Origin of the sequence: Azospirillum sp. (genome assembly GCF_035628975.1) — a bacterium.
GTDB lineage: Bacteria > Pseudomonadota > Alphaproteobacteria > Azospirillales > Azospirillaceae > Azospirillum.
On sequence record NZ_DASPIS010000103.1, the window covers coordinates 111,899 to 154,196 of the forward strand.

General features: G+C 68.4%; 41 protein-coding genes and 1 riboswitch (1 of these 42 only partly in view). Of the genes, 23 read left to right on the forward strand and 18 right to left on the reverse strand.

Annotated features, from left to right (window positions below; genetic code table 11):
• A protein-coding gene (locus VD964_RS23465) for a hypothetical protein (protein WP_324870914.1) crosses the window boundary here: on the forward strand, nt 1–193 show its 3' portion. It extends 509 nt beyond the left edge of the window; 193 of the gene's 702 nt are visible here — the last part of the coding sequence; the start codon falls outside the window, past its left edge; it ends in the stop codon at nt 191–193.
• Between the two features lie 58 nt (nt 194–251).
• Complete coding sequence (locus VD964_RS23470; protein ID WP_324870915.1) at nt 252–848, forward strand: HutD family protein; 597 nt, start codon at nt 252–254, stop codon at nt 846–848.
• Here VD964_RS23470 and VD964_RS23475 read toward each other — a convergent pair.
• On the reverse strand, nt 845–2,191 hold the full coding sequence (locus VD964_RS23475) for a GH1 family beta-glucosidase (protein ID WP_324870916.1): 1,347 nt from the start codon (nt 2,189–2,191) through the stop codon (nt 845–847). The two genes, VD964_RS23470 and VD964_RS23475, sit on opposite strands and share 4 nt — an antisense overlap.
• Before the next feature lies 1 nt (nt 2,192).
• Complete coding sequence (locus tag VD964_RS23480) at nt 2,193–2,531, reverse strand: acyl carrier protein (RefSeq protein ID WP_324870917.1); 339 nt, start codon at nt 2,529–2,531, stop codon at nt 2,193–2,195.
• A 268-nt stretch (nt 2,532–2,799) separates the two neighbouring features.
• Between VD964_RS23480 and VD964_RS23485 the strand changes: the two genes are divergently transcribed.
• Complete coding sequence (locus tag VD964_RS23485) at nt 2,800–4,167, forward strand: nucleobase:cation symporter-2 family protein (protein ID WP_324870918.1); 1,368 nt, start codon at nt 2,800–2,802, stop codon at nt 4,165–4,167.
• A 233-nt stretch (nt 4,168–4,400) separates the two neighbouring features.
• On the opposite strand, the gene VD964_RS23490 is transcribed toward VD964_RS23485, so the two are convergent.
• Nucleotides 4,401–4,793, reverse strand: a complete 393-nt coding sequence (locus VD964_RS23490; protein WP_324870919.1) for a type II toxin-antitoxin system PemK/MazF family toxin — start codon at nt 4,791–4,793, stop codon at nt 4,401–4,403.
• Nucleotides 4,794–4,853: 60 nt separating this feature from the next.
• Nucleotides 4,854–5,801, reverse strand: coding sequence for a DMT family transporter (locus VD964_RS23495; RefSeq protein ID WP_324870920.1), 948 nt, complete (start codon nt 5,799–5,801; stop codon nt 4,854–4,856).
• Nucleotides 5,802–5,998: 197 nt separating this feature from the next.
• On the opposite strand from VD964_RS23495, the gene VD964_RS23500 reads away from it, so the two are divergent.
• Entirely contained in the window at nt 5,999–6,739 is a 741-nt protein-coding gene (locus tag VD964_RS23500; protein ID WP_324870921.1) for an AraC family transcriptional regulator, read from the forward strand.
• Here VD964_RS23500 and VD964_RS23505 read toward each other — a convergent pair.
• Nucleotides 6,736–7,425, reverse strand: a complete 690-nt coding sequence (locus tag VD964_RS23505; protein WP_324870922.1) for an alpha/beta hydrolase — start codon at nt 7,423–7,425, stop codon at nt 6,736–6,738. The genes VD964_RS23500 and VD964_RS23505 overlap by 4 nt on opposite strands.
• 136 nt (nt 7,426–7,561) lie before the next feature.
• Complete coding sequence (locus tag VD964_RS23510) at nt 7,562–8,185, reverse strand: DedA family protein (RefSeq protein WP_324870923.1); 624 nt, start codon at nt 8,183–8,185, stop codon at nt 7,562–7,564.
• 131 nt (nt 8,186–8,316) lie between these two features.
• Between VD964_RS23510 and VD964_RS23515 the strand changes: the two genes are divergently transcribed.
• On the forward strand, nt 8,317–8,796 hold the full coding sequence (locus VD964_RS23515; protein ID WP_149223014.1) for an Lrp/AsnC family transcriptional regulator: 480 nt from the start codon (nt 8,317–8,319) through the stop codon (nt 8,794–8,796).
• On the opposite strand, the gene VD964_RS23520 is transcribed toward VD964_RS23515, so the two are convergent.
• Nucleotides 8,756–10,042: a winged helix-turn-helix domain-containing protein gene (locus tag VD964_RS23520; protein ID WP_324870924.1), complete on the reverse strand. Its 1,287-nt coding sequence runs from the start codon at nt 10,040–10,042 to the stop codon at nt 8,756–8,758. The genes VD964_RS23515 and VD964_RS23520 overlap by 41 nt on opposite strands.
• A gap of 134 nt (nt 10,043–10,176) precedes the next feature.
• On the opposite strand from VD964_RS23520, the gene VD964_RS23525 reads away from it, so the two are divergent.
• A complete protein-coding gene (locus VD964_RS23525; RefSeq protein ID WP_324870925.1) occupies nt 10,177–11,379 on the forward strand; it encodes an NnrS family protein in 1,203 nt (400 codons plus the stop codon).
• 28 nt (nt 11,380–11,407) lie between these two features.
• Here VD964_RS23525 and VD964_RS23530 read toward each other — a convergent pair whose 3' ends face one another.
• From VD964_RS23530 to VD964_RS23545, 4 genes are all read right to left on the reverse strand, one after another.
• Entirely contained in the window at nt 11,408–11,788 is a 381-nt protein-coding gene (locus VD964_RS23530) for a response regulator (protein ID WP_324870926.1), read from the reverse strand.
• A 154-nt stretch (nt 11,789–11,942) separates the two neighbouring features.
• Nucleotides 11,943–12,323, reverse strand: coding sequence for a hypothetical protein (locus VD964_RS23535; protein ID WP_324870927.1), 381 nt, complete (start codon nt 12,321–12,323; stop codon nt 11,943–11,945).
• A gap of 149 nt (nt 12,324–12,472) precedes the next feature.
• Nucleotides 12,473–15,235, reverse strand: a complete 2,763-nt coding sequence (locus tag VD964_RS23540; protein ID WP_324870928.1) for a hybrid sensor histidine kinase/response regulator — start codon at nt 15,233–15,235, stop codon at nt 12,473–12,475.
• Nucleotides 15,232–16,077 carry a phosphate/phosphite/phosphonate ABC transporter substrate-binding protein gene (locus VD964_RS23545; RefSeq protein ID WP_324870929.1) on the reverse strand — a complete coding sequence of 282 codons (846 nt, stop codon included), beginning with the start codon at nt 16,075–16,077 and terminating at the stop codon, nt 15,232–15,234. Before VD964_RS23545 ends, VD964_RS23540 begins: the two co-directional genes overlap by 4 nt.
• A 346-nt stretch (nt 16,078–16,423) precedes the next feature.
• On the opposite strand from VD964_RS23545, the gene VD964_RS23550 reads away from it, so the two are divergent.
• The 6 genes from VD964_RS23550 to VD964_RS23575 all read left to right on the forward strand — a co-directional run bounded on the left by VD964_RS23550 (nt 16,424) and on the right by VD964_RS23575 (nt 20,931).
• Complete coding sequence (locus VD964_RS23550; protein WP_324870930.1) at nt 16,424–16,612, forward strand: hypothetical protein; 189 nt, start codon at nt 16,424–16,426, stop codon at nt 16,610–16,612.
• Nucleotides 16,613–16,697: 85 nt separating this feature from the next.
• Entirely contained in the window at nt 16,698–16,991 is a 294-nt protein-coding gene (locus tag VD964_RS23555) for a toxin-antitoxin system TumE family protein (RefSeq protein WP_324870931.1), read from the forward strand.
• The gene (locus tag VD964_RS23560) at nt 16,988–17,341 is read left to right on the forward strand and encodes a MarR family transcriptional regulator (RefSeq protein ID WP_324870932.1); all 354 of its coding nucleotides are present in this window, start codon (nt 16,988–16,990) and stop codon (nt 17,339–17,341) included. The genes VD964_RS23555 and VD964_RS23560 overlap by 4 nt, the downstream gene beginning before the upstream one ends.
• A gap of 204 nt (nt 17,342–17,545) precedes the next feature.
• A complete protein-coding gene (locus VD964_RS23565) occupies nt 17,546–18,733 on the forward strand; it encodes a urate hydroxylase PuuD (RefSeq protein WP_324870954.1) in 1,188 nt (395 codons plus the stop codon).
• 36 nt (nt 18,734–18,769) lie between these two features.
• Nucleotides 18,770–20,116, forward strand: a complete 1,347-nt coding sequence (guaD, locus tag VD964_RS23570; protein ID WP_324870933.1) for a guanine deaminase — start codon at nt 18,770–18,772, stop codon at nt 20,114–20,116.
• Nucleotides 20,117–20,142: 26 nt separating this feature from the next.
• Nucleotides 20,143–20,269, forward strand: a riboswitch (yybP-ykoY riboswitch).
• An 83-nt stretch (nt 20,270–20,352) separates the two neighbouring features.
• Nucleotides 20,353–20,931 (forward strand): manganese efflux pump MntP family protein, encoded by a 579-nt coding sequence (locus tag VD964_RS23575; RefSeq protein WP_324870934.1) that lies wholly within the window; start codon nt 20,353–20,355, stop codon nt 20,929–20,931.
• 184 nt (nt 20,932–21,115) lie between these two features.
• On the opposite strand, the gene tenA is transcribed toward VD964_RS23575, so the two are convergent.
• The 3 genes from tenA to VD964_RS23590 are packed head-to-tail and all read right to left on the reverse strand — an operon-like array spanning nt 21,116 to nt 23,499.
• Nucleotides 21,116–21,802 (reverse strand): thiaminase II, encoded by a 687-nt coding sequence (tenA, locus tag VD964_RS23580; protein WP_324870935.1) that lies wholly within the window; start codon nt 21,800–21,802, stop codon nt 21,116–21,118.
• A 49-nt stretch (nt 21,803–21,851) separates the two neighbouring features.
• Entirely contained in the window at nt 21,852–22,703 is an 852-nt protein-coding gene (locus tag VD964_RS23585) for an ABC transporter permease (RefSeq protein WP_324870936.1), read from the reverse strand.
• Nucleotides 22,690–23,499, reverse strand: coding sequence for an ABC transporter ATP-binding protein (locus tag VD964_RS23590; RefSeq protein ID WP_324870937.1), 810 nt, complete (start codon nt 23,497–23,499; stop codon nt 22,690–22,692). Before VD964_RS23590 ends, VD964_RS23585 begins: the two co-directional genes overlap by 14 nt.
• A 78-nt stretch (nt 23,500–23,577) precedes the next feature.
• On the opposite strand from VD964_RS23590, the gene VD964_RS23595 reads away from it, so the two are divergent.
• Nucleotides 23,578–24,984, forward strand: a complete 1,407-nt coding sequence (locus tag VD964_RS23595; protein ID WP_324870938.1) for an ActS/PrrB/RegB family redox-sensitive histidine kinase — start codon at nt 23,578–23,580, stop codon at nt 24,982–24,984.
• A gap of 36 nt (nt 24,985–25,020) precedes the next feature.
• A complete protein-coding gene (locus VD964_RS23600) occupies nt 25,021–25,590 on the forward strand; it encodes an ActR/PrrA/RegA family redox response regulator transcription factor (RefSeq protein ID WP_044553362.1) in 570 nt (189 codons plus the stop codon).
• Between the two features lie 87 nt (nt 25,591–25,677).
• On the opposite strand, the gene VD964_RS23605 is transcribed toward VD964_RS23600, so the two are convergent.
• Nucleotides 25,678–25,881 carry a DUF2892 domain-containing protein gene (locus VD964_RS23605; RefSeq protein ID WP_324870939.1) on the reverse strand — a complete coding sequence of 68 codons (204 nt, stop codon included), beginning with the start codon at nt 25,879–25,881 and terminating at the stop codon, nt 25,678–25,680.
• A 288-nt stretch (nt 25,882–26,169) separates the two neighbouring features.
• The gene (locus VD964_RS23610; RefSeq protein WP_324870940.1) at nt 26,170–26,865 is read right to left on the reverse strand and encodes a Crp/Fnr family transcriptional regulator; all 696 of its coding nucleotides are present in this window, start codon (nt 26,863–26,865) and stop codon (nt 26,170–26,172) included.
• A 393-nt stretch (nt 26,866–27,258) separates the two neighbouring features.
• Between VD964_RS23610 and VD964_RS23615 the strand changes: the two genes are divergently transcribed.
• The 8 genes from VD964_RS23615 to VD964_RS23650 all read left to right on the forward strand — a co-directional run bounded on the left by VD964_RS23615 (nt 27,259) and on the right by VD964_RS23650 (nt 38,629).
• A complete protein-coding gene (locus tag VD964_RS23615) occupies nt 27,259–29,415 on the forward strand; it encodes a GumC family protein (protein ID WP_324870941.1) in 2,157 nt (718 codons plus the stop codon).
• 92 nt (nt 29,416–29,507) lie between these two features.
• On the forward strand, nt 29,508–30,953 hold the full coding sequence (locus tag VD964_RS23620) for a flippase (RefSeq protein ID WP_324870942.1): 1,446 nt from the start codon (nt 29,508–29,510) through the stop codon (nt 30,951–30,953).
• 419 nt (nt 30,954–31,372) lie between these two features.
• Nucleotides 31,373–32,728, forward strand: coding sequence for a nucleotide sugar dehydrogenase (locus VD964_RS23625; RefSeq protein ID WP_324870943.1), 1,356 nt, complete (start codon nt 31,373–31,375; stop codon nt 32,726–32,728).
• A 35-nt stretch (nt 32,729–32,763) separates the two neighbouring features.
• Nucleotides 32,764–33,759, forward strand: a complete 996-nt coding sequence (locus tag VD964_RS23630; protein ID WP_324870944.1) for an NAD-dependent epimerase/dehydratase family protein — start codon at nt 32,764–32,766, stop codon at nt 33,757–33,759.
• Between the two features lie 227 nt (nt 33,760–33,986).
• On the forward strand, nt 33,987–34,952 hold the full coding sequence (locus VD964_RS23635; protein WP_324870945.1) for a GDP-L-fucose synthase: 966 nt from the start codon (nt 33,987–33,989) through the stop codon (nt 34,950–34,952).
• 7 nt (nt 34,953–34,959) lie between these two features.
• Nucleotides 34,960–36,240, forward strand: coding sequence for a glycosyltransferase family 4 protein (locus tag VD964_RS23640; protein ID WP_324870946.1), 1,281 nt, complete (start codon nt 34,960–34,962; stop codon nt 36,238–36,240).
• Entirely contained in the window at nt 36,237–37,478 is a 1,242-nt protein-coding gene (locus tag VD964_RS23645) for a glycosyltransferase family 4 protein (protein WP_149222994.1), read from the forward strand. Before VD964_RS23640 ends, VD964_RS23645 begins: the two co-directional genes overlap by 4 nt.
• A gap of 2 nt (nt 37,479–37,480) precedes the next feature.
• Nucleotides 37,481–38,629: a glycosyltransferase family 4 protein gene (locus VD964_RS23650; RefSeq protein WP_324870947.1), complete on the forward strand. Its 1,149-nt coding sequence runs from the start codon at nt 37,481–37,483 to the stop codon at nt 38,627–38,629.
• A gap of 141 nt (nt 38,630–38,770) precedes the next feature.
• On the opposite strand, the gene VD964_RS23655 is transcribed toward VD964_RS23650, so the two are convergent.
• On the reverse strand, nt 38,771–39,259 hold the full coding sequence (locus tag VD964_RS23655) for an Lrp/AsnC family transcriptional regulator (protein WP_324870948.1): 489 nt from the start codon (nt 39,257–39,259) through the stop codon (nt 38,771–38,773).
• A 136-nt stretch (nt 39,260–39,395) separates the two neighbouring features.
• On the opposite strand from VD964_RS23655, the gene hppD reads away from it, so the two are divergent.
• Nucleotides 39,396–40,469, forward strand: coding sequence for a 4-hydroxyphenylpyruvate dioxygenase (gene hppD / locus VD964_RS23660; RefSeq protein WP_324870949.1), 1,074 nt, complete (start codon nt 39,396–39,398; stop codon nt 40,467–40,469).
• Nucleotides 40,470–40,625: 156 nt separating this feature from the next.
• Here hppD and VD964_RS23665 read toward each other — a convergent pair whose 3' ends face one another.
• Complete coding sequence (locus VD964_RS23665; RefSeq protein ID WP_324870950.1) at nt 40,626–41,795, reverse strand: AI-2E family transporter; 1,170 nt, start codon at nt 41,793–41,795, stop codon at nt 40,626–40,628.
• Between the last annotated feature and the right edge of the window lie 503 nt (nt 41,796–42,298).

The following is a 42,298-nucleotide window of genomic DNA, read 5'->3' on the forward strand; positions in this document are numbered from 1 at the left end:
GGGGAATTACAGCAAGGACTACGACACCGTGGCCAAGGCGCCGGCCAAGGGCGACACCGGCGCGGCGGCGCTGACCACGGGACAGCAGGCGACGCTGGACGGGCTGAACAGCGCCATCGGCAGCCTGAACTCGATCCCCACCGGCCAGACCGGAACGCAGAAGCTGATGGGCAGCTTCAACCTCTTCGTCTGAGGCATCGGCACCGGCTGTGCTATGACGGTGCGGAGTTCATCCGCGCCGGAGCCTGATATTGCCCACCGTCACCCTTCTGAGCCCCACCGATCACCGCCGCGTTCCCTGGAAGAATGGCGGCGGCGTCACCACCGAACTTGCGGTGGAGCCGACCTCCGGCCCGGCCTCCGGCCCAACCTCCGATAGTCGCTTCCTTTGGCGGGTCAGCATCGCCGATGTCGTCGAACCCGGTCCATTCTCGGCTTTTCCCGGCTATGACCGCCTGATCGCCGTGGTGGAGGGCGACGGCATGCGCCTGTCCGTCGATGGCGCCCCGCCGGTCGAACGGCGCCGCCTGGACCCCGCCTTCGCCTTTCCCGGCGAGGCGGCGGTGTGGTGCGAGCCGACCGCCGGCCCGATCCGCGACGTGAACCTGATGCTCGACCGCGCGTCGGCCACCGGCACCCTGTCGCTGCTGGCGGGTCCGGCCGGCCAACGTGCCGCAGGCGATGTGGTTCTGGTCCACGCCCTTGCCGGATGCCTATCCGTCACCCCCGATGGCGGGGACACTCTGTCGGTTCCCGAAGGACACAGCCTGCTCCTGCGCGACGGCACCGCGCGGGTGGAGGTGCCGGACGGAGCGGAGGGCGTGTGCGCGGAGGTGCGCCGACGTTAGGCCTTCGCCTTCCGGATCAGCTCGGCGTACCAGCGCGCCGAGTCCTTCGGCGTGCGGGCCAGGCTCTGGAAGTCGACATGGACGATGCCGAAGCGTTGGCCATAGCCGCTGCCCCACTCGAAATTGTCCAGCAGCGACCAGACGAAATATCCCTGCACGTCGGCGCCCTGGGCCATCGCGTCGCGCATCGCGGCGTTGTAGATGGTCAGGTAGTTGATGCGGTGGGGGTCGTGGACGGCGCCGTCGGGGCTGACGGTGTCGCTGCCGCCGCAGCCGTTCTCCGTCACGACGATGGGCAGGCGGTAGCGGCGCTGGATGGTCAGCAGCTCGTCCCGGAAAGCGTCGGGGAAGATGGCCCAGCCGACGCCGTGGGTCGGCGAATCGGGCGGCGCGTCGCCCCAGCCGTAACCCCAGGTCCGGGCCGGGTCGGCCTTGGCGAAGATCGGGCCGTAATGGTTCAGCCCGAACCAGTCCACCGGCCGGGCGATGCGCGCCATGTCGCCGGCCTGCACGTAAGGCTCGATGGCGGCGGCGGTCTGCGGCGGATAATGGCCGAGGATCTGCGGATCGCAGAAGACGAGGTTCCAATGCTCGTCCAGCAGCGAGGCGGCGGCACGGTTTTCCGGCGTGTCGGTCTCGGGGATCACGACCTGCCGGTTGTGGATCGCGCCGATGGAGGCGCCGGGCACCAGATCGCGCAGCACGTCCACCCCGGCGCCATGGGCCAGATTGACATGGTGGATGGCGCGCAGATGCTGCGCCCGGTCGACGATCCCCGGCGCCGCCCACGGAATTGCGTAGCCGAACAGGGTGAAGACCGAGAACTCGTTGAAGGTGATCCAGCGCTTCACCCGGTCGCCGTAGCGCCGGGCGCAGAGCGCGGCATAGTCGGCGTACCAGCCGGCGCAGTCGCGGGCCGACCAGCCGCCCATATCCTGCAACGCCTGCGGCAGGTCCCAGTGGTAGAGGCACAGCCAGGGCTCGATCCCCGCTTCCAGCAACCGGTCGACCAGCCGGTCGTAGAAGTCCAGCCCGGCCTCGTTCACCGCACCCCGGCCGCGCGGCAGCACCCGCGGCCAAGACACCGAGAAGCGGTAGGCGTCGACACCCAGCCCCTTCATCAGCGCCACATCCTCCGGCATCCGGTGGTAATGGTCGCAGGCCATGTCGCCGGTGTCGCCGTTCACCACCCCGCCCTGGGTGCGGCAGCGGACGTCCCAGATGCTGGCGCCGCGCCCGTCCTCGGCCGCCGCGCCTTCGATCTGGTAGGCGGAGGTGGAGACGCCCCAGACGAATCCGGGCGGATAGGGGCCGGGCGGATAGGGGAAGGTCGGGTCTGTCATCTCAGGCGGCAATCTCGTTGATGCTGCGGCAGCGGCTTTCGAACTCGTCGGAGATGAACTCGGGGCGCTTGTAATAGCCCTTGATCCAGCTCGCCAACAGGCAAAGCTCCTCCAGCTTCACCAGCTCGTCCAGCGTCCCTTCGGGGAAACGGATGCCGAAGCTCTCGGAGATGTATTCCAGAACCTGTTCGACCTGGTCGATCGACAGCTGGATGTCGGTCTCCAACGTCGCATTCCGGGTCAGCAGAGCTTCGTCCACCCCGTATTCGTCGCGGATCAGCTTCACGATCCAACGGAACATGTGCATCCAGTTGGATACACCCTCGATCGACTTGCTCATCGCGACGCTCTGTTCGGGTTGCGCGAAAGGGGTAGACGACAGCGACTGTACCCACGGATCGTTAAAGAATATCGCAGCCCGCATCGCCGTCTCCACCCGGCGCGGCAAAAAACCGCGCGGGATCTGCCACCTGCACGGGCAGTCTCCATCGGAGGATGCCCACGTCTTGTGCAGGCACGTTTGATGCCCGCTACGCAGGATGCGGTGCGGCGACGCGGCACGGCCCATGCATCGCGGTGCCGTACCACAGGACAGCGAGGCCAGCGCCATGACACGCGCCACCGACAAGACAGCCGCCCATCCCGTCGACGAGGTGCTGCCGGCCTGGCGGCTGCTGGCGCTGGGGCTGCAGCATGTGCTGGTGATGTATGCCGGGGCCGTCGCGGTGCCGCTGATCATCGGCGGGGCGCTGAAGCTGCCCAAGGACCAGATCGCCATGCTGATCAACGCCGACCTCTTCGCTTGCGGCGTGGTAACGCTGATCCAGGCGGTGGGGTTCTGGCGCTTCGGCATCCGGCTGCCGATCATGATGGGCGTCACCTTCGCCGCCGTCGGGCCGATGGTGGCGATGGCGGCCAACCCGTCGCTGGGGCTGCTGGGGATCTATGGCGCGGTCATCGGGTCCGGCGTCTTCGCCATGGTGGCGGCTCCCCTGGTCGGCCGGCTGTTGCCGCTGTTTCCGCCGGTGGTGACCGGCAGCGTCATCGCCATCATCGGCATCTCGCTGATGCGGGTCGGGGTGGGTTGGGCCGGCGGCGGGGTGGGCAACCCGCGCTTCGGCGATCCGGCCTTCCTGGGTGTCGCCGCCTTCGTGCTGGTGACGATCCTGGCGCTGATGAAGCACGGCCGCGGATTCGTCCGCAACGTCGCGGTGCTGCTGGGGCTGGTGGCCGGGATGGTGCTGGCGATGGCGCTGGGCATGGTCAATTTCAACGGTCTGGCCGAGGCGCCGTGGGTGGCGCCGGTCCAGCCCTTCCAGTTCGGCCTGCCAATCTTCGACCCCGTCGCCATCCTCACCATGTCGCTGGTGATGATCGTGGTGATGATCGAGTCGACCGGCATGTTCCTGGCCGTCGGCGACATGGTCGGCCGGCCGGTAACGCAGGAGGATCTGGTCCGCGGCCTGCGCACCGACGGGCTGGGCACGCTGATCGGCGGCGTCTTCAACACCTTTCCCTACACCTCCTTCTCGCAGAATGTCGGGCTGGTCGGGGTGACGGGCGTGCGCAGCCGCTGGGTTTGTGCGGCGGGCGGGCTGATCCTGCTTCTGCTGGGTCTGCTGCCGAAGCTGGCGCATGTGGTGGCGTCGGTCCCGGCCTTCGTGCTTGGTGGCGCCGGGCTGGTGATGTTCGGCATGGTGGCGGCGACCGGCGTGCGCATCCTGTCGCAGGTCGATTACGCCAGCCGGCGCGAGAACCTGATCGTCGTGGCGGTCAGCGTCGGCGTCGGGCTGATCCCGCTGGTGTCGGACAAGTTCTTCTCGCAGATGCCGTCCTTCCTGTCGCCGCTGCTGCACAGCGGCATCCTGCTGGGCACGCTGACGGCGGTGGCGCTGAACTGGTACTTCAACGGCCTTGCGACCGGCGACCGCGCCCGCCACGACGTCGCCGCCGCGGCTCAAGGGGCGGAGGCCTGAGGGAGGAGGACACACCAGAAGCGACAAGGGCCTCACCGTTTCCGGTGAGGCCCGATTCTTGAGGTCCCGGCCGGCTTGTCATCGCCATCTGCCGAAACCTGCCGCAGTCACCTGCGGTCTTCCAAGCCCGTTACCGGCAAATGCCGGCAGTGCGGGAACATCACGATTGTGTGATCTGGCACACGGTTAGTCAAGGTATTGTGAAGAGCGAACTATGACCACAAGCCATAAATTTATAGGCCGAGGGCAATCCGAAGGCAGTTATCGATCGCAGCCATGTCATCGGCAGGCATGGTGTAGACCATGTATTGACGTTGACCGTTCGACATCTTCACCTTGACCCGATCAAGACGGTTGCAGGCAACAGTCACCGCCATGTCGCACTTTGCCCACATCGCTCCCCGGGCCGGTGGATAAGCCATCAGCGACAGCTGGTGATGATAAGGCTCGATCGGGTCCGGCTCGACGCTGCTCAAGGTCACCACCGTGCACAGGCCTGGGCCACTGCGACGACGCGGAGAAACCACCACGACCGGCCGAACCTTGATCATCTCCGGCGGCTGGAAACCGGTATCGAAGTCGCAGATAAGAATTGAGCCACGTCGGGGATGGAAGGTGATCGGCATGTCCCTTGGGTAGCATCGGCTGGGCGTCTATTCAAGTTTGAGGATATGCGCGAGCTTCTCTCACCTGCGCCGCAGCAGGTCCTTGCTCGCCAGCAGCGAGCCGCCGGCGATCAAGGCGCAGGACACCCAGATGATCCCCGAATTGGCGGCGAGGCCGAACAGGACCAGCAGCAGGGTCGACAGCAGCGGCGCCAGATAGGACAGCGCGCCCAGCGCGCGGATGTCGCCGTGGCGCACGCCGTAATCCCAGACGAAGAAGGCCGCCCCGACCGGACCCAGACCCAGCAGCAGCATCGCTCCCCAGCCCGCCGGGGTCTCCGGCCAAACCGTCTGCTCCAGCGCCAGATGGCAGAGCAGCGACAGAAGCGCGGTGACGAGGCAGAAGGCGCTGACGGCGTCGGTCGGCGCCTCGCCGATCTGGCCCAGCCGGCGGCGCAGCACCGAATAGCCGGCCCAGGTGACGGCGCTGCCCAGGGCCGCGGCATAGCCCGGCAGATGCGCCGGATCGATGGAAAGCCCGCTCCCCAAACCGCCGTTCCCGCCGCGTGCGATCAGCAGCGCGGTGCCCGCCAGACCGGCGACGGCGCCGCCGACATGACACGCCCGCAGCCGCTCCCCCGGCAGCAATGCTGAGAACAGCACGATCAGCAGCGGCCACAGGTAGTTGATCAAGTTCGCTTCCACCGGCGGCGCCGCCTGCAGCGCCATGAAATAGAGGAAGTGGAAGCCGAACAGCCCGCCCACCCCCAGCGCCCAGGCGGCGGGCGGCTGGCGGAAATAGCGCAGCGGGTTGTCGCCGCGCAGCACCGTCCAGCCGCTGCCGACCAGAAAGGCCAGCAGGAAGGAGGTCGCCACCAGCTGGAACGGCGGCACCATCGAGGCCAGCGTCGCCAGCGGGGCCAGCGTCGCCCACATCAGGATGGCGGTGAAGCCGACCAGGGTGGCGCGGTTGACGGCCCGGCGGTCGGGCAGGGCGGGGCTGGCGGTGGCGGCGGACGGAGCGGGCATGGTGATTGTCGATCGGTTGGCGTGGATCGGGCGACCATAACCGGTGGACGGCATGCTGTCTTGACCGGGGCTCCGGCCGGAATTGACCGGCTCTCCGGGGGAGGGAACCGGCAGAAGGACTCGTACGTGTGCCTGTACGCCTGGGGGCTGACGGCGTAGCATGGCCGCTTCAACCCGATCCCCAGGAGTCCGACGCCGTGGCGTCCCCGCATCGGCCGAGCGTGAGCACCCGCAGCTACGACGGATTCGAGCGGCGGCACGCGCATGATCATCACCAGATCGTCCTGCCCATCGCCGGGACCCTCGACATGGAGGTCGCCGGCACTTGCGGGCGGGTGGGCGACGGGCGCGGCGTGCTGGTGGCGGACGGGATGCCGCACAGCTTCCGCAGCGCCGGGACCAACCGTTTCGTCGTGCTGGACGTGCCGGTGGGAGGGCTGGTGCCGGAGACCGCAGTACGTGTCTGCGACGCCTTCTTCCCCATCGACACGGCGCTTGATGGGTTGGTGCGTTATCTGGCGGCGGAGGCGGCCGACCGGCCGCTCGACCCGGTGCTGGCGCACCATGCGGCCGGGCTGCTGCTGCGCGCCCTGGAATCGCGTCGGCCCGCGCCCGCCCTGCCGGACGATCCGGTCGAGCGCGCCCTGGCCCTGATGGCGGAGCGCTGCGAGGAGCCGCTGACGGTGGCGGAACTGGCCGCCGCGGTCGGGCTGGCGCCCAGCCGTTTCCACGAGCGCTTTCGGGCGCAGACCGGAACCACCCCGGCCCGCCGGCTGGCCGATCTGCGGCTGGACCGGGCGGAGGCGCTGCTGCGCGACGGCCGGCTGCCGCTGGCGGAGGTGGCGTTGGCGGTGGGATTCTCCGATCAGAGCGCCTTGACCCGAAGCCTGCGCCGCCGGCGCGGCACCACGCCGGGAACGTTGCGGAACAGAGTCTAGACCGCCGCGCGCGCCGCCTCGACGATCACCGCCGCCACCGCGTCCGGGCGGGACAGGTGGGGGGCGTGGCCGCTCTCGACCTCCACCTTGCGGGCGCCGATGCGCGCGGCGGTGGCGCGCAGGAAGTCCGGCGGCAGCATGCGGTCCTGCGTGGCGACGATGTACCAGGCGGGCTTGGCCTTCCAGGCGGCGGCCGTGACCCTGGTGGCGAAGCAGGCGGCAGCCACCGGCCCCTGGGTGGCGGCCAGCAGGGCGGCCTCCTCCGGTGCCAGATCCTGGGCGAAGTTGCGGGCCATGCCCTCCGGCGTCAGGGTCAGGAAGCGGCCCTTGTCGACCGAGACGCCGGACAGGCCGGCCGATGGCGGGAAGGGCTTCAGCGTATCGTTCGGCGATTGTCCGGCATCGGGGGCGAAGGCGGCGACATAGACCAGCGCCTTCACCCGCTCCTGATCGCCGATCTGGGTGATGACGGTCCCGCCCCAGGAATGGCCGACCAGCAGCACCGGCCCCTTCGTCCGGTCGATGGCGCGCTGGACATGGGCGGCATCGTCGTCGAGCGACACCAGCGGGTTCTGCACCGCGACCGCCGCCAGCCCTTCCGCCTGCAGGCGGGGGATCACCCGGCCCCAGGAGGAGCCGTCGGCGAAGGCGCCGTGGACGAGGATGACGGTCGGGGTGAAGGTCATGGGCTGATGCTCCCGCTGGCGGTCGGACCCACCAGGGAGAGCATGCGGCCGGCGGCGCCGTCCAGCCGGGGCGGGGGAGTTTTCCTCTGGGCGGAATTCCTCTGGGCGGAATTCCTTTCGGCGGAAACGGGGCCTGCTATTCCGCCGGCTGCTTGGACGTCCGCCGGCCGAAGGTGGCGACCCGGTAGACGTACCAGAGGGCGATGCCCACCGCGACGATGTTGGACACCGGGTTCAGCCAGCCGGAAACCTGCTGGTAGCGGTCCTCCAGCAGATAGCCGGCGGTGGCGAGGAAGGTCGTCCAGATCGCGGTGCCCAGGGTGGTGTAGAGCAGGAAGGGCGCCAGCGCCATTTCCGACACGCCGGCGGGGATGGAGATCAGCGTGCGCACCGCCGGGATCATCCGGCCGATCAGCACCGCCCGCCCGCCATGCTCGCGGAAATGGGAAGCGGCCTCGTCCACTTCGTCGGGGCTGATGGTCAGCCAGCGGCCATGGCGTTCGGCCCAGTGCTTCAGCCGGCGGCAGCCGACCCAGCGGCCGATCACGTACCAGAACAGCGCGCCCACCAGGGCGCCGGCCGTGCCGGCGACCACCACCAGGGGCAGGCTCATGTCCCCGCGAGCGGCGGTGAAGCCGGCCAGCGGCAGGATCAGTTCCGATGGGATGGGCGGAAACAGGTTCTCCGCGAACATCAGCAGGGCCACGCCGAGATAGCCTGTCTGTTCCACCATCCTGACGATCCAGTCGAACACACCCATCCTCCTGCGTCTGCCCAACCGGAGAACACCGGACGGGCCGATTGGTTGCGCCGGGGGGACTCGCAGTCGCTGCGAACCCGGCATATGTTCCCTTAGATGATGGTTTCCGGTGCGGATTGAAGAGAGACGGAATGGCGACGATCAAGCTCGACCGGCATGAGAAGGGGATCCTGGCGGCCCTGCAGGAGAATGCCCGCCTGACCATGCAGGAGTTGGGCGATACCGTCGGCCTGTCGGCCTCCCCCTGCTGGCGCCGGGTGCGGTCGATGGAGGACATCGGCGTCATCCGCCGCTACACGGTCCAGCTCGACCCGCGCAAGCTGGGGCTCGGCGAGTGCGTCTTCGCCCATGTCACGCTGGAACGCCACAAGGAGAACGCGGTCGAACAGTTCGAGAGCGCCATCGCCGGCATGCCGCAGGTGCTGGAATGCTTCGCCGTCACCGGCGACGCCGACTATCTGCTGCGCATCGTCGTGCCGACCACCGAGGATTACGGCCGCTTCCTCAGCGAGCGCATCTTTTCCATCCCCGCGGTGTCGCATGTCAAATCGAGCGTCACCTTGAAAGAGGTCAAGTTCGAGACCCGGCTGCCGCTGGACCATCTGGAGTGAGCGAAGCGTCTGCTCCAGTCTGCGCCAACGCCCCCGCCAAAGCCGGCGCCAGATCGCCGCCGCCGGCCACCGTCACCCGTTCCAGCCCCAGCCATCCGGCCAGCCGGCGCAGCTCCGCCGCCAGGTGCGGGGCGACAGCCTCGGGACGGGCGTGGGGTTCGGTGTGGGCGGCCTGGACCAGCAGGGTGCAGGCCTTGCGGTCGGATTTCAGGTCGACGCGGGCGGCGATACGCTCGTCCATCAGGAAGGGCAGCACGTAATAGCCATGCTCCCGCTTGTGGGCGGGGGTGTAGATCTCCAGCCGGATGCGGGCGCCGAACAGGCGCTCGGTGCGCTGCCGTTCCCAGATCAGCGAATCGAAGGGGGAGAGCAGGGCGCGGGCCGGCGCCTTGCGGGGGATGCGCAGGTCGGCGGTGACGTAGGCGGTGCGCTCCCATCCTTCCACCGTCACCGGCAGAAGCTCGCCGGCCTCCACCAGCTCGGCGATGCGCAGGCGGGCGTCGGCAACCTCCAGCCGGTGATAGTCGCGCAGGTCGCTCATCGTCGCCACGCCATGGGCACGGGCGGCGATGCGCAGCAGGGCACGCTGGGCCTCGGCCTCCTCCGGTGTCGGGGTGTCGAGGATGGCGGCGGGCAGCACCCGCTCCGGCAGGTCGTAGAGCCGCTCGAAGCCGCGCCGCCCGGCGGTGGTGACGAGACCGGCCCAGAACAGGTATTCCAGCGCCCGCTTGCCGTCGCTCCAGCCCCACCAGCCGCCGGCTCCGCGCCCGCCCTCGCTGAGTTCCGACGCGCCCATCGGTCCGCGCGCCGCCACCTCCGCCAGGACGGAGTCGATGTAAGCGCGGCGTTCGACGGCGAAGCGCGCCAATTCGCCATAGATGCCCTCGCCGCGTTCGGCCCGCGCCATGCGCCAGCGGAACAGCGGCTGCTGCTCCACCGGGATCAGCGAGGCCTCGTGGCCCCAATATTCGAACAGCGCCCGCCGCTTGCCGCCATAGGCCAGCCGATCGAGCAGCGCCGCCTCGTACGGTCCCAGGCGCGAGAAGAGCGGCAGGTAATGGGAGCGCACCAGCACATTGACGGAATCGATCTGCACCAGCCCCAGCCGGCCGATCATGCGCCGGGCATGGCGGGCCTCCACCGCAGCGGCGGTTGAAGCGTCTTCGGGGACAGTGTTGGCGAAGCCTTGCGCCGCGATGGCGATGCGGCGGGCCTCACGCAGGGACAGGCTGTCGGGACGGGGCATGGACCTGGAAGGAAAAAGGAAGGGGGGAGGAGCTTGCGAATGCGTTTGATTTTCGTCAAGGCAGGGACGGGGTTCCGGGCTCACGCTGGCGGTCAATCCTGCACCGCAGCATCCGTTTTGGGGAGTCCCCGTTCATGTCCTCACCCAGTCTTGCCGGCCGCGACGACGGCCCCGCGATCCCGATCCTGTTCCAATATGGTTTCCGTTTCTTCTTCCTGTTCAGCGGCGTGGCCGCCGTCGGCCTGCTTGGCGCCTGGCTGGCCGTGCTGGTGACCGGGGAATGGCCGCAGCATGCTGCCGGCGCCAGCGCCTGGCACGCACATGAGATGCTGTTCGGCATGGTGGTCGCCGCCGTCGCCGGCTTCCTGCTGACCGCCGTGCCGAGCTGGACCGGCACCAAGGCGGTGGCGGGCGCTCCGCTGATGGCGCTCGCAGCAGTGTGGATGGCCGGCCGCGTTGCCGTCTTCCCCTGGGCCGGCGTGCCGGAACCGGTGGCGGCGGTGATCGACATCGCCTTCCTGCCGGCGCTGGGCGTGGCGCTCGCACGGCCGCTGGTGGCCGCCGGCAAGTGGCGCAACAGCGCCTTCCTGATCCTGCTGGGGCTGCTGACCACCGCCAACCTGCTGATCCATCTGGAATGGCTGGGCCTGCTGGACGGCGGGGTGGAGGCCGGCTTCGCGCTCGGCCTCGGCATCGTTCTGATGATGGTGACGGTGATCGGCGGGCGCATCCTGCCGGCCTTCACCCGCAACGGGTTGGGCCGGGCCGGTCTTGGCGTGCGGTCCTGGCCGCTGGTGGAGCGGGCGACCCTCGTCCTGACGCTGGCGCTGATCCCGGCGACGATGGCGGCGCCTGAGTCGGCGGTCGCCGGGCTGATCGCGCTTGCCGCTGCCGTGGCCCATACCGCGCGGCTGGCCGGCTGGCAGGGCTGGAAGGCCTGGCGCTCGCCGATCCTGTGGATCCTGCATGTCGGGTATCTGTGGGTGCCGGTGGCACTGCTGCTGCGCGGGCTGCACGCGTTTGCCGACGTGCCGGCCGCGGCGGGAAACCATGCGCTGACGGTAGGCGCCTTCGCCACGCTGATCCTGGCGGTGATGAGCCGCGCCTCGCTGGGCCACACCGGGCGGCCGCTGGTGGTGACGCGGGTGACGGTTGCCGCCTATGTGCTGCTGACGGTCGCGGCGGTCGCCCGCACCGTCTCGCCGCTGCTGCCGGTGGACTGGGTGTGGGCGGCGCTGCAATGGTCGGGCTATGGCTGGGTCGCAGCCTTCACCCTGTATCTGGTCGCCTACGCCCCGGTCCTGCTGGCGCCGCGCGTCGACGGTCGCCCCGGTTGAGGCTGCCCGTGTTGAGGCTGATGAACGGTCACGCGGCGCCGCGGAAGTAGCGGTCGATGGCGTCGGTCATCTCGACCTCGCGGAAGGGCTTGGTCAGGACGGGGCGGTCCTGATGGCCCTTCGGCAGGCCGGCGGCGCCATGGCCGGTGGTGAAGACGAAGGGGATGCCCTGCGCGCTCAGCGCGTCGGCGACGCTGTCGACGCGCTCCCCGCGTAGCGAGACGTCGAGCAGTGCCGCGTCGATTCCGCCCTTGGCGATCAGGTCCAGCGCCTCGGCCACGGTGCCGGCCGGGCCGATGACGCCGACATTCTGGACTTCCAGCGAATCCTCGATGGCCATGGCCACCAACGGCTCGTCTTCGACGAGCAGGATGCGCAAGGGCTTGGACTGATCGGCTTCCATGGACATGCGGCTCGCTGCTGGTCTGGGCGAAGGTCAGGCCGCAGATGGGGACCGAAGTCCCATGCGGCAACAGGCGTGAGCTTTTCCGTTCGGCCGTCCGCTTGTCCATCCTGACCTTGGTCATCGCCCATTGGGCCATCCGCAAGCTGCATCCGGACTATCACCCCAGATCATCAAGCGCCTGTTGGAGGGACGGATAGAGGGCCTCCACCACAGATCCGTCCGGCCGAACCGGCGACGGCAGGACGTCTGCTCCTTCCAGCGCGCGGGACAGCGGCAGGCCGCCGACCTCGACGAAGCCGCCGCGTTCGCCGTACTGGCCGACGATCCAGTCCCTGATCGCCGGGTCGCCGTCGAGCGCGTTGTTGTGCGAGATCAGCGCATGGTTGCCGTCGTCGGAACGCCGATACCAGGCATGGCAGCCATCGCCCAGATCCATGGGCCGGAAGCCGGCCGCCGTCAGGGGTTCCCGCACCGTCGCGCGCACCTTGTCGGTCCGCAGTCCGGTCGGCCGGTCGAGATCGTCCGCAAGCTCGCTCATGTCGCCTCTCTGGTCGTGGTCCTGGATGGACAACGCCGCAGGAAGGCTTTTGTGCCGTGCATACCTGTCCGAACGTGGGGTGCGGGACTGCCTGTTGGTGCAAGTCCGGCCGCCTGCCTACCCGTTCAGACGCCCATTCAGGCGCTCATTCAGGCATTCTGGGGCCGGCGGGGGCGCAGTGCGGCCAGGGAGCGGTCGAGCAGGTCGTAGAGCCGGTCCTGCTGCGCCAGGACCGCGGCGGACGGTGCGTGTTCCAGCTCCTTCGCCAGCCGGCCGAGCGCCGCCGCGCCGAGGTTCAGCGAGGTGCCCTTCAGCGTGTGGGCCGTGCGGTTATGCGGCTCTCCGGCACGGGCCTGGGCGATCATGCTGTCGATGGTCTTACGGCCGTTGTCGGCGAAACCGTCCAGCGAGGCGCTCCAGTCCTCGGCGGTCAGCACCTCCAGCAGGAGGGAGACCTGTTCCTCGTCCAGAAGGCCCGGGTCCGGGGCATTGTCCGGGACATCTTGCGTATCGGTCATGGCAGCCTTCGGGGCAGCGGTGTGATGGGCGGGTTGATGAGCGGAGCCGGCAAGCGGCGAAGCAGGGGGTGCCGCCTTGCCCAGCACCGACGCCATTTCGGCGAAGAGGGCGGCGGGGCGCAAGGGCTTGGTGACGAAACCGTTCATTCCCGCCGACAGGCATTCCGGCCGCGAGCTGCCGGAGGCGTGGGCGGTCAGCGCCAGGATGGGAACCTGTCCCTTGGGGTCGGCAAGCTCGCGCACCCGGCGGGTGGCGGTCAGCCCGTCCATGCCCGGCATCTGGATGTCCATCAGCACGAGGTCGAAGGGCTGTTCGCGCACCATGCGCACCGCCTCCCCGCCGCCCGCGGCCAGCGCCACGGTGTGGCCGGCACGTTCCAGGATGCCGCGGACGATGTCGCGGTTGACCTCGATGTCGTCGACCGCCAGCACGCGCAGCGGCGGCAATGCCGCGACCCGGGCGGCTTCGCCGACGCTCGTGGACTGCGAGGGATCGACCCGGCGCAGGGCCGACGGGTCGCCGGGACGGGCGACGATGGTGAAGCGGAAGACACTGCCCCGGCCGGGCGCGGTGTCGACCTTGATGCTGCCGCCCATCAGCAGGCAAAGGTCGCGGCAGATCGCCAGACCCAGCCCGGTCCCGCCATAGCGCCGGGTGATGGAACTGTCGGCCTGGGTGAAGCGGTCGAACAGCGTGGGCACCGATTCGGGGGCGATGCCGATGCCGGTGTCCTCCACCTCGAACTCCAGCGCGAAGGAGTCCGGATGGCGGCAGTCGATCAGGTCGTCGGGATCGCGGTCCAGCCGGCGCACGCGGACGGCGATGTGGCCCTCCTCGGTGAACTTCACGGCGTTGCCGACCAGATTGAACAGGATCTGGCGCAGGCGGGCCGGATCGGTGACGATCACCTCCGGCACCGAGGGCATCAGCCGGGCAGACAGGTCCAGCCCCTTGTCGGCGGCGTTGGGGCGCAGCACCTCCAGCACGCCGTCGATCAGCTGGGGCAGGGCGCAGTCGGCCTCCTCCAGGTCGATGCGGCGGGCCTCAAGCTTCGACAGGTCGAGGATGTCGTCCAGCAGCCGCAGCAGCGTCTCGGCGGACCGGCGGGCGACACCGGCCAACCGCTTCTCCTCCGCCGGAAGATGCCCGTCGGCCAGCAGGGTCAGGTTGCCGAGCACGCCGTTCATCGGGGTGCGCAGCTCGTGGCTGACGGTCGCCAGGAATTCGGTCTTCGACCGGCTGGCGGCCTCCGCCTTCTCCTTGGCCTGGAGCAGCTGTTCGGCGGCGCGGCGCGGCTCGGTCACGTCGATGCACAGCCACAGCTTGCCGATGGCGGTCCCGGCGGCGTTGCGCACCGGCACATTGTGCCAGCTGACGATGTGCCCGTCGGTCAGCGTCATCTCGCGCCGCTCGTCGGCATCCACCGCCGACAGCAGGGCGTGGTCGGTGTCCAGCGGGGCGTTGCCGGCAGTGGCCAGCGTCTCGTCCAGCCGGTGGCCGACCGGCGCGCCGGCGACCGCGAACAGGGCGGAGAAGGCCGGGTTGGCATAGGCGATGCGGCCGTCGCCGCCGACGAACAGCACGCCGAAATCCATTGCCGACAGCAGCGCCGACAGGCGGGCGCGTTCCTGCTCCACGTCGCGGGCGAGCGCTTCCTGCTCGTCCAGCGCCACGGTCAGCTGGTCGACGCGCTCCTTGATGGCGTGGGACATTGTGTTGAAGGCGGCGCCCAACCGGCCGATGTCGTCGTCGCCCTCCGCCAGCTCCGGCGGGCTGTAGTCGCCGGCGGCCACCCGTTCGCTGGCCCGCGCCAGCGCCGCCAGATGCCGGGTCAGCCACAGGCCCAGCAGGGCCAGCAGCCCGGCCGACAGCAGGATCTCCGACAGGGCGATGGCGATGCCCTGGGTCAGCAGGTCGCGCCGCGCCTGGACGATGTGCAGCAGGTCCAGCCCGAACTGCACCGCCCCCAGCCTTTGCCCGGCCAGCGATACCGGCACCGCCACGTCGTAGCGGGCGACGCCGTCCTTGCCGTCGAGCGACAGGGACGGATCGGGATCGGGCAGCTTGCGGTCCTGCGGCCAGCCGCTGATCGCCACCAGCTTTCCCTTGCTGTCGCTGACGGCGAGATAGAGCACCCCGCCGGTGGACCGGCTTTCATCGAGGACCGCCTGCAGGGTCGCATAGTCGCGCTGGGCGAGCGGCGCCACCAACGCGGCGTTCAACACCGGGGCCACCTGATCGGCGTGCAGCCGGGCCTGTTCGGCAAGGCTGCCGTAGAGCAGGCGCACGCTGTTGGCGACCAGCAGGGTCAGCATGATCGCCTCGACCGCCATCGCGGCGGCCAGCATGCGCCCGCGCAGGGTCTTCCAGGGCGCCAGACGGGTCAGGATCATTTGCCGGCCTTCAGCATGTTCCGCACCTCGTCCGCCAGCGGATCCATGGCCTCCAGCTCCGCGTCGGTGACCGGACGGTAGCCGCCCAGCTGGTTGCTGTCGAAATAGGCCTTTCCCTCATTCGTCGCGCCGAAGGCGAACAGGGCCTTGCGCAGCGGCTCCAGCAGCGCCGCCTGCTTGCCGTTCAGCATGTAGGCGCGGCCGGCCATCGGGGGGCTTTCCGCGATGGTCGCGAGCTGGGCCTGCACCTCCGGCGCCAGCTTGGCGCGGTTGGCGAGCGACATGAAGCCGGCCGACGCATCGCCGGCCAGGATCAGCTGGGCCACGCTGTCGGCGGCGCTGACATAGCGGAGTTGGATGTTGGGCAGCGTCCGGTCGGCCAGCCAGCGCTGACCCCACAGCGTCACCAGCGAGGACGGGCTGAGCCCCAGCACGGTGGTGCCGGCCAGCGAATCCGCGGTCTGATGGGGTCCTTTGGCCGCCGTCACCACCACGGCGCGGAAGTCCGCCTTGTAGGTCAGCAGCGGCAGATAGCCGGCGTCCTTGCGCAGAAGCTGCGCCTGATGGCCAGTGGTGACGGCGACGTCGTATTCCTGGTCGACCGCGCGGCGGGCGAAGGCGGTGAAATCGGGCGCCGTCACGATCTCCACCGACCGGCCGAGCGCCTCCTCCACCGCCCGGCGCACCGGCTGGTACTGTTCGACGATGACGCGGGCGCTGGTGTGCGGGGCGATGCCGATGCGCAACGCCGGCTCCTCCGCCCGGACCGGCATGGCCGCCGTCAGGCCGCAGAGGAGGGCGGTACAAAGCCCGAGGATGCCGGCGGACAGGCGCTTGGTCATGGGGATTCGATCCTTGCGAAGTGCAGGCGCGCGAACGGACGACTGTGATGACGACGGCGGCCAGACACCGAGCCTAAGCCAAAAGATATAACACTGGATAAATGCAACAGATAGGGACAAGAGCGCGCAGGGCGGTGACATGGGTGCTTGTCACGGGCAGAAACTGAATTTGCGCCATGCTTTTGAAATTTCTGCCAATTCCACTTGCGCTATTGTTTCGGCCCTGCGCAATTCCGAGACCGGCCGGTGCCGCTGGAACAGGTCCGCAGCCAAGAAAGATCACGCTTTGGTTGCGGAGCGGTCCGCTATGTGTCAGCGGACTTCATCTCCCGCCAGGAAAGCCGCCGTGCCGGAACGCGCCGCCAATCCACGATCCGCCATCTACCGCGCCATTCGCCTGCTGCGTGAACACAGCCGCGGCTGCAACAGCATCGAGACCCGGCGCCTCCTGATCCATACCGAACGCTGGCTGGTCTGGATGCTCCGCCGCGAAGAGGGGGAGGAGCTTCCGGTGCCGGCGGAACTGGCGGGGTGAGGATCGGGAGGACATTGCCGGGAAATAAGGTGTTCATTACCATATGGTGATTGAAGCCATAGAAGGTGTGTGACATGCTGCCGGGATGACCAAGGCCACGCTTCTGCGCGATCGAAAGATGGTGCTGCCCGATGGTGCCATCGTGCAGTTCCGGGTGTGGCTCGTGACTGCCCCGGTGCCGCCGAGCGAGCATTGTTTCAAGTACAGCTTGTATTATGGCCTCAATGGCGAGCGTCTTGTGGCTTATGACAATGAACGAGGCAAGGGAGACCACAAGCACATCGGCAAGGAAGAAATGCCTTATTGCTTCACCGACATTGATACCCTGTTGAACGACTTCCTGGCGGATATCGAGACCTTGAGAGGGGAACCGCTATGACGGATCTGAAGATCACGGTCGGCCAAAGCCTGAGGGATATGGCGGCGGAGGTTGCGGATGCCGTCCATCGGGTGGAGCGCGGCGAACCGGTCGAGCCGGAAAGCTCGATCAACTTCGCGGATTGGGAAACGCTGGCCCGGACATTGACCGGAAAGCGGTTGGAGTTGCTGCGCCACTTGCACCGCCATCCAACGACGAGCGTGCGGGCCTTGGCGACGGCGCTGAAGCGCGATTACAGCAATGTTCACGCCGACGTGCAGGCTTTGGCCGACGCGGGCTTGATCGAGCGCAACGAGGCCGGTCACCTGCGGGCCGAATATGACGGCATTCAGACCCGGATTGCCCTGTAGCCGCGGCCTTGAGCAATGGCGGACCTGAACGTCCTTCCGATTGCTCTTCGATCTTTCGCCATTTTTTGAAGCTGTTGGGATACGAGCGCGGTTTTCCGCACCCGCACAATCGCCGTAGACTCCATGCCGGAGAGTCCAGTCCCGGACCCAGAGCGGCCCGGACCCTGAGCGGCCTGGACCTTAAGCGGAAGGAGCGTGCGCGTGATGGAGCCCATCCTGTGGGAGTGGATCAACGCCCTGGCGCGGTGGCTGCACGTCATCACCGCCATCGCCTGGATCGGATCGTCCTTCTACTTCATCCATCTCGACGCCTCGCTGCGCCGCCGCGCAGGCGCGCCGTCCGGGACGGCGGGCGATGCCTGGCAGATCCATGGCGGCGGCTTCTACCACATGACCAAATACATGGTCGCCCCGCCGCAGCTGCCGGAGGAGCTGACCTGGTTCAAGTGGGAATCCTACGCGACGTGGCTCAGCGGTTTCTTCCTGATGTGCGTGCTGTATTACCGCGGCGCCGACCTGTTCCTGATCGACCAGGACGTGATGGCGCTCGGCCACTGGCAGGCGGTGGCGATCAGCGTCGCGGTGCTGGTGGCGGGCTGGGTCGCCTATGACCTGATGTGCAAGTCGCCGCTGGGCCGCAACGATGGGGCGCTCGCGGTCGCCGGCTTCGTGCTGCTGGTGGCGACCGCCTGGGGCATGACGACGATCTTCAGCGGGCGCGGCGCCATGCTGCAGGTCGGTGCGCTGATGGCGACCATGATGGCCTGCAACGTCTTCATGCTGATCATCCCCAACCAGCGCAAGACGGTGGCCGCCATGCTGCGCGGCGAGACGCCGGACCCGTCGCTTGGAAAGAAGGCCAAGCAGCGGTCGCTGCACAACAATTACCTGACGCTGCCGGTCGTCTTCCTGATGCTGTCCAACCATTATCCGCTGGTCAGCTCCACCCGCTACAACTGGGTGATGGTGGCGCTGGTTCTGGTGGTCGGCACGGCGATCCGCCATTTTTTCAACAGCCGCCATGCCGGCAAGCCGACGCCCTGGTGGACCTGGGGCGTGGCCGCCGCGGGCATGCTGGGCTGCGTCTGGCTCAGCACCATGGGGCCTGCCAGCGGCGACACGGCCGCGGCCGCGCCGGTGAAGGTCGGCTACGCCCAGGTCGAGGAGATCGTCGCCACCCGCTGCAGCATGTGCCACGCCGCCCAGCCGGTGTGGGACGGCATCGCCACCCCGCCGCGCGGCGTGGTGCTGGAAGGCGACGGCATCCGCCGCCATGCCGAGCAGATCCGCCTGCAGGCCGGTTTCAGCAGCGCCATGCCCCCCGCCAACATCACCGGAATCACGCCCCGGGAACGCGCGGTGTTGGCGGCATGGTCCGGGGACATTAAGTAACCCGCTCTCGTAGCTTTCTTATCGAACCGGAACCCCATGCCCGACCAGTCCATCGTCTCCCCTGTTTCCGCCGCCATCCGCGGACGCCTGCTCAGCTTTCACCGCGCGCCTGCCGGGCCGGGCGACCTCGATGCCTTGCGCTATCACGAGGACGGGCTGCTGCTGGTGGGAGCCGATGGGCGGATTCTGGAGGTCGGGGACTGGGCCGATCTGCGCGGCCGGGTGCCGGAGGGGGTGGCGGTCGACGACCACGGCGGCAAGCTGGTGCTGCCGGGCTTCATCGACACCCACATCCATTTCCCGCAGACCCAGGTCATCGCCTCCTACGGCGCCCAGTTGCTCGACTGGCTGGAGAAATACACCTTCATCGAGGAGCAGCGCTTCGCCGATCCGGCCCATGCCGCTGCCAACGCCGCCTTCTTCATGGACGAGCTCCTGCGCAACGGCACGACCACTGCGGTGGTCTACGGCTCGGTCCACCCGCAGTCGGTCGACGCCCTCTTCGCGGAGGCCGAGGCGCGCGGGGCCGGGCTTATCGCCGGCAAGGTGATGATGGACCGCCATGCCCCGCCCGCCCTGACCGATACGGCGGAGAGCGGCTACCGCGACGGCAAGGATCTCATCGGCCGCTGGCACGGGACGGGGCGGCAGCGCTATGCCGTCACCCCGCGCTTCGCCATCACCTCGACCGAGGCGCAGCTGGAGGCGGCGGGCGCGCTGCTGCGCGAGCATCCCGGCGTCCATATGCAAACCCACCTTTCGGAGAACACCGACGAGATCGCCGAGGTGCGCCGCATGTTCCCCGGCGCCCGCGACTACACCGACGTCTACGACCGGTTCGGGCTGCTGGGTCCGACCTCGCTGTTCGGCCACTGCATTCATCTGTCGGAGGCGGAGATGAGCCGGCTGTCGGAAAGCGGCTCGGTCGCCGTCTTCTGTCCGACCAGCAACCTGTTCATCGGCAGCGGCCTGTTCGACCTCGACGCCCTGTCGAAGCCGGAGCGGCCGGTGCGCACCGCCATCGCCACCGATGTCGGCGGCGGCACCAGCTATTCGATGCTGCGCACGGCGGCGGAGGCCTACAAGGTGCTGCAGCTGCGGCGCCGGAACCTGCCGGCGCTCGCAGCACTGCACTGGATGACCCGCGGCAATGCCGAGGCGCTGGGCATGGCCGACGAGATCGGCAGCCTGGAACCCGGCCGCTGGGCCGACCTCGTCGTTCTCGACCCGGCCGCCACGCCGGCTATGCGACATCGCATGAAGGCGGTCGACGGCGACCTGGAGGAGGAGCTGTTCATCCAGGTGACGCTGGGCGACGACCGGTCGGTGGCCGCCACCTACCTGCGCGGCCGCAATTCGCACCTGCGGCAATCGGGCGCTTGACCGAAGCCCCTAGTCCCTGTAGGACTTCCGCCGTCATTGGGGAGTAGCCACCCGCCGGCATTCGGACCGGACGGGGTTCGCGTCAACAGACTTGGATGGTTCCGGCCTCCGGCCGTTACCGCCATGGCGCGCGCGGCGGCCAGCGGGCCGACCCGGCGAGACCAGTGGATCGGGCATCTCCGCGGCCAGCCGGAGTCCGTCCGATTCCACTGCGTTTGTCTGGCCCGGGAATAGCCATGATCGCCACGTCCCTCGTGCTCGCCTTCAGCCTGTCCATGGATTCCTTTGCCGCTGCACTCGGCCGCGGCGCCTGCTCGCGCCGTGCCGGCCTGCCCGAGGCGGTGCGCGTGGGCGCGGCCTTCGGCATCTGCCAGTTCGCGATGCCGCTGGTCGGCTGGGGCGTTGGCATCGCCTTCGCCAGCCTCGTTGAATCGGTCGATCACTGGATCGCCTTCGGTCTGCTGCTGGCCGTCGGCGGCGCGATGCTGCGCAACGCCATCATGGACGGCGAGGATGAGGGCGAAGAGGATTGCGGTCCGGTGCGCAGCATGCGCGCCGAATGGCTGGCCCTGCTGACCACCGCCGTCGCCACCAGCATCGACGCCGCCGCCGTGGGCGCGGGCCTGGCTCTGGTCGATGTGGACATGGTGACGACATCGGCGCTGATCGGCGCCGTGACCTTCGCGGTGGCGTTCGGCGGCGTGCTGATTGGACGCGCGGCCGGCGCGCATCTGGGCCGCTGGGCGGAAATGGCCGGCGGCGTGGTGCTGATCGGGCTGGGGGCGAAGATTCTGCTGGAGCACACGATGGGGTGAGGGGGCGCTTCAGTGCTCTGCCCCCTCCTGCCCCCTCCCTAACCCTCCCCCTCTTCGAGGGAGAGGGAACTGCCGCCGCTTTGGCACATTCGTAACGCCGACAAGCGTCCTACCCCCTCTCCCGCGAAGCGGGGGAGGGATGGGGCGGGGGCATTCGAAGCCGATTCTTCCCCACTACCGACCCTCACCCCGCCAGCGTCATTCCCATTTCCCAGAAATCCGCTTCCAGCCGGCAGGCCTGCCGGAAGACCGTAGCCAAGCGGGGGAAGCGTGCCTCCGTCATCCCGTCGGCTGCCAGCCTGTCCAAATTCTCGCGCGCCGCCCGCGCCACCTCCTGATAGGCCTCGCCCGCATATTCGGCGATCCAGACGCGGTAGGGGTTGGCGTCGTCCAAGGCACCCGGCAGCGCGGCCAGCCGCCGGCCGATCTCGGCATAGCCGATGACGCAGGGGCTGAGCGCGACATGCAGGTCCAGCAGGTCGCCGCGCAGGCCGGTTTCCAGCACATAGCGGGTGTAGGCCATCGTCGCCTTGGCCTCCGCCGCCTGTTCCAGTTCGGTCGCCGACAGGCCCCAGCCGGCGCACAGGCCGACATGCAGGTCCATCTCCACGTCCAGGATCGCCTTCAGCCCGTTCAGCGACGCCCGCATCTCGCGCAGGTCGCGGCCCTTGTAGATGGCGAGCGCGTAGGCGCGGGCGAAATGGATCAGGAACAGGTAATCCTGCACCAGATAATGGCGGAAACACTCCTGCGGCAGCGTCCCGTCGCCCATCCCGCGCACGAAGGCGTGGTCGACATAGGCCGACCAGTCCGGCCGTGCCTCGGCGACGAGCCGGTCGAACAGGTCGGGGCGGGAGGCAGAGGCAGTCATGATGGCGGTCTCCGGGATCGCTGACGACGGTGGGCGCATAATCTACCGATCACTCGCCCGTTTGCAGCAACGCGCCGCGCACCCGTGCCTGCCGGAAGGCGTACAGGAACACCGCCACGCCGGCCGCCATGTAGAGCGCGTTCAGCCCGACCGCCCAGGCCAGGTGGTCCCAGCGCAGGACACCCTCGAACACCAGCGCCCGCATGCCCTCGAACACATGGGCCGAAGGCAGGGCCAGCGAGACCGGCTGCAGCCATGCCGGCAGGACCGAGACCGGATAATAGACCGCGCTGACCGGGGCCAGCATGAAGACGACGATCCAGGCCAGCCCCTCCGCCCCCATGCCGTAGCGCAGGATCAGCGCCACGATCAGCAGACCCAGCGACCAGCCCAGCACGATCAGGTTGGCGAAGAAGGCGGCCAGCGGCAGGCCGAGCGCGAAGACCGAATAGCCGAAGAAGGGAATCGCCAGCGCCGCCGCCGGCAATACGCCGATCAGGGTGCGCAGCAGGCTCATGGTCATCAGCGCCGTCACCCATTCGCCGGGACGCAAGGGGCTGACGAACAGATGGCCCAGGTTGCGCGACCACATCTCTTCCAAAAAGGAGATGGACACCCCGAGCTGGCCGCGGAACAGCACGTCCCACAGCAGCACGGCGCTGACCAGCACGCCGGCCCCCTGCGCCACCCAGCCGCTGCCGCCGCCGCTGGACGAGGCCATGAACTGGTTGATGTAGCCCCACAGGATCATCTGCATGGTCGGCCAATAGGCCAGTTCCAGGATGCGCGGCCACGACCCGCGCAGCAGATACCAATAGCGCAGCACCATGGCGCCGACCCGGCGCAGCGAGAAGTCGGCCCGCGGGATCGGGTGGGCAGCGGTCGCGTCATTCGGCGGCATCGGCGGCCTCCCCGGCCAGGAGCGTCGCGCCGTCGGACGCGCGGGCGATGTCGAGGAACACCTCCTCCAGCGTCTGGCGGCCATAGCGGGCGAGCAGGGCGGACGGGGCGCCGCGGTCGACGATCCGCCCCTGCCGCATCATCAGCACGCCGTCGCATAAGCGTTCCACCTCCAGCATGTTGTGGGAGGCGAGCAGGATGGTGGCGCCGGTGCGGGCGCGGTACCGCTCAAGATATGTGCGGATCCAGTCGGCGGTATCGGGGTCGAGCGAGGCCGTCGGCTCGTCCAGCAGCAGAAGATCCGGATCGTTCAGCAGAGCTTTCGCCAGTGCCACGCGGGTTTTCTGCCCTGCCGACAGCCCGCCGGAAGGGCGATCGAGAAAACGCGTCAGGTCAAGATGCTCGGACAATTCTCGGACGCGCTTTTTGACGCATGTCAAACCGTAGAGGTGGGCATAGACGGTAAGGTTCTCCCGCACCGTCAGCCGATGGGGCAGTTCGACATAGGGGGAGGAGAAGTTCATGCGCGGAAGCACGGCATGCCGATGGCGCGCCATGTCGACGCCCAGGATCTCCACTGTCCCGGCCGTCGGCAGCAAAAGCCCCAGCAGCATCGAGATGGTCGTCGTCTTGCCCGCACCGTTGCCGCCCAGAAGGCCGGTCACGCTGCCGCGCGGCACGGTGAAGTCGATGGCGTCGACCGCCGTCACCTCCCCGCCGCCGGGCGTGGGGAAGCGCTTGGTCAGCCCGGCCACCCGGATGGCGGGCGGATGCTGTGGGATGGTTCGCTCGGTCATGGGCACAGAATATGGCGGCGGGAGCCGCAACCGCCAGGGGCATGCGGGCGACGGGCATGCAGGCCAGGGGTATGGATCATGGTGACGCTCGCCAGCGTATTGCCCGCCCCGGTTCCGGCCGCAGCACCGCCGCAATGGGCGCAGCCCGACGGCCGCATCACGTTGCGCACGCTGATCCTGATCCGCTGGGTCGCGGTGATCGGGCAGCTGGCGGCGGTCGGCTTCGTCAGCCTGGGCCTGGGCTTCCCGCTGCCGCTGGGGCCGGTTCTGGCCGCCATCAGCGCGTCGGCCCTGCTGAACGTGGTGGCGATGGCCCAGCAGGGCGGCCGGCTGCGGCTGGCCGACCGCGACGCCGCGCTGTATCTCAGCTACGACATGCTGCAGCTGACGCTGCTGCTCTATCTGACCGGCGGCCTGAGCAACCCCTTCGCCATCCTGCTGCTGGCGCCGATGACAGTGGGGGCCGCCATCCTGTCGCGCTACAGCACGGTGCTGCTGACCGGGCTGAACCTGATCTGCCTGACCGCGCTCGCCCTCTGGCACTTCCCGCTGCCGTGGGAGGAGCCGGTGCGCTCCATGGCGCCGCTCTATGCCTTCGGCGTGTGGCTGTCGCTGTCGGTGTCGTCGGTCTTCATCGCCGGCTATGTCTTCCGCGTCGCCGCCGAGGCGCGGCGCTTCGCCGACGCGCTCGCCGCCTCGCAGGTGGCGCTTGCCCGCGAACAGCGCCTCGGCGCGCTGGGCGCGCTCGCCGCGGCGGCTGCGCATGAGCTGGGTTCGCCGCTCGGCACCATCGCCGTGGTGGCGAAGGAACTGGCGCGCGACCTGCCGCCCGACAGCCCCTATGGCGAGGACGTCGAGCTTCTGCAGAGCCAGGTGATGCGCTGCCGCGAGATCCTGGCCGATCTGGCGCGCAAGCCCGAGGCCGACGGCGGCGACCCGTTCGAACGGCTGCCGCTGACCACGCTGATCGAGGCCGCTGCCGCACCGCATCGGCTGGGCCATATCGACTTCGTCGTGGAACCGCACCCGGTCGGCGGGGCGGAGGAACCTTTCCTGCGCCGCAGCCCGGAGATCATCCACGGTATCGGCAACTTCATCCAGAACGCCCACCAGTTCGCCCGCCACAAGGTGACGGTCGCCGCCGCCTGGGATGGCCACGGCGTCACCATCACGGTGATGGACGACGGCCCGGGCTTTCCGCCCCATCTGCTGGGCCGCATCGGCGAGCCGTACCTGTCCGTGCGCGGCGAGCGCTCCGGCCCCAAGGGGCAGACGGGCGGCGGACATATGGGGCTGGGCATCTTCATCGCGCAGACGCTGCTGGAGAAGACCGGCGCGACGGTGCGCTACACCAACAACTCCCCGACCAACAACCCGCCGGCCGGCACTCCGCCCGCTGATCAGACCGCCGGCGGACACTCCAATCAGGGCGGAACGGGTGCGCGGATTTCCGTGCGCTGGAAGACCATCAACGCCAAGAAATGAGGTTTCACGGTGGACACCCTGAAAACAACCGATGACCTGCTGTCGGGCGATGCCGTCAAACTGACATTCACTGGCGACGTCACCCGCAGCCTGCTGATCGTCGACGACGACGCCCCCTTCCGCACGCGGCTGGCCCGCGCCATGGAAAAGCGCGGCTTCAACGTCGTGGCGGTCGATTGCGTGCAACTCGGCATCGAGGTGGCGCAGGAATCCGCACCCGCCTTCGCGGTGGTCGACCTGCGGCTGGGCGACGGCAACGGGCTGGACGTGGTGTCCGCCCTGCGCGACGCCCGCCCCGACGCCCGCGTCGTCATGCTGACCGGCTATGGCAACATCGCCACCGCCGTCGCGGCGGTGAAGGCCGGCGCGGTCGACTATCTGCCCAAGCCCGCCGACGCCGACGCCGTCGAGTCGGCGCTGCTGGCCGACGGCCGCCCGCTGCCCCAGCCGCCGGAAAACCCGATGTCGGCCGACCGCGTGCGGTGGGAGCATATCCAGCGGGTCTTCGAACAGTGCGACCGCAACGTCTCCGAGACCGCGCGCCGCCTGAAGATGCACCGCCGCACCCTGCAGCGCATCCTGAACAAGCACGCCCCGCGCGCCTGACAGCGTGGCCCGGCGCTTTCTGCGAAAGCACGAACGGCCCGCCCCCGGAAAGGAGCGGGCCGTTCGCATGTCCGGCTGATGCGCCCGTCAGGCGGTGTGGTCTTCCGTGCGGCAGGTCTTGACGCCCAGCAGCGTGTAGGCCGGGCAGAAGCCGACGATCGCCGTCAGCAGCGGCACCAGCCCGACCAGCCCCCACAGTGTCTGCGGCCCGACGACGGTCAGCGAAAGCAGGATCAACCCGACGATGGCGCGCAGCGCGCGATCCACCGGGCCCACATTGCGGCAATTCATGGCGGCACCTGTCCCCTTGTTGAAGCGATGTCCGCGGGGCTCGCGTCCCGCATGAGGACCGGTGTAGGCCGTGGCGAGGCTTGCCGTCTGTGACGGAGTCACAGGGGGATAGGGCTCCGGCAATTCTCGACAGACGCTGATTGCCCCCTCCCTAACCCTCCCCCGCCCTCGGCCGGCCGAAGGCCGGTCCGATCGCGGGAGAGGGAACTGCCGCCGCTTCGCGTAATGCCCCCTCTCCCACCGCAGGTGGGGGAGGGTTGGGGAGGGGGCCCCGCAGCGACACTTCATTCACCGATCCTCCGCCAGTGCCATGAGCGCCGCGGGGTCGAGCACCTGGATCCGGCCGCGCGACAGGGCCACGAGGCCGCGGCGCTCGAACTCCTTCAGCTGGCGGCTCACCACTTCCCGCGCGGTGCCCAATTCCACGGCCAGCGCCTGATGCGTGATGTCCAGCCCGTCGGCGCCGTCGCGCCGGTCGGCCAGGAAACGGGCCAGGCGCAAATCGACGCGGCCGAAGGCGACCTCCTCGATCAGCATCATCATGCCGGTCAGCCGGTTGCCGAAGGACGCGAAGACGAAGTCGCGGAAGGCGGCGGAACGGGCTACTAGATCGTGGAAGGGGCCGGCCGCCAGCGCCACCGCGTCGATGTCGGTCTCGGCCACCGCTTCGGCGCTGTAGGGGTTGTCGGTCAGCAGGCAGGCGGTGGTGACGATGCAGGTCTCCCCGCGGGAGACGCGGTACAGCACGATCTCGCGCCCGGTTTCCGACGCCATCTGCACCCGCACGGCGCCGTCCAGCACCATCATGAAGGTGTGACAACGGTCGCCGGCACGGAACAGGACGGTTCCGCGGGGAACGTTCACCCGCCGGCCGGCGTTGCCCAGACAGGCTGCCGAATCCGGTTCCAGTCTGGCCAGAGTGGGGAAAAGCGCGGGGATCAGCGCAGCCCAGTCGGTCCGTTCGCCCGCTCGTTCGTTCGTCATGGAACCTGTCCTTCCGAGTAACCCCCATTATCCCCCGTCCTGTCTCTGCGGTCCATACTGCACTGCAACAGGGTCAGGAAGGCTACCCACTGCGCGCCCATTGCTCGCCGCATGCACTGGATGGCCGATGCAACGGCTGGACTAACACTGCGTTTCAGCCAATCGGACGAACCGCCGAGCCTGCCAGCCGGACAGCAGCCGCTGTCCGAAACGGCGGATCGGGCAAACGGACGGTCCTATGGCCGCGCTTTTGGTCGTTACGCGAGGAGGACCCCCTTGGCCACCCAGGAACTTCAGGATCAACCCCGACGCAACACCCCTGAGTCTCGGCGGGGCCCAGGTTCCGTCTCCCCCGGAATCTCCTACGATCTGTCGGCCAGTGCGGCCAGTGCGGTGCGCCGAACCACCGGGCTGTTGCGGCGGCACAAGCTGCTGATCGGCACGGTGATCGTGATCGGCACCGGACTGGCGGTCCTCGCCGCGTTCCGGATGACGCCGCTCTACACGGCCGAGACCCTGATCATGGTGGAGCACCGCAAGAACACCGTCCTCAATTTCGAGGGCGTGGTCTCCGACATGACGCCCGACATCAGCTCCCTGCAGAGCGAGGTCGCCATCCTGAAGTCGCCGGCCTTCGCCGAGAAAGTGGTGGCGAAGCTGAAGCTGATGAACGATCCGGAATTCAACGCCTCGCTGCGGCCGCCGCCCCCCGGCTGGGTGGCGGCGCTGAACCCGCGCAACTGGATTCCCGACAGCTGGAAGCAGACCAGCGACGTGCCGCTGTCGCCCGAGGAGATCGAGCGCAACCATCTGACCTCGGTGGTCAACGAGGTGCTCGACAACACGTCGGTCCGGCCGCAGGGCCGCTCCTACGTCATCGCCGTCAGCTTCGACAGCGAGGACCCGCGCAAGGCATCCCTGATCGCCAACACCATGGCCGACCTCTATCTGGTCGACCAGCTCGACGAGAAGTTCAAGGCGTCCAAGCGCGCCACCCAATGGCTGGAGGAACGGCTGGCCGACCTGCGCCGCGAAGCGCAGACCACCGGCGACGCGGTGGAGAAATACCGGACCCAGCATGGCCTGACCACCTCGTCGGTCAACGAAAGCACCGTCGTCGGCCAGCAGCTGAGCCAGCTGAACGCCGACTACATCCTGGCCCGCACCAAGCGGCAGGAGGCGGAGACCAAGCTGCGCGACGTCACCGCGATGGCCAATTCGCCGCGCGGCGCCTCGGCGGTCGGCGACGTGCTGGGATCTCCGCTGATCCAGGCCCTGCGCGAGCGCGAGGTCGACATCCAGCGTCAGATCGCCGACGCCACCAATCGCTACGGCAGCAAGCACCCGATGCTGCAGGCCCTTCAGAGCCAGCTGCGCGACCTGCAAGGCCAGATCAAGGCCGATGTCGGCAAGATCGTCTCCAACCTCAGCAACGAGGTGGAATTGGCGAAGGGCCGCGAGCAGGGGCTGAAGGCCAGCCTGGATCAGGCCGAGGCCAAGCAGAACGAGCAGCAGCAGGCGACCGTCGGCCTGCGCACCCTGGAACGCGACGCCACCACCGCGCAGTCGATGTACGAGGCGCTGCTGACCCGGTCGCAGCAGATCGCGGCGCAGACCGACATGCGCCAGCCCGACGCCCGTGTGGTGTCGGAAGCGTCGATCCCGCTCGACCCGTCGCAGCCCAACCGCAAGCTGATCGTGCTGCTGGCGCTGGTCGCGTCGGGCACGCTGGGCGTGCTTCTGGCCATGCTGCGCGAACGGGCCGACGGCGGTTTCCGCAGCCCGCACCAGTTCGAACTGGCGACCGGCGTGCGCAGCCTGGGCATCGTGCCGCGCATTCCGCGCTTCGGCGGATCGCCCGCCAGCTATGTGGTCGACAAGCCGATCTCCGCCTTCGCGGAATCGATGCAGAACCTGCGCACCTCGCTTCTGCTCGCCAATCCGGACGGGCGGCACCGGGTGATCCTGTTCAGCTCGTCGGTTCCGGGCGAGGGCAAGAGCTCCGTCGCCGCGGCCTTCGCCCGTACCTGCGCCAACGCCGGGCAGCGGACGATCCTGGTCGACTGCGACCTGCGGCGGAAGAGCCTGCACGAGATGCTGGGCATGGCCAACAACCGCGGCCTGTCGGAGGTGCTGGCCGGTACCGCGGCGCTGGAGGACGTCATCCAGGTCGATCCGCGCACCGGCCTGCACGTCATCCCCGCCGGTCACGGCCCGTCGCTGCCGCAGGATGCCCTGGGCTCGTCCGGCATGCATCAGCTGCTGTCGCGCCTGTCGGTCAACTACGACCGCGTGGTCCTGGATTCGCCGCCGGTCCTGGCGGTGTCGGAAGGCAAGCTGCTGGCGGCGCTCGCCGACCAGACCGTCTTCATCGTCCGCTGGGGGTTGACCAAGCGAGGCACCGCCATGGCCGGCCTGAAGGAGGTGGTCGAAGCCGGCGGCGAGGTGGTGGGCGTCCTGTTCAGCCAGGTCGATACCCGGCGCCATGCCCAGTACGAGTTCCCGGACAGCGGTAGATACCACGGCTATCGCCGCTACTACGCGAACTGAGGATGGCTTCCCCCCTCTCCCGCCCCACAGGGCGGGAGAGGCCGTTTTGCCCTGCGTATCGAAGATACTGTCCACCACCGAAGAGCCTGTGAATGTCAGCTGGCCACCGCATCTTCCGGAACATCCGAGCCCTTGCCGCCGCAAAGGCGGCGACGATGGCGAGCGGGCTGGTCACCGCCGCCTGGACCGCGCGGGTGTTGGGCCCGGACAGCTTCGGCGTGCTGGGGTTCGGCACTTCGCTGATGGCCTATGCTGCCCTGTTCGTGAACATGGGCCTGTCCACCTACGCAATCCGCGAGATCGCGCGCGACCGCGACCAGGCCGCCGAATTGTCGGAGCATGTACTGACCCTTCGCACCGTCCTGGCCCTGCTGGTCGGTGCCATTTATGCAGTCTTCATCCTGTCGCTGGACAAGCCGATGGAGGTGAAGGCGGTTCTTCTGGTGCAGGCGGTCCAGCTGCTCGGGAACGCCCTGGTGCTCGACTTTGTTTACCAGGCGACCGAGAAGATGGGGGTGATCGCCACGCGCGAGATCGGGACATCCATCGGTTCCATGCTGCTCGTCTTCCTCCTGGTGCGTGGACCTGAGGACGCCATCACCGCAGCCGCCATCACCGGCGGCTCCATCACCGTCAACGCGCTGATCATGATCGGCCGTTTCCGCCGCGATTTCGGCACGCTGCGCCCGAGGATCGACCTGAAGGTGTGGCGGGAGATCCTGACGGCAGCGACGCCGATGGCGGTCGGCGTCTTCGCCTGGGCGATCTTCACCCATCTGGACGTGGTGATGCTGGGTTTCCTGGCCCCGCACACCGAGGTCGGCTGGTACAGCGCGGCGGTGAAGATCCAGACCCTTGCCAATCTGGTCGGCAACATCGTGATGAACGCCTTCCTGCCGCAATTGGCTGCCTCTTATGGCGAGATCGGGCCGATGCGCGACCGGATGCGCGCCTATGCCGGCGTCATGCTGGCGGTCGGCGGGCTGGTCGTTGCCGGCGGCTTCGCCCTGGCGCCGGTCATCCTGGGCACGCTGTTCGGCGACGCCTACGCCCCGGCGACGCTGGCGCTGCGGCTGCTGATGCTGGCCTCGGCGGTGGTCTACGCCAACATGATCCTGGGCAACCCGCTGCTCGTCTGGCACCGGCAGACCGGCTACATGATCGCCATGCTGTCGGGTGGCGCGCTGAACGCCCTGCTGAACATCTGGTGGATTCCCCGCTACGGCATCGAGGGCGCCGCGATGGCGACCTTCACCGCGGAGCTGGCCGCCACCGTCGCCATCGCCTGGATCCACCGTCGGGCGGTGGGCGAGCTGTATGTCGGGATAACCGCGCGGGCGATGCTGTGCGCCGGCGCGGCCATCGGAGCGGCCTTCGCCCTGGCCCATGTCGGCGCCCCGTTCTTCGACCGCATGCCGGCGCTGGTGCATTTCGTCGCCGGCAGCGCGGCGATGGTCGTGGTCTACGCGCTGGTGGCCGTCCTGACCGGCTTGGTGCGCCCGAAAAGGCTGCGCCGGCTGACCAGCGCAACGGCGTGAAGGAGGTGAAGCATGACAGTCCGGTTGTCTGGCCCGGTGATCGCACCCGACAATTTTGCAAGGCCGTCCTTCGGTTTTCGGCTGCGGGAACGGAATGTGCCTATTGCACCACTTTCGAACGTCTCTGTTGGTGCCTCCAAGCATTCATTCAGGCGCGGCGAGGGTTAGTACTATTAATACGGCCGTGATCTGCAATCATGGTCTTTTCATCGGACGGCGATTTCTGAAACACTTCGCGCTGCACAACGCCGGTAACGAGGTACTTCATCGTCACGGCGAAGTCACAACAAGAAAACAATTTCGAATTTCGAGGTTTCTCCGTCTGCATCCTTGGAGACAGGGCAGGGCAGTCGGGGCGTCTCCAAACTCTCGGCAACCCGCCGCCGGTGGCGGGGCCTCAGCAAACGGCAGGAGCGACGATGCTTCCCAAGACTTTTTCCGATCGTAACGTCTGCGTCCTCGGGCTCGGCTATGTCGGCCTGACGCTGGCGGTGGCGATGGCGGACGCCGGCTTCCAGGTGCATGGGGTCGAGGTGCGGCAGGACGTGCTCGACAAGCTCGGCCAGGGCAACCCGCACTTCCACGAGCCGGGCCTGACGGAGAAGCTGCGCCACGTCATCGCACGCGGTCGCTTCACCTTCAGCCGCAACCAGCAGGATTGCAGCAAGGCCAGCGTCTTCATCATCACGGTCGGCACGCCGCTGAGCAAGGACGGCCGGGTCCGCACCGACATGATCGAGGCGGCCACCCGTCAGGTCGCCAGCTGCCTGCACGACGGCGATCTGGTCATCCTGCGCTCCACCGTGAAGCTGGGCACCACCCGCAACGTCGTGGCGCCGATCCTGCGCGCCACCGGCAAGCAGTTCGACATCGCCTTCTGCCCGGAGCGCACGCTGGAAGGCCAGGCGCTGCTGGAGCTGAACCAGCTGCCGCAGATCATCGGGGCGGAGAGCCTGGACGTCGCCACCCGCGCGGCGCAGATCTTCGGCTTCCTGACGCCGACCACCGTCAAGGTTTCCACGCTGGAGACGGCGGAACTGATCAAGCTGGTCGACAACACCTACCGCGACGTCACCTTCGCCTTCTCCAACGAGATCGCCAAGCTGTGCAACGCCATGGAGATCTCGGCGGTCGAGGTGGCGCGCGCCGGCAAGCTGGGCTATCCGCGCACCAACCTCCCGCTGCCCGGTCCGGTCGGCGGCCCCTGCCTGGAGAAGGACCCCCACATCCTGATCGAGGCGGCGCGCGAGGTCGGCGTCGACATGGCGATCACCGCCGCCGGCCGTCTGGTCAACGAAAGCCAGCCGGTCGAGGTCGCCGACTTCCTCGGCAAGCTCGCCCGCTCCATGCAGGGCTTCCCGGAGGCGCCGACCATCAGCCTGATGGGCCTCGCCTTCAAGGGCCGGCCGGCGACCGACGACCTGCGCGGCACCATGGCCAAGCCGGTGCTGGAGGAACTGCGCCAGCGCTTCCCCACCGCCCGGCTGCGCGGCTTCGACGCGGTGGTGCGCCCCGACGACATCCGCTCCTTCGGTCTGGAGCCGGCGGCCAACATGACCGAGGCGGTGTCCGGCGCCAATCTGGCGGTCATCCTGAACAACCACCCGGTCTTCACCTCGATGCCGCTGCCGGATCTGGCTCAGCGGATGGACCGGCCGGGCGTGATCTACGACTTCTGGAACAACTTCAACAGCCGCGATGTCGACCTGCCGGACGGCACCGCCTACGTGGCTCTCGGCAGCCATGGGGCCGCCCGCTACGCGCATGTGGCCTGACGTTCATCCAGGCCTCCAAGGGGAATCGAACCGACATGAAACACTATCTCGTCACCGGCGGCAGCGGCTTCATCGGCGCCGCCCTGGTCCACCGGCTGGTCCGTGACGGCCACCGCGTCCGCGTGCTGGACGACAACTCGCGCGGGCATACCGGGCGGCTGGCCGGCGTGCTGGACGATGTGGAGTTCGTCCAGGGCGACATCCGCGACCCGGCCGCCGTGCGCGGGGCGGTGCAAGGCGTCGACGGCGTGCTGCATCTGGCCGCCGTCAACGGCACCAAGCATTTCTACGAGAAGCCGGAAGTGGTCCTGGACGTCGGCGTACGCGGCATGCTGAACGTGCTGGACGCCTGCCGTGCCGACGGTGTGGGCGACCTCGTCGTCGCCTCCTCGTCGGAAGCCTACCAGACCCCGCCGGTGGTGCCGACGCCGGAGGACGTGCCGCTGGTGGTGCCGGACGTGCTGAACGCCCGCTACAGCTACGGCGGCTCGAAGCTGATCTCGGAGCTGCTGGCCATCAACTGGGGCCGCAGCGGCTTCGACCGCGTGGCGATCTTCCGTCCGCACAATGTCTACGGCCCCGACATGGGCTGGGAGCATGTGGTGCCGGAGTTCTCCCGCCGCGCGGTGGAGGCGATCGCTTCCCATCCCAGCGGGCCGGTTCCCTTCCAGATCCAGGGCGACGGCCGCCAGACCCGCGCCTTCGTCCACATCGACGACGCCATCGACGGCATCGTGACGGTGGTCGACAAGGGCGAGCATCTCGGCATCTACCATGTCGGCAACCCGGAGGAGGTCACCATCGCCGACCTCGCCCGGCAGACGGTGTCCTGCCTCGGCCGCGAGGCCCAGGTGATGCCCGGTCCGGCGGCTCCCGGCGGCACCGACCGTCGCAGCCCCGACATCGCCAAGTTGACCGCGCTGGGCTTCACCCCGCGCATCCCGCTCTCCGCCGGCCTGCCCGGCGTGGTCGAGTGGTACGCGGAGCGTGCGCGGGCGGAGTTGGGGCGCATGGGGCAGGCGGCGGAGTAGGGGGCGTTCTCCGCCCCCTCCCTAACCCTCCCCCGCTCTCGGCCGGCCCAAGGCCGGTCCGATCGCGGGAGAGGGGACTGCCGCTGTCCTTTGAAGGACTTCAGCAAGCGTTCTACCCCCTCTCCCGCGATCGGACCGGCCTTGGGCCGGCCGAGAGCGGGGGAGGGATGGGGAGGGGGCTTAGGAGCCTCCCCCCCAAGACACCTCTTCATCAGGAGACGGCCCGCATGGACCGCAACAGCCGTATCTTCGTCGCCGGTCACCGGGGACTCGTCGGGTCCGCCATTCTGCGGCGGCTGACCGAGGCCGGGCACACCGACCTGGTGATCCGCGACCGGTCGCAGCTCGACCTGACCGACCAGGCGGCGGTGCGCGCCTTCTTCGACCGCGAGGGGATCGAGCATGTGATCCTGGCCGCGGCGAAGGTGGGCGGCATCCTCGCCAACGACCGCTTCGGCGGCGACTTCATCCGCGACAACCTGCTGATCCAGAACAACGTCATCGACGCCGCGTGGCGCGCCGGCGTGAAAAAGCTGCTGTTCCTGGGCTCCTCCTGCCTCTACCCGAAGCATGCCGAGCAGCCGATCAAGGAGGAGGCGCTGCTGTCCGGCCCGATGGAGCCGAGCAACAAGCCCTACGCCGTCGCCAAGATCGCCGGCATCACCATGTGCCAGGCCTACCGGCGCCAGTACGGCTTCAACGCCATCTGCGCCATGCCGTCCAACCTGTACGGGCCCGGCGATCATTTCGATCCGGAGACCTCGCACGCGCTGCCGGGTATGATCCGCCGCTTCCACGATGCCAAGCTGGCGGGCGACCCGACGGTGACGCTGTGGGGCACCGGCACGCCGCGGCGCGAGTTCCTCTATGTCGACGACATGGCGGATGCCTGCCTGCACCTGATGGACCATTACGACAGCGAGGAGATCATCAATGTCGGCCCCGGCGACGACATCGCCATCGCCGACCTCGCCGCACTGATCCGCGACACCGTCGGCTACACCGGCACGCTGACCCACGACCTGAGCAAGCCCGACGGCCACCCGCGCAAGCTGATGGACGTGTCGCGCCTGTTCGCCACCGGCTGGCGTCCCAAGGTGTCGCTGGAGGAGGGGCTGCGCCGCACCTACGACTGGTTCCTGGAGAACGCCGCTCCGGACAGTCGCCAAGCCCCGAAGCAGGCTGCGGAGTAAAGCCCCGATGCCGGACGATTCCATCCATCTGCGGGAGCCGGTCATCGACCGGCCGTCCAGCTCGCTTTCCCTGTCGGACGTGCCCGTGCCGGAAGAGCTGCTGCTGGTGGCGCAGAGCTATTGGCCGGAGCCGGCCGGCAGCGCGCCGATGATGACCGACCTCGCCACCGCCTTCGCGGCGGCCGGGGCCGAAACGACCGTGCTGACCGCGCGGCCCAACTATCCCGGCAACAAGGTCTATGACGGCTACGCCGACGGGGCGCAGGACAGCAAGACGGTGGACGGGGTGCTGATCGAGCGCCTGCCCACCATCCCGCCGGCCGGCGGCGGCATGAAGGCCCGGCTGATCCACGAGGGCGTGCTGCATGCCGGTTTCGCCGCCGCACTCGCCCGCGGCCGGGTCGGGCGGCACGACGCGGTGCTGTCGCTCTGCCCATCGATCCTGTCGGTGGCCATCGCCGACCGGCTGACCACGCCGGGCGGCCGCCACGTCGCCATCGTTCACGACATCCAGTCCGGCCTCGCCGGCGCGCTCGGGATGGGCGGCAAGGCGGCGGTCAAGGCGATCCGCGCCATGGAGCGCACGGCGCTGAACCGCGCCGACGCCATCGTCGTCCTGTCGGAGCCGATGCGCGGCGTGCTGGAGGAGCTGGGCGTCACCAGGCCCATCCATGTGATCCCGCCCCATGTCGATGCCGACGCCGTCCATCCGCTGCCGCGCCCCGACCAGCCGCCGACCGCGCTCTACAGCGGCGCCTTCGCCCGCAAGCAGGGGCTGGAGCAGGTGCTGGACATGGCCGGCCATCTGGCCGAGCTGATGCCGCAGGCCCGCGTCAAGATGCGCGGGCAGGGCGGGTTGGAGGAGGAGTTGAAGTCGCGCGCCCGCGCCATGGGGCTCGGCAACGTGATCTTCCAGCCGCTGGCGCCCAAGGACCAGTTGAACGAAGCGATGGCGGAGGGCGACGTCCATCTCGTGCCCCAGCGTCCCGAAGGAGCGGCCTTCGCCATGCCCGGCAAGGCGGTGACCATCCTCGCCGCCGGCCGGCCCTTCGTCAGCACCTGCCTGCCGGGTTCGGCGCTCGCCACGCTGGAGGCGCAGGTCGGCGCCTTCCTGTGCACCCCGCCGGAGGAGCCGCGCGCCATGGCGGAGGCGGTGGCGGCATTGCTGTCCGATTCCGCCCGCGCAACCGCCATGGGCCGCCGCGGCCGCGCCTGGGTGGAAGCGAACGCCACCCGTGCCGTGGCGCTCGACCGATACGCCCGTCTTCTGTTGGGAGAGGCAGCATGAAGAAGCCCGCGCTGGTCTTCAGTTGGGAAATGTTCGGCCCCTACCACATGGACCGGCTGGAAGCCGTCGGCCGCCGACTGGGCCATGTCTATGACGTGATCGGGCTGGAGGTCGGGTCGAAATCGCACACCTACGCCTGGGACTCGACCGGAACGGGACAGAACTTCCGCAAGATCACCCTGTTCCCCGGCCAGTCGAAGGCCGACCTGTCGAAGGCCGCGGTCTACCGCGCCCTGCTGCGCGAATGCCGGCGCGTCGACGCGCGCTTCGTCTTCCTGTGCCATTACGAGGATCCGGACGTCTTCGCGCTAGCCCTGACCATGCGGCTGACGGGGCGCAAGGTCATCAACATGAATGCGTCCAAATACGACGACAAGCCGCGCATCCTGTGGCGGGAGATGGTCAAGAGCGTCTTCTACTCCCCCTATCAGGCGGGGATCGGCGGCAGCCACCGCACGGTGGATTACTTCCGCCTGTTGGGACTCCCGAAAGACAGACTCTATATCGGGTACGACACGCTGTCCCTGGACCGCATCCGGCGGCTGTCCGGGATGGAGCCGGCCCCTGGGGGAGTACCCTTCGCCGACCGCCACTTCACCATCATCGCGCGTTTCGTCCCGAAGAAGAACTTGTTCCGGGCGGTCGAAGCCTACGACATTTACCGGCGGCTGGCCGGTCCGGCCGCCCGTCCGCTCCACCTCTGCGGGTCCGGTCCCCTGGAGGCGGATCTGCGGGCCGAGGTGACCCGGCGCGGGCTGGACGGATCGATCATCTTCCGCGGTTTCCTGCAGGAGAAGGGGATCGCTGAAACGCTGGGGTCCACGCTGTGCCTGCTTCTGCCGTCCTTGGAGGAGCAGTTCGGTCTGGTGGTGAACGAGGCATTGGCCATGGGGGTTCCGACCATCCTGTCCGATCAGTGCGGCGCCCGCGACGTGCTGATCCGCAGCGGCCTGAACGGCCACATCGTGGAGCCGGACAACCCCGAGGGGCTGGCGCGCTACATGCTGTCGGTCGCGGGGGATGAGGATGAATGGCGCCGTCTGAGCCTGAACGGGCGGCCTTTCCAGGCCTTGGCCGATGCCAGCTTCTTCGCCCAGTCGGTGGAGAAGGCCGTGGTGGCGCTGGGCGGCCCGAAGGCGGAGCGCAGCGCGGACACGGAGTATGCGTCCGACTATTCCGCCGACCCGGAGGGTGGCCAGCATGGCCGGTCCGCCGGAGCGGCACTGACCGGGAGTTGACGATGGAACGGAACGCGCGCACCCATGTGGTCGTCTCGGGACGGCTGCCGCCGCCGGTGGACGGGATGAGCCGGGTGACCGCCCTGGTGCTGGAACGTCTCCAGGACCGCATGCGGGGGCGCGGCCGTGTCGAGGTGGCCGACCTGTCGCCGGGATGGAACGGCGGCGGCGCCGCCTACCACCTGCGCAAGATGGCGCGGGTGTTCGGGACCATGGGGCGGTTGGCTGCCGGGCTGAGCAAGGCCGACCGGCGCTTCTACATGCCGGTCGATTCGGGTTGGGGTGCGCTTTACACCGCGGCGCTTGCCGGCACCGCGCGCCTGTTCGGCTACGAGCGGGTGCTGCACCACCATTCCTTCGCCACCATCAGCAAGCCGACCTGGCGGATGCGGCTGCTGACCCGGGTGGCCGGTGCCGACTGCACCCATGTGCTGCTGTGCCCGGCGATGCAGATGCGGTTCCAGTCGATCTATCCGGCGGCGCGCAGCTGCATGACCATGTCCAACGCCATCTTCTCCGTCCCAGACGCGATCCCGCGCCCGCGGCGCGACGGCCCGCTGCGCATCGGCCACCTGTCGAACCTGTGCAGCGAGAAGGGGTTGGACACGCTGTTCGCCCTGCTGCGCGCCCTGCAACTGGACGGGGTGGACGCCAAGCTGGTGCTGGCCGGCCCCGGCCTGAAGCCGAAGGACAATGCGATGATCGCCGCCGGGCTGATGGCCTTCGACGGGGCGGTCGAGTATCACGGCCCGGTCCATGGCGAGGCCAAGGAGGCGTTCTACCGCGACATCGACGTCTTCGTCTTCCCCACCCGCTACCGCAATGAAGCGCAGCCGCTGGTCCTGTTCGAGGCGATGGCCGCCGGCGTGCCGGTTGTGGCCTATGAGCGCGGCTGCATCGGTTCCGACATCCCGGCCGACGGGCTGGTCCCGCAGGATGCCGACTTCGTGAAAGCGGCATTGCCGATCCTGGCGGCCTGGGCCGACGACCGCGAGGCTCTGGCCGTCGCGTCCGCCCAGACGCTGACCCGCGCACGGGTGGCTTACGAGACCAGCCGCACCGGCCTGGACCTGCTGCTCGACCGCATCGCCGGCCCGCACCCCGCGACCGCCGCCGCCGCCGTGCCGGCCAAGCGCAGGGTGGCGGGGTAGGGGAGGCCACCGCTTCATCGGCCGTCATTCCCGCGAAGGCGGGAATCCAGGCGGCTCGGCAGCCGAACCGCGGAGTTTCCTGGATCCCCGCCTTCGCGGGGATGACGGCTGAAAGACGTGGCTGCGGCAGGCGCAACCACACTACACCCCGCCACCCAAAGTCCCACCCAACGGCAGCGCCGTCTCGAACTTGATCTCCTTCAGGGCGAAGTTGGAGCGGATGCGGACCTGGAAGGGCAGCTGGAAGACGAACTCCTCCAGGAAGCGGTTGTAGTCGGCGATCGCCCGCACCGCGACCCGCAGCAGATAGTCGGCATCGCCCGACACCGCATAGCATTCCAGCACCTCCGGCCGCTTGCGCACCGCGTCGATGAAGACGGCGGCGGTCTCGGCCGAATGGTGGTCGAGCGTCACATGGGCGAACACGCACTCCCCCACCGACGCCGCCTTTGGATCGACCAGCGCCGTGTAGCGGCGGATCACCCCTGTCTCCTCCAGCGAGCGCAATCGGCGCCAGCAGGAGGAGGGGGAGGTGCCGACCCGGTCGGCAAGCTCCTGCACGGTCAGGCGCGAATCCTCCTGCAGGGCGATCAGGATTTTGACGTCGATTTCCGATAGAGTGGCAGGCAACGGACGGTTTCTCCGACTGGGCGCCGTTCAGCGAAAAATCCTGCCAAAATCATAGGTGTGCCGGCCCCACTTTGAAAGCTATTTCCACGAACAGTCCGGCATACTGATCGCATAACAAACCAAGGGAGATGCGATCATGGCCGACATGTGGGAAAACCCGATGAAGACCGACGGATTCGAGTTCATCGAATTCACCGCGCCGGACACCGTGGCGCTGGGCCGCCTGTTCGAGCAACTGGGCTTCTCGGCGATCGCCCGCCACCGGTCCAAGGACGTGACGCTCTATCGCCAGGGCGACGTGAACTTCATCGTCAATGCCGAGCCGTCGGGCTTCCCACGCAATTTCGCCGCCCAGCACGGCCCGTCGATCTGCGCCATCGCCTTCCGCGTCGCCGACGCCGCCTTCGCCTACCGCCGTGCGGTGGACCTCGGCGCCTGGGGCGTCGAGAACCGAGTCGGCGCGATGGAGTTGAACATCCCCGCCATCAAGGGCATCGGCGATTCGCTGATCTACCTCGTCGACCGCTATGGCGAGCGCGGCAGCATCTATGAGGTCGATTTCGTGCCGCTGCCGGGTGTGGATCAGCATCCAAAGGGCGCCGGCCTGACCTACATCGACCACCTGACCCACAACGTCCACACCGGGCGGATGGAGGAGTGGGCCGGCTTCTACACCCGCCTGTTCGGCTTCCGCGAGATCCGCTACTTCGACATCGAAGGCAAGCTGACCGGCCTGCGGTCGAAGGCGATGACCAGCCCCTGCGGCAAGATCCGCATCCCGATCAACGAGTCCGCCGACAACAAGTCGCAGATCGTCGAATATCTGCGCGACTACAAGGGTGAAGGCATCCAGCACGTCGCGCTCGGCACCAACGACATCGTCCACACGGTGGAGACGATGCGCGGCCTGGGCACCCCGTTCCAGGACACGCCCGACACCTATTACGAGCGCATCGACGCCCGCGTGCCTGGCCACAACCAGGATCTGAAGCGGCTCCAGGCCAACCGCATCCTGGTCGACGGCGCGCCGACCGAGGGCCAGGGCCTGCTGCTGCAGATCTTCACCCAGAACGTCATCGGCCCGATCTTCTTCGAGATCATCCAGCGCATCGGCAACGAGGGCTTCGGCGAAGGCAACTTCAAGGCGCTGTTCGAATCCATCGAGCTCGACCAGATCCGCCGCGGCGTGCTGAGCGAAAACGCGGCCTGATCTTCAGGCGCGCTTCACAGCCAGGGTTCCGAACGCCGTCCGGTCGCAAGGCCGGGCGGCGTTTCCGCTTTGGGACGCACTTGAACTAAATTTCCATAATGATAGTTATGCATTTTCGGTGCGCCCTCAAGGCCGGCGCATTCGCGCCGGTCCGGGTCACTCCGCCCGTGTGTGGGCGTCGAAGCGTTCCCGATCGCTCTTGTCGCTCATGAAGATGGCGAAGGGGCGCAACGCGTCGGCGTGGTTCAGGGTGATGGCGATCAGCACGGCCATCGGGGCCGCCAGCAGCGCGCCGGCGGCTCCCCACAGCCAGCTCCACAGCAGAAGCGCGATCATCACCACCAGCGGCGAGATCGCCAGCTGCTTGCCCTGCATGTGCGGCGCCACGAAGTTGCCCATCACCTGCTCGATCACCAGCAGGCCGGCGGCGACGGCCGTCGCGGTGCCGGCGTCCTTGGTCGCCACGGTCAGCAGGACCGGAAGCGCCCCGGCCACCACCGATCCCACCACCGGCACATAGTTCAGCAGGAAGGCCAGCAGGCCCCACAGCAGGACCAGATCCACCCCGAACAGCGACAGCCAGCCGATATAGAGCGCAGCGGTGATAAGCCCCAGCACGCTGCTGACCACCAGATAGCGGCGGAACTGCTGGGCGATGGCGGCCACCGCCTCCACGGCGGTTTGGCAGCGCTCGCGGCCCAGCGTCATGACGATCTTTTCGCGCCAGATCGGCGCCTCCAGTTGCATCAGCAGGGCGAGGAAGACGGTCAGCACCAGAATGGAGGCCGTCTGGCCGGCCGATGAGAGGGCCGCCTTGGCGAAGCCGGTGATCGGGTCGGCCGGCACCTCGCCGCCGCCCTGCCCGACCTGCTGGCCGCTCCCCTGCCCGGCCGCCGGCCCCAGATCGGCCTTGGCGCCCTGGATCCACTGGTTGACCTTCGCCCACAGCTTGCCCAGCGCCTCGGCATATTGCGGGAAATCCTCCGCCACGCGCTGTGCCACCAGCGCCATGCCGCCGAAGAAGGCGGCCAGGATGCCCAGGATCAGCAGCATCGATGCGGCCAGTCCCAGCCAGGACAGGCGGCGCGGCACCCGCTCGCGCATCCAGCGGCTGACCGGGGCGACGGCGACGGCGACGAAGAAGGCCGAGATGACCGGGATCAGAATCGAGGCTGCCGCCTGCAGCAGCCAGAGTACCGCCACCCCGGCCAGGATGCCGAGCAGCCAGAGGGCGAGGTTGACGCGGTCGATGCGCCCCCTGCCCTGCCGCTGCCCGTCATCCCCCTGGCCGTCATCCCAGCGCCCGCCATCCGTTCCGCTGTCCACGCTCTCCGCCTCCGCATGCCGATCCTGCGCCGCCGGGACGCTCGTTCTAGACGCAGTTCCGGGCCTTTAGGTTCCATTCGCCCGACAGGGTGCCTCCCGCGGGAGGTGATCCCGTCACGCCAAGTCAGCGGTCCAAAAAAGTAGCGTTTGAGCTTATTTCGCAACGCTTTCGACAAATACAAACAGTCAGGCTCAAGGTGGCTGGCGAAAATCTGCCGATCACCCGATCCGGGTTTCTACTGAGCGCGGAAGTTTCGTTTTTGGCTGAATCATGACCAAGGAGCGATGCCCGTTTTTTGTCTCATTCATGCCACGGGAAACCGCCTCATTCATAATTTCCTAACCATAAGTGTTAGTACCCAATTAAGGCTAACAGACGAGCCTGCGGAACAAGGCGATACCCATAAAGCGGAGTTCCAAAATGGCTACCACCAACACCGACGGCACGATCCAGGTCACCTTCGCGGTCAATGCCTGGGGCACCGTGGCCGGCGGGAAATGGC

Bases quoted from the DNA above. Each gene is read 5' to 3' on its own strand.
- tenA (WP_324870935.1), bottom strand. From the start codon at position 21,802: ATGACTGCCTCTGCCTCCCGCCCCGACCTGTTCGACCGGCTCGTCGCC.
- VD964_RS23585 (WP_324870936.1), bottom strand. From the start codon at position 22,703: ATGCCGCCGAATGACGCGACCGCTGCCCACCCGATCCCGCGGGCCGAC.
- VD964_RS23605 (WP_324870939.1), bottom strand. From the start codon at position 25,881: ATGAATTGCCGCAATGTGGGCCCGGTGGATCGCGCGCTGCGCGCCATC.
- VD964_RS23545 (WP_324870929.1), bottom strand. From the start codon at position 16,077: ATGACCAAGCGCCTGTCCGCCGGCATCCTCGGGCTTTGTACCGCCCTC.
- VD964_RS23575 (WP_324870934.1), top strand. From the start codon at position 20,353: ATGATCGCCACGTCCCTCGTGCTCGCCTTCAGCCTGTCCATGGATTCC.
- VD964_RS23515 (WP_149223014.1), top strand. From the start codon at position 8,317: ATGGCGACGATCAAGCTCGACCGGCATGAGAAGGGGATCCTGGCGGCC.
- VD964_RS23650 (WP_324870947.1), top strand. From the start codon at position 37,481: ATGGAACGGAACGCGCGCACCCATGTGGTCGTCTCGGGACGGCTGCCG.
- VD964_RS23595 (WP_324870938.1), top strand. From the start codon at position 23,578: ATGGTGACGCTCGCCAGCGTATTGCCCGCCCCGGTTCCGGCCGCAGCA.
- VD964_RS23610 (WP_324870940.1), bottom strand. From the start codon at position 26,865: ATGACGAACGAACGAGCGGGCGAACGGACCGACTGGGCTGCGCTGATC.
- VD964_RS23560 (WP_324870932.1), top strand. From the start codon at position 16,988: ATGACGGATCTGAAGATCACGGTCGGCCAAAGCCTGAGGGATATGGCG.
- guaD (WP_324870933.1), top strand. From the start codon at position 18,770: ATGCCCGACCAGTCCATCGTCTCCCCTGTTTCCGCCGCCATCCGCGGA.
- VD964_RS23530 (WP_324870926.1), bottom strand. From the start codon at position 11,788: ATGTCCATGGAAGCCGATCAGTCCAAGCCCTTGCGCATCCTGCTCGTC.
- hppD (WP_324870949.1), top strand. From the start codon at position 39,396: ATGGCCGACATGTGGGAAAACCCGATGAAGACCGACGGATTCGAGTTC.
- VD964_RS23645 (WP_149222994.1), top strand. From the start codon at position 36,237: ATGAAGAAGCCCGCGCTGGTCTTCAGTTGGGAAATGTTCGGCCCCTAC.
- VD964_RS23475 (WP_324870916.1), bottom strand. From the start codon at position 2,191: ATGACAGACCCGACCTTCCCCTATCCGCCCGGCCCCTATCCGCCCGGA.
- VD964_RS23495 (WP_324870920.1), bottom strand. From the start codon at position 5,801: ATGCCCGCTCCGTCCGCCGCCACCGCCAGCCCCGCCCTGCCCGACCGC.
- VD964_RS23480 (WP_324870917.1), bottom strand. From the start codon at position 2,531: ATGAGCAAGTCGATCGAGGGTGTATCCAACTGGATGCACATGTTCCGT.
- VD964_RS23510 (WP_324870923.1), bottom strand. From the start codon at position 8,185: ATGGGTGTGTTCGACTGGATCGTCAGGATGGTGGAACAGACAGGCTAT.
- VD964_RS23635 (WP_324870945.1), top strand. From the start codon at position 33,987: ATGGACCGCAACAGCCGTATCTTCGTCGCCGGTCACCGGGGACTCGTC.
- VD964_RS23630 (WP_324870944.1), top strand. From the start codon at position 32,764: ATGAAACACTATCTCGTCACCGGCGGCAGCGGCTTCATCGGCGCCGCC.
- VD964_RS23640 (WP_324870946.1), top strand. From the start codon at position 34,960: ATGCCGGACGATTCCATCCATCTGCGGGAGCCGGTCATCGACCGGCCG.
- VD964_RS23535 (WP_324870927.1), bottom strand. From the start codon at position 12,323: ATGAGCGAGCTTGCGGACGATCTCGACCGGCCGACCGGACTGCGGACC.
- VD964_RS23555 (WP_324870931.1), top strand. From the start codon at position 16,698: ATGACCAAGGCCACGCTTCTGCGCGATCGAAAGATGGTGCTGCCCGAT.
- VD964_RS23565 (WP_324870954.1), top strand. From the start codon at position 17,546: ATGGAGCCCATCCTGTGGGAGTGGATCAACGCCCTGGCGCGGTGGCTG.
- VD964_RS23625 (WP_324870943.1), top strand. From the start codon at position 31,373: ATGCTTCCCAAGACTTTTTCCGATCGTAACGTCTGCGTCCTCGGGCTC.
- VD964_RS23540 (WP_324870928.1), bottom strand. From the start codon at position 15,235: ATGATCCTGACCCGTCTGGCGCCCTGGAAGACCCTGCGCGGGCGCATG.
- VD964_RS23520 (WP_324870924.1), bottom strand. From the start codon at position 10,042: ATGCCCCGTCCCGACAGCCTGTCCCTGCGTGAGGCCCGCCGCATCGCC.
- VD964_RS23490 (WP_324870919.1), bottom strand. From the start codon at position 4,793: ATGCCGATCACCTTCCATCCCCGACGTGGCTCAATTCTTATCTGCGAC.
- VD964_RS23505 (WP_324870922.1), bottom strand. From the start codon at position 7,425: ATGACCTTCACCCCGACCGTCATCCTCGTCCACGGCGCCTTCGCCGAC.
- VD964_RS23485 (WP_324870918.1), top strand. From the start codon at position 2,800: ATGACACGCGCCACCGACAAGACAGCCGCCCATCCCGTCGACGAGGTG.
- VD964_RS23620 (WP_324870942.1), top strand. From the start codon at position 29,508: ATGTCAGCTGGCCACCGCATCTTCCGGAACATCCGAGCCCTTGCCGCC.
- VD964_RS23525 (WP_324870925.1), top strand. From the start codon at position 10,177: ATGTCCTCACCCAGTCTTGCCGGCCGCGACGACGGCCCCGCGATCCCG.
- VD964_RS23590 (WP_324870937.1), bottom strand. From the start codon at position 23,499: ATGACCGAGCGAACCATCCCACAGCATCCGCCCGCCATCCGGGTGGCC.